A 53,359-nucleotide genomic window follows, 5' to 3' on the forward strand; every position below is an offset into this window, starting at 1 on the left:
TGGAACTACTTCAAATCAACAGCATGCGTTGCAGACTAATCGCCCGACGCTCTAGTCAAACACCTCGGCGAGGTCGGCGTAGCCGATGCCTTCCTTGATGTCGCGCAGGCGTGCATAGGTCACCGAAACCGCAATCGAAATCAGGGCCGTGGCGACGCCATTGATGAGGCCGAGCACGATTGCGACGATGAGCGTCGGGATCGGCAGCAGGCCCGCCGCGAGCGCGACCAGGAAGGTGATCACGAAGATGATGATGTAGGCGACCACGATGAAGCCGATGATCGGCCAGCGGTATTCCTTCGTCAGCTGGCGGCTGCGCGCAAGGGCGCCGAAACCCATGCCCTCGATCATCACGACGGGAACGCAGACGGCCCAGACGCCGGCGAGCCAAAGCCCCGGAACGAGGAACAGTATAAAGGCAATGGCAACGCCGAAGGACGCAACGAGCGTGACCAGGATGAGCGCCGGCAGCCGGCGGATCACAGCCTTCAGATAGGCATCAAGCCGGACCGGGCGGCCCGATTTCGTGTCATAGGCGGCCAGAACCATCATGCCCGTCATGATCGAATAGAGCAGCATCGGCAGTATCGCCGAAACGAGTATGATGATGAAGACGGATGGCGTCGCCTGACCCGATGCGAACGGGTCGGCTTCCAGTCCGGTGCCCAGACCCGTGGCATAGGAGGCGAGCTCGACGAGAATGCCGGGGACGGCGGACAGGATGACAAAGGTCATGAAACGCTGGCGCAGCACGGAGAATGTTTCTCCGATCCGCTCGTTCACGCCAAAGGCGGGCCTGGCGGCCGTGGGATCGGTGGATGTCATGTTTGGCTTGCTCCTTCAGATTCGTCGAAACCTGTCGCTGACTAACCGATGTGTCGAAAAAGTCCATGGTTTCAATGGAAAGTGCCGTCAGTCGGCGCCCGAATCCTCGCTTCCATAGTGCTTGTCGGCGCGGGCGTCGCCGAACAGTTTCTTCTGTTCGAGATAACCCCGCTGGGCGGTGTAGAACGCCTGCAGGAATGCTTCATCCTCATGCGGCGCGACGGTCTCTTCATAGCCGATCTTGCGGCGAATGCGCATGGCGGCGTCGGAAAGCCGCGGACGGCTGACTTCGTTTCGCTCGCCGCGCAACAGTTTTTCCAGAACCTGCAGCTCATAGGCGCCATAAAGGTCCATCTGCGCCGGCGTGAAGACAAAACGTTCCGCCGATGGCGTTGCGGGGGCGCTGGCCAGATCGGGCAGAAGCGCCGCAGCGGGCGTTGCAATCACGGCCGTGCCGGCGATCAGGTCGCCGATGCGCTGGCTTTGCGCGTTGAACGCGGGAAAGGCGATCACGACAATCAGCCAAGCCAGTGCGATCAAGGGGGTCAGAAGATTATCGGGTGTTGCGCCAAACAGCAGAAGGATCGGCGTGAAGATTTCGATTTCCTTGAGCAGATTGCGCACCACGATCTGATGCACCGACAATCCGCCGCCCTTTACGGAGACGGCGCGGATGCCAAGCAGCCGCTTGCCCGGCGTGCGCCCGTTGGCAAGCAGTTCGGCGAGGATATAATAGGGCGTCCCGATGAACAGAAAGATCAGCGATGCGATTGTCGTGGCGGTCGCAAAATCCACCGATCCGATCAGTCCCACCGCCACCAGCAACAGCAGGCTGGCGCCTACCGTGATGATGATGTCGATGATTTGCGCGCCGGCGCGGGCGAACAGGCTGGCGATCCTGAGATCGAACGGCACGCCCTCGGGCGGGATGATCGTCAGCAGCCGGCCGCCCGCTTTCGCCTTCCCGCTGCGTCTGGCTTTGACGGTTCCGGGCTTTATCGCGGTTGTTTCGGCGTTCATGTTGTCGCCTCCGCATTGACAGGGCGGCTTTTGGCGAAACCTTTCTGCCGCCCGGCGCCGAGCAGCCAGCAGAACCAGAGCGCGCCGATGCTCCAGCCGATCGCGATCCGCCACACCGGCGCGGTCACGAGTTGCCGGGCGAAGCCTTCCAGCAGCCCGGCGGCCACCAGCATCAGGGCGGCCAGCACAGCCAGCTTGACCGCATCATGTGCGGCATCGGAAAGCACCGCCTTGCGCGCTTTCTCGCCGGGAAACAGAACCGCGCGTCCCAGCCGAAACCCGCCTGCCGTGGCGATGGCGATGGCCGAAAGCTCGGTCACGCCATGGATCGAGAGCCAGGCGAACAGGTCCAGCCCCAGGCCCTTGTCGGCATAGATCGCGCCCAGCGCACCGATGACGCTGCCATTGTAGAGCATCAGCAGCCCGCTCGGCACGCAAGCCAGGATTCCAAGGACGAAGGAGAAAATGGCGACCCTTGTATTGTGCGAAAACAGATAGGTCGCGAACGCCCCGAGCTGGTCGAGCGCGCTCGGTTCGCTGTCGTAGATCACCCGGCGCAGCGCATCGGCGCTGGCCTGCGGTCCGCGCCCGGCCGCCAGGCTTTCCGGCACGAAGGCATAGAACCATGTCGGGTCCGTGCGCGTCAGCGCGAACGCGGCCACCCCGCCCAAAACCATCAGGACAAAGGCGATGGCAAGCTCGATGCCCGAACGGCGAAAGGCCAGCGGCGCGCCCTGACGAAAGAAGCGGGAGACGATGCCGCGAATGCTGGCGCGCGGCGCGTAGACCACCAGATAGGCCCTTGCGCACAGGCTCTCCAGATAGGCGACAATCGAGCTGTCGAGCGAGATTTCACGCGCCACCGAAAGCGCGTTGACCGCCTGCCTGTAAAGCGTCACCAGATCGCGTGCGTCCTCAAAGGCGAGGCTTTTCACCCCGCGCCGTTCCGCCTGATCGAGAATGGTCTGCAGCCTGAGCCAGTCGCTTTCGCGTTCGAGGCGAAAACGGCTTGAACGGATGATTTCGCCGGATGTCTTCATATCAACTCCCGGGAGCGGATGGAGAGGTAGGTCGAGATCAGCTCCGGTCTCAGCCCGCCCGGCGCGGTTTCGATGACGAACACGCCAAGCCGGGAAAGACTGTTCAACACCCGCCGGCGCTCCCGCTCGAGATCGGCGGCGGCCGCGACCTCGGAGACCATGGCGAGGTTGTTCACCGACTTGTGGTGATAGGCCGCAAGCAACGGATCGCGCAGGCTGACGAACACCACCACGTGATGCCGGTTCAGCATCTGCACGTTTTCAATCAGCAGCTCCGCCGTCGTGGTATCGACGAAGTCGGAGAACACGACAACGAGGCTGCGTCGGGACAGGCGCTGGTGCAGATGGCTGAGCGCCAGCGTGTGGTTGGTCTCCACCAGCCGGTAGTCCAGCGCCGCCGTGTGTGAGCGCAGCTGCGCGAAGGCGCGCCGGCCCTCCATCGGCGGCACGAACAGGCGCGGCCTTGCGTCAAAGGCGAACAGGCCGACCCTGTCGCCGCTTTGAATGCCGGCCCAGGCAAGCGCCAGCGAGGCGTTGATCATGTGGTCGATCTTGGCGAGTCCGTCGATCGGCTCGCGCATCAGATGGCCGTTGTCGAGTGCCAGCACGATCGCGTGGTTGCGCTCGGCCTGCATCTGGCGCGCCACCAGCCCGCCGTGACGCGCGCTCCTTTTGTAGTCGATCATGCGGGTGTCCATCCCGGCCACGAATTCCCGGAGCTGATGAAACTCCGAGCCCTCGCCATGAATGCTGGCGGCCTTTGCGCCAAACTCCGTCGTGGCGAGCTGCGTGTCGATAGCGCCCGAGGTGATCGCGCGGATGCTCGGAACGACGGCGATCTCGCGGTTGAGCGGATGGTTGGCGATAAGATCGAGAAGGCCGAGACGGCTCCTGCGCAGCGTCGAGACGGAGGCGATCTTCCACTTGCCCCGTTTTAGCGCACGTGCGGGAAGATCGGTGACGGCGATATGCGCACCTGTGGGCATCAGCCTGAAATCACCCGGCCCGGCCAGCCCCTCTGGCCAGCGCAACCGGCCGGCGGTCGGCGCCACAGCGCGGTTGCCCTCCTTGCCCTTCAGCCGCAGCGCAACAATCCCTTCCTCGCCCGCAAAGATTTCGGCAGGCGCGTCGATTTCCATGGCGAAATGACGCGCGCCGGGGCTGACGGCCCAGTCGGCAATCACCGCCGCACCGAGCAACAGCCATGCCCCGGCGACGACTTCGACCGGAACCGCAGGTGCTGCGAGAACCGCGACCGTCAAGACCGCCAGAGCACAGGCCAGAGCGAGGAGCAGGACGGAGGGACGCATCAGCGGGGCGCTTCGGTTCTGTCGAGAATGCCCTCCAGCACCGCCTGCGGCGTGCGGCCCTCGATCTCGGCCGCCGGCCCCAGAACGATGCGATGGCGCATCACCGGAACGAACAGGCCCTTGACGTCATCGGGCAGCGCATAGTCGCGTCCGTCGAGCGCCGCGCGGGCGCGGACCGCGCCGCACAGGGCATCGGCGGCGCGCGTCGACACGCCGTGCGCGATATCGCCGTCCTCGCGCGTTGCCCGCGCCAGCGCCAGAACGTAGCGCAGGATCGTCTCGTCCAGACGGATATCGTCGATCAGCGCCTGTCCGGCGCGGATTTCCTCGAGACCGGCGACGGGCGCAATCGCCGCCTGTCGCGCATGCGCATCGAGCCCCTGATTGGCGTGGCGCTTGAGGATTTCGAACTCCGCCGCTTCCTCCGGATGATCGATGACCAGCTTGAACAGGAACCGGTCAAGCTGCGCTTCCGGCAGGGGGTAGGTGCCCTGTTGCTCGATCGGGTTCTGGGTCGCGATCACGAAGAACACATCGCCGACGGAATGATCCACCCCGTCGATCGTCGCCTGGCGTTCGCTCATCACCTGCAGAAGGGCGGCCTGGGTTTTCGGCGGCGCGCGGTTGATCTCGTCGGTCAGCAGAATATCGGTGAAGATCGGACCCTTGATCAGTTCGAAGCGGCGCGCGTCGAAATCGAAGATGTTCGAGCCGGTCACATCGCCCGGCATCAGATCCGGCGTGAACTGGATGCGCTTGAAATCGAGGGTCAGCGATGCGGCGAGGCTGCGGGCCAGCAGGGTCTTGGCCGTTCCGGGCGGCCCTTCCAGCAGGCAGTGGCCGCGCGCGAACAGCGAAATCAGCAGGAGCTCGACAATCGCCTCCTGCCCCTGAACCGCCTTTTCAATCTCACCGGTCAACCGGTCGCGAAGGTCGCGCAGCGTATCCAAATGCATCGAGGGTCTCCTGAAATGCTTCTTCAAAAGGGATGAGCGCCGCAGGGCGCTGATGGGTCTCTGGGCCTTCTGCGACCAACTGGCCATAGGCTTCCGCCAGACGCCTGCCGGTTTCGGGAACGCGGTGGTTGACGCGGCGGATGATCTCGGCGGCGACCGCGTCCGCGGCCATCGGCCGGCGCGCGGCGCCAAGCACGATGCCGTCGAGCGTCTCCATCCGCGCCCGGATATAGGCCGAAACGAGATCGCGCTCGGTTCCCGCAAGCCGCAACAGCCTTGCCGACGCCGTAATGGTGCGCGCCTTGGAGGCCATGTCGAGCGCACGCGCTTCGCCGAGCGGCGCGCCGAACCGGCGGCTTCCGCGCCACAGCGCGAGCCCGGAGGCGATGACAATGCCGACCCAGAACAGCGAAAACGGGTATTCGAAAAACCGGCCGAGATCGGCGAGCGAGCGCGTCCGCGGGTCCTGTCCGCTTGTGTCGGTGATGTTGGCGTAGGTGGTGGTGTCGATATAGACGGGACGGCCCGCGGCAAGCGGCGCGATCATCGCAACCGCAAGCTCTGCGTTGTCGCCGTTGGCGAGCCCGTGATTGTCCACCAGATCGGGGTCGGATAGCAGGTAAAAGCTGCTGCCCTCGCCCCAGAGATCATCGCAGCGGGCAAGCAGCGTACCCCGGCCGGCAAGGGTGAGTATGGGCATGCAGGCATCGTCGACGATATCGCTGAGAACCCGCGGGGCATAAAGCGCCGCCTCGTCCGCAAGCGTTTCGTCCGTCAGATCCTTCGTGACGGGCGCTTGCACGAAGCCATCGCCGGCCGCCGCGACCGTGGGGCCGCGCCAGAGGCCGAAGATCGTCAACTGTCCCGGCGGGATAAGGACGTCGGGATCGGCGGTACCGCTGGTGATCATGTCGCTGCGCCATTTAGGCAGGATCACAAGCGTATCCGCGCTTTCGATCTTGGACCGGAATGCCTCAAGCGAGAGGTTGCGCAGCGTCGCGCGCGGGCTTCCTGCCTCGAGCTCCTCGGTTTCGCGGGGGCCGACCGTCAGATCGGTGTCATAAAGCGGCAGAATGCGCAGGATCGGCGTCTTTTGCCCGACGATCTCCTCCGGCGCCGTCTTTTGAACCGCAATGCCCTGGTCCTGCAGCCAGATCGCGAGCCCGTCCGTGCCGATGGCGCTGCGGTCGATGCGGCTCGAAGGGGAGGAAAAATACATCAGCGCAAGACCGGCGATCACAACCACGGCCAGAATGATGAGAGGGGCGGAATTGCCGGAAGCGTTGTCCTGCGGTCGCTCGCTCATGTTTTGGCCCTCCTGAGGAACGGGGCCGCAAGGTCGAGACAATGCTGATACTGCACGGGATCGATGGCGTGACCGCCGAAAACGACGCGCTCGACCTCCGAGGCCAGCGTTTCAAGTGCGTCACGCTGCGCGAACCCGCCGGGCAGGCGCTGCATGATTTCCCGTGTGGTGAGACTGCGCTTGACCGGAATGCTGTTTTCCTCAGCCGCGAGAACCAGAAAACGCTGAAGCACGGCGCGCAGGCCTTCGCGATGATCCAGTTCGCCGCGCAACCGCTCGATGAGATCATGGTCGATCGCGGACGGCGCTGGTTGCTCGGGCCGAGACGCGGCGGAAAACGCGCGTCCCCCGCCGGAGCCGGCAAGTTCCGCCAGCGCGTTGCGGGAGCGGAAGGCAAGAACCGCCAAGGCCAGCACCAGAAACGCGATCAGAGCCCAGCCGGCCGATTTGCCGATATCGAAATCGCCATTCTCCGGCCTGTCAGCCCCCTCGGGAAACTCGGGAACCTCTTTCTCGCCGGAACTGTAGCTTATGCCGGTCTGCAGGCCCTTGCCCTCGACCGCCTCGAGATAGGCCTCGCCCGAGGGGCCCCGGGGCGGGTCAAGCGGACGGTCGGTCGCCTCCGTGCAACCGACGGCGAGGCTGGTGACGACCAGCAAAAAAGCCGCATAAATGGCTGACACTATACGGCTTTCCGGCTTCATCGAATCTGTCCCCGAGAACGTCCGTCTGGCTTTAGCATGTGTGCAAGGCGGCTTCAAACGCACAGCAACGCAGGGCGCTTGCGGGACATTCTTGAGCGCCGAGCGCAACACAGCGTTCTCGACGTCTGTCTGTGTGCCCTGCTTTCGGCAATTCTGGTCATTCGAAGGGCTATGGCGGTGACGAGGCGATGGCCGAATCCTGGGCTTCACGTGAACATTGATGCCGGGGCTTATCGATCTCGGCTACAATCGTTCAGGGTCGCGATTCTGAGAGCGTGGTGCGATCCAACGGGGCTGCGGCTTTCGACTATTTCGATATCGCGTCGGGAGCCAGAAAATCCGCCAACGCCGCGTTGAAGGCTTCGGCGGATTCCACGTTCACGATTTGACGGCCGGGCAGCACGCAGAACTTTCCATCCTGCACCCTATCGGCGATCGTTGCGAGTTCCGCGGGCGGGCAGACGGATCGAGGCGGTTTCACCCCCAGCCCGCCGGATATCCGCCGGGGTCAAATGCCATGTGGAGCCTGAAGACCCGCGTGGCGCCGCGTCCGGAGGGTTCCAGGAGGTCGGCCTCGCGCAGGGCGGCGCGCGGCTGCTTCTCGTGTGTCGCCGGCTCTATGCAGAAAAGATTGGTGCCGTCAGTCGCGTTGCGCAGCGTCTGGAGACAGGGAAGCGCATCACCGTCATACGCAAGTGTGTAGCGCGGCGGCGCCTCGCCACCACCTGAAAGAACGACCTGGACTAGCCCCGCGCCGGACGACCGGGTGCGGATGCCATCGGGCGAGAGCGCGTCCGGTATGTCCTTGCCGGCAAGCGTCAGCCTCGAGCCCGGTCCCGCCAGCGGAAAGCCGAAATTGATGTGGTACATCGCCATCAGCGGCAGCGAGCCCGAAAGCACTGTCACACGGTCGGTGAGCGCCAACGTCCTGCCGCCGAGGGGAACGACGATCTCACGCTCCAGCCTGACGGTCGCCTGCCCGAGCACGAACTGGGTCGCCTCCGCCAAGACGCGGAAATTGCAATTGTCGCCATCCCAGTCGGAGACGCAAGAGACGATCTTCGCCGGCATGCGCGCCATCCGGCCATGCAGCGGATAGGAGCGCCCCTCGTCCGTATCGGGCTGGCGGATGTGGTCGAAGCCGCAGGTTGACATCAGGCCGGAGAGCGACGTGTTCTCGCCGACGGAGTGGGTTCCGCTCATCCCGATCGGCCCGGTCCAGCCGAAGGGCACATCATTGCACCAGACCTGACCAATGTCGCAGCACCGGTCGGGCAGGAGCTCCACACGCAAACCGCCGCCGCTGTCGATCTGGATCAGGCGGGCGCCGCTCGCCGGGCCATCGGTTTCCGCAAACTGCCTGATGCCCGCCACCTTGGCGATGTCCGGGATCAACGCGTCGAGCTCGTCGCGCTTCCAGTTCCTGCCGTAGAGTTTCATGCTCGCCTCAGTTCAGCAGGTTGCGTCCATCCTCGGCATCGAAGAGATGCCAGGCATCGCGGGCGGGCAGAATGGCAATGGTTTCGCCCTGCTGCGGCAGGCGCTGGCCGCCAGCGTCGCCTTCGGCCGCGCGCACAGCGATCCCGGTTCCGCCAAGCTCGCCGAACACGAAAATTTCGTGGCCCAGCCACTCGATCACGTCGACGACAATCTTGCTGCCGGTGTCGCCGCCAGCGGGCACGATCTGGAAATGCTCGGGACGGATGCCAAGGTCGACGGTCTGCCCGGCGCCGATCCGTTCGGCCAGCAGAGCGATGCGTTCCGGCGAGGCCGGCAGCGTCATCGCTTGCGGGCCGTCGAACGCCACCTTTCCGTCCACAACCGAAACCGTTCCCCGGAAAATGCTCATTTCCGGCGTGCCGAGAAAGCCGGCCACGAAGCGGTTTGCGGGATTGAGGTAGAGGTCCTTCGGCGAGCCGACCTGCTGGATTCTGCCATGGTCCAGCAGCGCGATGCGATCGGCCATCGTCATCGCCTCAACCTGGTCATGGGTCACGAAGATCGAGGTCGCGCCAAGCTTGCCGTGGAGGCGGCGAATTTCCAGCCGTGTCTGCGCCCGCAGCTTGGCGTCGAGGTTCGACAGCGGCTCATCGAAGAGGAAAAGCTTGGGATTGCGCACGATGCACCGCCCCATCGCAACGCGCTGGCGCTGGCCGCCGGAAAGCTGGCCGGGCTTGCGCTTTTCCAGGCCTTGAAGGCCGAGCATGCTCACGGCTTCCCCGACGCGACGATCGATCAGCGCCCGGTCCTCGCCCCGCATGCGCAGCGCGAAGGACATGTTCTGCTCCACCGTCATATGCGGATAAAGGGCGTAGGTCTGGAACACCATCGCCATGTCGCGGTCGGAGGGGTCGGTATTGGTGATGTCCTCGCCATCGACCCTGATTGTGCCGCCGGTGATATCCTCCAGGCCGGCGATCATCCTCAGGAGCGTCGATTTACCGCTGCCCGAGGGACCGACGAGGCAGACAAACTCGCCGGACGGGATGGTGAGGTCGAGATCGGGGATGACGGTAAGGTTGCCGTAGCTCTTGCGGACGTTCTGAAGTTCGACTTGTGCCATGATTCACCTACTTGACCGCGCCGGCCAGAAGACCGCGCACGACGAAACGTTGACCGAACATGATAAGGACAAGGGCCGGCAGCATCGAAATCACCGAAGCCGCCGCCATTTCGCCGTAGCGAATCTGGTGTTCCTGGGCAAAGGTGGCGATCGCCACCGGCGCCGTCATCGTGTTCTGGTCGGAGAGGTTGAGCGAGATCGCGAAATCGCTCCAGGATTGGATGAAGGCAAGCGCGCCCGCAGCCGCCATGCCGCCGAAGGAAAGCGGCAGGATGATGCGCCGGAAGATCTGGCCGTAGTTGCAGCCGTCAAGCCGGGCGGCTTCCACGAGTTCGCGCGGGATCGCCAGCATGAAGCCGATCATCAAAAACATCGTCTGCGGCAGCATATGGACCGTGTGGGTCAGCACCAGCGCCAGGTAGCTGCCGTGCAGACCGGCCTGGGTGGCCATGACATACCACGACCCCACGAATGTAAGCGTCGGCAGCATGTGGAAGACCAGCGCCCATCCGAGCACCAGGATCGAGACCCAGCGCGGCGGGTTAAGCCTGACGATCGTGAAGGCCGCGACCGTCGCGATCAGCAGCGTGAGCGCCGTCGCGGAAACGGCGACGATCGCGCTGTTGAGCAGGTTGGCGAGGAAGTCCGACTGCCGCGAGAACAGGATCGATACGTAATTGGCGTCGGTCACCGGCGCGACCATCTTGCCCATCAGGATGTCGATCGGCCGTTTGAACGAGTTCGACAGGATCCACACCATCGGCGCCACGATCAGCAGCGCATATCCCCAGGCGACCATGTCGCCGCCGGTAAACCTTCTGGTTCTCGTTTTCATGGCTTGCTCCTGCGCATGCGGCGGCTGCGGATGACGAGGTTGACCACAACCGTCAGCACCGCGACGGCCAAGAGGGTGAGCAGAGACATCGCCGATCCCATGCCGACCCTGTCCTGACCGAAGAAGGTTCGATAGATCGAGAAATTGATGACCTCGGTCGAGGTGCCCGGCCCGCCGCCGGTCAGCAGAAAGATCTCGTCGAAAACCTTGAATGACAGCACCAGCCTGAGGCCGAGCGTGATCAGTATGGTCGGCATCATCATCGGGATGATGATGTGGATGAGTTCCTGCCACTTCGACTTCACGTCCAGCCGCGCGGCCTCGAGGATCTCGTCGTCGAGGGTCTCGAGCCCCGTCAGCAACAGCAGGAAGACGAAGGGCGTCCAGTGCCAGATGTCGACCCCGATGACCGAGGCGAGCGCGAAACGTTGGTCGCCGAGAAAATCGACAGGACCCAGGCCGAACAGTCCGAGCAGTGCGTTGACGATGCCGAAATCACGACCGAGCATCAGCCGCCACATGGCGCCGATTACGATTGGCGGAATGACGATCGGCAAAAGGAAAATCGCGGTCAGCAGCCCGCGCCCGACGCCCGAGGACCGTCTGACGGCAAGCGCCATGGAGAACCCGATGATCATCTGGATGCCGACCGCGAAAACCGCGAAGATGATCGTGTTCTTCACGCCGGCCCAATAAACCGGTTCGCCGGTGAAGAGCTCGCGGAAATTCTTCAGGCCGATGAAGCTGATATCCGGCTGGCCGCCGCTCCACTCAACGCTCGACAGGCTGAGGCCAGCGAGATTGAACACCGGATAAATCGTGAGCACGACCAGCAGGACCACCGCCGGCGCGAGCGACGACACCTTCCAGATGCGGTTGGCCTTTCCGGCGCGGCCGATTTCAGACGTGCGTTTCTGCATGACAATGTCCCGAAGGTCCGGCCTGCGCCAAGGAGCACAGGCCGGAGCAGCTCAATTACAGATGGTTGGGCTCTTTGACGTCGTAGCCGGCGTCCGTCAGGATCTTGTACATGTCGTCGGCCGAAGCGTTAAGCGCCTCGGTCGGCGTGATCTCGCCAATGACCGCACGATTGAGATGCACCGAGATCGCATCCTTGATCTGCGTGCCCTCGACCAGCGGCATATTCATCTGAGCATTGGCCGCATTTTCGGAAAAGGCCGGAATGAAGGCGAAGGCCGGGTCGCTCGCTTCTTCGGCGTCACCAAGATCGTCACGAACGGGAACGCCGCCGTCGAGCACGTAGTTGACCTGGTTTTCCTTCTCGAGGAACCATTTGAAGAAATCCAGGGCCGCTTTCTGCTGACTTTCCGGGACATTCTTGGCGATTCCGCCAGCCCACTGGCCGGCAGCCGACGAATGAATGCCGCCAGGACCTGCCGGAATGAGGGCAGTTCCGATCTTGTCGGCGACGATCGAGCTGTTGGGATCGGTGAGCGAGGAATAGGCGGCCACCACCGCGATCGCCTGCGCCGCCTTGCCGGTCGCCATCAGCTGGATCAGTTCGGCCTGCGCGATCGCGCCCGGATTGGGTGGTCCCGCCTCGTTGCCGAGGGCGATGTATTCCTCCAGCGCCGCAAGGCCCTCTTCGCTTGCAATGGTCGGCGTGAAATCGCCCTTGGCCGCATCGGCGAAGAACGTCGCCCCGTAGCTGAACAGGTAGGGCGTGAAGTTGTAGAGGATCGAATCGCGCGCGGCGCGCGGCACGAAGCCGTAGATGTTCGGCGGATCGTTCAGGGCCTTGGCATTGGCGAGAAGGTCATCCCAGGTCTCGGGCACCTTGAGGCCGGCCTCCTCATAGAGGTCCTTGCGATAGTAGAAGATCTGGACATTGCCGTTGGTCGGAACGGCCAGCAGCGTTCCATCCGGATCGAAGCTGTGGGTTTCGGCATTCCAGTAGGTCGAGTTGCCGAAGGTCAGCACGCTTTCGGGCAGGCTGAAGTCGGGGTCGATCTCCTTGAGCGGCTTCAGAAAGCCGCCAGCGTAGATTTCGGCCATGCCGCCCGAATTCAGGTTGAGGATGTCATAGTCGCCCTCGGCGGCGCGCAACGAGTTGCGGGTCTTCTCCAGCATGCCCCCGAACGGCGTAACGTCGAGGTCGAATTGCGTGCCGGTCTCCTCTTCATAGGCATCCACCATGGCGATGAAGCCATCAAGCCAGGGCGACTGGTTGATCAGCACCCGCAGCGTCGTTCCCTCCTGCGCCTGGGCTACCACGGTCATTGCAAGCGTCATTGCGGCCGTCGCCGAAAGCGTCAGCATGCGTTTGCGTATGCGTTGAACTCTATCCATTGTCATTCTCCTCCCGTTTTAGTTGCGAACGAACGCGCCGGCGCATCAAGCCCCAGCCACGCGTAGAAATCATCGGTGGCGTCGTGTTCCTTCAATATGCCCCTCAATCCATCCTCGAGGCGCGCCACGACAGCCGGATCATCGGCAGGCGTCGACTGCCCCGGGTCGTTGATCAGGTCATAAAGCGATGTCCCGAACCGTCCGTGGGTATCCTTGTAGAGGCCGGGCCCGCGCTTTTCGGGCACGAGGCCCGGAACGCGCAGCACGGGGACGCCCTTGGTGAAATCGAGCGGCGGATGAAGGGTCGCATCCGCGAGCTCCTCCACCGAAAACAGCGATTTCAGATGGGTCGGCATCAACGTGTATTCCGCGGGCGCCGGGCCGTCGCGGTCCGGCGGATAGCGGAAATAGGTGTGCCGCCCGTCGGTCACGCCGACCGGACCGCCATGCATGCCGAAGGCGATGATTCGCTCTTCGTCATCCTCGTCCAGCCGATCAAGGATCGGGCGGCCACGCGTCTCCTTCGGCGCCTCAAGGCCAAAAATGTCGAGCATGGTCGGCATCAGGTCCGGCGTCTGCGTCAGGGCATCGATGCGGGTTCCGGCGCGCTCGACATGGTCCGGATGGTGCATGATCAGCGGGATGTGCGAAATCTCGTCGAAATAGGGCGGAATGTTCTTGCCCCACCATTCATGCTCGGAAAGCAGGAATCCGTGATCCGTCGACAGAACGAGGCAGGTGTCCTTCCAGAGATCGTGTTCGTCGAAATAGTCGAGCAGCCGGCCGAAATGATGGTCGCACATGGCAACGAGGGCATTGTAGTTCGCCCTGATCTCGGCGATCTCTTCCGGCGTGTTGGTGCACGGCCCGTAGCGCGGCCAATCCAGGATTGGGCCCTCGTAATCGGTCGGCAGCGCCTTGCGGTATTTCTCCGGGACGTGAAACGGTTCGTGCGGATCGAAGCACTCAATCTGCAGCATCCAGTTGTCGGCATCGCGATTGCTGTCGAGGAATTCGAGACCCTTGGTGATGCATTGCGGACCCGGGAAATCCGCCTCGTCGCGGATGAAGGAACGGTTGATCTGGTGCTGCAGCCGGTTCCGTTCGCCCGGTTTGTTGTAGTGAAGATCGGAATAGTCCCGGGCGAAGCGTTCGAGCGGCGGCTCGACCACGGCTTTCCACGGGTCGAATTCCTGGCCGCGAACCAGGTCCCAGGTGCGATAGCGATTGTGGTAGGTCGCGCCGCCGTCCTCGAAATAGTGGAAGTGATCGGTGATCAGGTGCGTGTAGACATTCGCCTTGTTCAGGATCGCGGGAAGCGAATTGTCGAAGGGTTCGAGCGGCCCCCAGGAGCGATGCATGAAGTTGAGCCTGCCGGTGTGCATGTCGCGGCGGGCCGGCATGCAGGGGAGGCTGCCGACATAATGATTGTCGAAGGTCATCGCCCGGTTGGCGAAGCGATCGAAATTCGGCGTCGCGACCTCGCGACCGCCATATGCGCCCAGCGCGCGCCGGTTCAGCGTGTCGAACAGGACAAAAACAAGCTTCATGTATGGTCTCCCTGCCCCGATACTAGACATTTGCCAATTCTTGAAAAATACCTTCGGAGCGAATAGCGATAACCTTGAGGTATCGCAGACGCGCGCAACCACTGTCTCCGTCGGTGGAGCGAGACCATTCCGGCAATGAGGCTTTTGATAACTTCAGGGCCTTGCGCGGGCCACTGGTGCGGGCAATTCCTCTCCCTCACGCAGCGGTTGCGTCACCGCATTCAGGGAGCGGATCATCTGGGTGATCGGCGCGAAATCCGCGAAACTCCGGTGGAACGTGATCCCGGTCGGGATGCTCCAGCGAAAGCCGTCAAGCGCAACTTCCTTCAGGTCGCGTCCTTCCGAGGTCGCGCTGAGAGGCACCGGCATGCAGCCGATGAACTGGTGCTCCGCGATCATCTTGAAGGCGATCTGCAAGGAATGGGATTCCAGCGCGACGCGGGGCTCGGGCAGGCCGCGCGCCTCGAAATAATTGCGGATCTGGATATTTGCCTGCTGGCCGCTGAAAAGGCAAAGCCATGGATAATCCAGCGTGTCGGCCGGCTCGACGCGATCCTTGAGGAAAAGCGGATGCTGGCTGGAGGCGAAGATCGCGTTCTGCTGCTGGTAGAGTTCGATGGTCTTGAACTCGGCGCCGAGATTGAGCGTGCCGCCCTCCGTTCGCGGGAGGCCGCCCGCGTAAACGCGGATATCGCCTGATTTCAGCAACGGCAGCAGTTCACTGCCCACGCCGGTCGATACCTGCACCCTCAGATGCGGAAAACGCCGCCGGAGGTCGGCGAGCATGTTGGGAAAGTGAACGGACGAGTAGACGGGCCCGCCGCCAATGCGCATCGTCCCGCCAAGCCCCTTCGACTGCGCCCCGACCTCGACGATCGCAGCGTTCCATGCGGCCTCGACCTCACGCGCGCGAATATGCATCATCTCGCCGGCTTCCGTCAGCCGGACGCCGCGCGGCAGGCGCAGGAACAGTTCCGTCCCGAACGCCTCCTCCAGAAGCCGGATCGATTTCGTCAGCGCCGGCTGGCTGATGTTCATCGCCCGCGCGGCGCCATGAAAACTGCCGGCATCCACCACGCCGAGAAAATGCTGAAACCGCCAGATGTCGTGCATTGCCGCTCCTCCTCTTTGCGAGCCGAGGATAGACCGCGGCTGAAAGGATAACCAGTGGATATCGCAGGCTTCCGCTAAAGGATGAAACATCTGGGCCCGCAATCGTATCAGCAGCGCACGGTCAGACTGCCCATACCGAAGCTTCGCGCCGGCAGAACTTTCCCGAGCCTCCTCGAACCGCGCCGCAGCTCGGAAGGCCCAAAACGGCGCTGATCCAGAAGGCCTTATGGACGGTCCGCGAACGGCTTTCCGAATTCGGCCTCGAACTCCTGTTCGTCCCAGAAGCCGATCAGGATGCCGGGCGGCTCCCTGCCCGTCATCGCCTCGATGCGATCGGGAGACAGGGTGATGCGGTTATGGTGCTGCCGTGACCAGGCGAACAGGGCCTGCGACATGGTCGCCCGCTGCAAGACGTGCTCTTCCTGTTGGCTTCCGCCCAGATCGTTCAGCTCCAGCGGGTCCGCCTCAAGGTCGAACAGCATCGGCCGGAAGCCTTCGGCATGCACGTACTTCCAGCGCTGATCGCGTATCATGATCAGCCGCGCATCTTCCTGCGGGTTGCCGATGATCTTTCGCGCCTCGCGGGTCGCATAGTCATACTCCGAGATCGCGTAGCGGCGCCATGTCTGCGTCGGTCCCGTCTTGTGGAGCAGCGGATCGAGCGGCCGCCCCTCCATGATGTGCGGCTTGTCCTTGCCGCCGAAGAACCGGAGGAAGGTGGGCGCGAGATCGATCGATTCCACAAGCTCCTCGCAGACCGTGCCGCGCGTGGCGTCGGCCTCACGGCGCGGATCATAGACGATGAGAGGCACCCGCACGGACTGGTCGTGAAACAGGTCCTTCTCGCCCATCCAGTGATCGCCGAGATAATCGCCATGGTCGGAGGTGAACACGATCATCGTGTTGTCCATCAGGCCGCGTTCTTCCATCCAGGAAAACAGAATGCCCATCTGGTCGTCGATCTGCTTGATCAGCCCCATATAGGCCGGGATCACCCGCTCGCGCACCTCGTCGCGCGCGAATGTCCTGCAGATGCGCGATTCGAGATAGGCCCGAAACACCGGATGGTCCGTCTCCTTCTCGGCGTCGGACCGGATCGGCGGGACGACGTGCTCCTTGCCATACATGTCATGGTAGGGCGCGGGCACGATATAGGGCCAGTGCGGCTTGATGAAGGACAGGTGGCAGAGCCAAGGTTGGTCTCCGGCCTGCGCCATGAAATCCATCGCGCGCCGGGTCATATAGGGCGTTTCCGAAAGCTCTTCCGGAATGTCCGCCGGCAGGTTGGAGTATTTCAGCAGCCAGCCCGAAAGCCGCTCGCCATCCTCTCCAAGCGCCGCGTTGGCGTGCTCTTCCCAGGGGTTGTCGCTGTCGATGCCCGCTGCGCGCAACGCATCCTGATAGGCAACATCCGGGTCGTAGGGGCCGTAAGGGTGCATGCCGTCGTCGCGTTCGAACGGTTCGAAGCCGCATTCGGAAATATGGATGCCGATCGTGGATTGCGGGTCTATGCCGAGCCACTCCATGCCCTGTTCGTCGGCGACCATGTGGGTCTTGCCGACGATTGCCGGGCGCACGCCGATCTCGCGCAGATGATCGCCCAGGGTCGGTTCGCCCACGCGCAGCGGAAAGCCGTTCCATGTCGAGCCATGCGAACGGCAGTAGCGTCCGGTATAGCTCGACATGCGCGACGGCCCGCAGAACGGTGACTGCACATAGGCCTTGTTGAACCGGACGCCCCGCGCGGCAAGCCGATCGAGGTTCGGCGTCTTCAGGTGCGGGTGTCCGTAGCAAGAGAGGTAGTCCCAGCGAAGCTGGTCTGCCATGATCCAGAGTACGTTTCGGAGTTTTGTCATGATGGACTCGCTTCCAGAGCGGTTCCGCCTTTCGCGGAAACGCGGAACCGCTCACTTTCTATGTTTTATGCAGTACCGGAGGGTGAACCTTTGTTCGCTTCACCTGGCTTTGCTCTGAGGAACACCGCTCTCCGCGGTTTGTCATTTTGACAGGCGAACCACTTCGGACTTGTAGAAGTCGAGAGCCGCCGCGCCGTCGATCCCCTTGGCATTGGCCGACTCGATCCATTTGTCGGACCAGGTCTGACCCGCCGCCGTCAACTCCGCTTCGAACGCCTCCGGCGCCTCGATCACCTCGATCTTCTCTTCTCTCTCGGCCAGCGCCTTTTCCTCGATTCCGGTCCAGATGCTGCCGGCGCGCTCGGCGAATGCGGCGCCCGACAGCGCGCGGATCTTCTCCTGATCGGCCGGGTCGATCTTTGCCCAGGTGTCGTCATTGATGAAGAACGAGAAGGTGGGCGTGTTGATCTTCAGGCGGGTAACGGTCGCCGATTTCGCCGAGGGCATCACGTTGAACGCCACGGCATCGGACGCCGGAATGCCGACGAAACCGTCGACCACACCGCGCTGGATGAGTTCGGTCATCTGAACCGCCGGGCCGGCGACCACGGCCGAGCCTGCCTGCTTCAGGATTTCCGCCGTCGCGCCCGGCGTCGCCCACATCTTCATCGACTTCATGTCTTCGAGCGAGCGAATAGGCTCATCCGTCAGGGAATAGAAATCGGCGCCCGGCGCCACGAACAGGCCCAGTAGCTCGACACCGTCATATTCGTCGTTGGAAGACAGGTATTTCTCGTAGGTGTTCCATAGCGCCAGAGAATTGGCCCGCCCGTCGGAAACGCCGGTGAATGGAAGCTGCGAAACCTGCGTTCCGGTGACTTCGTTCTCGATGAAGCCGTTCATCTGGATCGCGGCGTCGAAGACGCCGGCGCGCGCCGATATCAGCTGCTCGGGCGGCGGCGCCATGGTCTGCGGCAGGATGGCAACGCGGACGCGGGAATCGGTCGCCTCCGTGACATCCTTCGCCCAGCCGCCAAGAACGTCCTGACAGATGAAGTGCTGGGGCGGAAAGAAGCAGTTCAGCAAGATCCGCGTCTGTGCGCTCGCCGTTTGGGTAACGGCCCCGGTGAGGGCCAGGGCGCCCGCGAGGGCGCATGCCAGTTTGGTCGTCGTGTTCATGTTGTTCCTCCCGTTTCGATTTATTGTTAATGCTATGGCGTATTGGCGAAGTCCGGCAGCACGGTTGCGATAGCCGGAAACACCAAAATGAGAACGAGCACCGCGATGAGCGCCGCCACGAACGGCATCACCCCGACGAAGATGCTTGCAAGCCGGACGTCCGACATCACGCTTCGCACCACGAAGACATTCATTCCGATGGGCGGCGTGATGAGGCCGAGCTCGGTGACCATGACCACGACGATGCCGAACCAGATCAGATCGACATCGGCGGCGATCAGCGCGGGCAGGAAGACCGGCACGATCAGGAGAAGGATGCCGAGCGATTCGAAGATCATCCCGAGCAGCAGGGCGATCAGCGCGATGCTGGCCACCAGACCGAGGGGGCTGAGCCCCATATCCTCGACAAGGAACATCAGGTCGAAGGGCATGCCGGACAGATTGATGAACTGCGCGAAAACCAGCGTGCCGAAAATGATCATGAACAATGCCGCCGTCGTCACAGCCGCCTCGACCAGGATCTCCACCCAGACGGACAGGGCGCGCAGGCTTCCGCGCGCGAAGGCGATTGCCGCCGCGCCGGTCGCGCCGATGCCTGCGGCCTCGGTCGGCGTGAATATGCTGGCGTAAATGCCGCCGAGCACGAAGACGAAGAGAAGCAGCACGGCGATCACCGAACCGCCCGCGCCGCGTTTGCGCGCGGCCGGTGCGCCCGTTCTTGCGGGGCCGGCTTGCGGGTTCAGCGTCGTCCAAATCGCGACCGTCAGCAGAAAGGCGGTGACGAGAAGCAGTCCCGGCAGGATGCCGGCAATGAACAGGGTGCCGATGTCCTGTTCCGCAATGATGCCGTAGATCACCAGCGGAACCGAGGGCGGGATCATGATGCCCAGGGTTCCTCCCGCCGCGATCGTGCCGGTGGCAAGACGATCCGAGTAGCGGTAGGCGCGCATCGACGGCAGCGCCACCCGCGTCATGGTGGCGGCCGTCGCCAGCGAGGAGCCGCAGACGGCAGAGAAGGCGGCGCAGGCAAGCACCGTTGATTGCGCCAGACCGCCGCGAAGGTGGCCGAGCCTGGCGTGGGCGGCTTCGTACAGGTCCGTGGATATGTCGGCGCGGTAGATAAAGGCGCCCATGAGGACGAACAGCGGGATGATGGAGAGGTTGTAGTTCGTCGCCGTCTCGATGATCTGGCTGCCGGTCATGGTCAACGCGGCCCCGAGCCCGCGCTGCAGGGCAAAGCCGGCAACGCCCACGAAAAGGGTCGCGAAGCCGACGCGGACACCGAAGAAACAGAGAAGCAGTACAATCGCGAAACCGATGAGGGCTGTCGTCATTTCTTGCGCACCGACGTGGTTATTTGCAGGCCCGCGGCGACGGCGCAAAGCACAGCGCCGGGCAGAGACATCCAGGCGCTTGAGAATTCGAGAACGACCGTCACGCGTCCCATGCGGATCGCATCGACCCCGTTGCGCGCCAGCTCGACGCTTATCAGGAGGAGACCGATGGTCGAGACGGCGCCGATCAGGATGTCCCGCGAGCGGCCGAACATCCGCGACAGCGGCTGGTCGAAGACGTCAACCGCGATATGCTGGTCCTGATGGGAAACAAGCCCCATGGCGCTGAAAATGGTGATGGCCAGCATGACCTGGATGATTTCGGCCGCGCCGTAGATCGGCGCCGAAAAAAGGTAGCGGCCGACCACATCGGCAAAGGTGACCGCCATCATGGCGAACAGAAAGAGCGCGGTTATACCCCGCAGCAATCTGAGGTCCCAGCGCGTCCTGGAAACGTCTGCTTTCATCTGGCGATATCCTCCCGGAACATCCGCCAGGTCTCCTCCCCCACGAATGTCCGTGTTCAGACTGCAGGAGTCTAAAAATTCTTGCAAATTGTATAATCGCAAGTTTTTATTCCCTTATGGAATATTAAAAACAGCAAGGAGCGCGCGTGAAGCTCGACCCCCGCCACCTCATTCTTTTTGCGACACTCGTGGAACAGGGGTCATTTTCGCGCGCGGCGCGGGTCCTGGGAATTGCCCAGCCGGCGGTCAGCAAGACAGTTGCCGCGCTGGAAGCGCGCCTCGGGCAGGCCCTGTTGTTGCGCCGAGGCAGGCCGCTCGAGCCGACCGAGACCGGCAAGCAACTGGCCGCCAGCGGCAGGCAGTTGCGGACGATCGTGGAGGACGCCTCCCAGAAAGCGCAGATGATCAAGCAGGGGCGGCTCGGGCGCCTGCGCGTCGGGGCGCCGCCGTTCTTCTGCGAGGACGTGCTTGCCCAACTCGTGCTGCGCTTCCACGATGAGAACCCGCTTGTCAGCTTCGAACTGGAGACGGGCTACGCGCCCGAGCTGCGTGATCGCGTGTTCGAACGAAAACTGGATATCGCTCTGGTTCCGATGGCAACGACCGGCACCTCGGACGGCATGCCCCAGAGCCACCTCATGGATGTCACCCATGCGATCGTCGCCCGGCAGGAGTATCGCCTGCCCACGGATATCAGCCTGCGCCAGTTTTTCGATGAGGCGCTCTGGCTCGACCACGCCGGTGAGAGCATTCTGCAGAGCTACGCCCTCAACGCCTTCACCCGGATGGGCGTGACGCGCCGCGAAAGCGTTTCCTCCGTCAAATCCGGCAATGCGCTGTTCAACATGCTGCTGTCGATCGACTCGCTTGCCGTCCTGCCGATCGTCACCGTACTCCCGCACCTTCGTTCGCAACGGCTGAAGATCGTGTCGATTCCGGCGGAAATGCCGATCGTTCCCTTCGGCCTCATCACGCACAACGCAATCGAATCGACGCCGCTCCTGAAAGCGTTCAGAGCCCTTGTCGAAAACGCATTCGAGGACCTGGCAAGAGACGCAGCCGCAGTCGCCAGCCGGTTCTGAGCGACGCTTGCGGCGCGACGGCCGAGCCTCACGCCCGCCAGGATGACGCTGCCCATGACCGCGAAATTCAGGGATGAGGGAATGCCCAGAAGATTGACGAGGTTCTGCAGCCGACGCCAATGATCGAGCCCTCGCCGCCGCGCTCGGCGAGTTTTGGCTGCGCGGCGGCGAGGGCGATCACGGAGTACGGGATGCCGAAGCTGCGGCCGGCGACGAGAAATTCGAGCGCCGGAAATTGGTTCCAAAGGTGAAGCCGGCCGTGCCGTCGTTGCAGAACGCCGTCAGGAAGTCGAATAATGGCCGAACTGGTCACATCGCCAGCATCAGTTTTTGACCTTGCGATCCAGGCAGGCGCAACCGGCACAGCGCGGTAGGCAAACCGGCCGAAATTTTTACTTGAAAAACCATAACTCATTGGTTATCGATAAATCATAATCGGAGAGCTATGAATTGCCGTTGACCCAACCCCACGAGATCCTGTTCAAAACGCTGGCGGACCCGACACGCCGGGCGATCTTCGAGCGCCTGTGTCGCGAAGGGGATCAGACGGTCAAAGCGCTGACGGAACACGCCGGGATCTCCCAGCCGGCCGTCTCCAAACATCTCGGCGTGCTCAAGCGCGCCGGGCTCGTCGTCGACCGCCAGGATGGCCGCCAGACACATTACAGCCCGCAACTTGAAGCCCTGGCGCCGTTGACGGACTGGACCGACCGGATGGCGCGTTTCTGGGAGCGCCGCTTCGACGACCTCGAAGACCTGCTGAAGAGGATGGACAATTGACCGAGACCCGCACCGTTGTCGTCGAACGCGACCTGCCGCATCCGCCGGAGAAGATCTGGCGCGCCCTCACCCAATCCCACCTGATCGGGGAATGGCTGATGAAGACCGCCTTCACGCCTGAAGTGGGGCATCGCTTCGGATTCAGCGCGGAATGGGGCGAGGTCGCCTGCGAGGTCCGGGCGGTCGAGAAACAGAAGGCTCTGGAATACAGCTGGGATGCGGGCGATCTGCTCTCCGTGGTCAGATGGACCCTCACGCCGACCGATACGGGAACGCGCCTGCGCATGGAACAGACCGGCTTCCGGACGGATCAGCCGAACTATTATGGCGGCGCGAAACTGGGCTGGCCGCGCTTCTTCGACAGGCTGGAGCAGGTACTGGCCGAGATCGATTGAGGCGCGCGGGCCATGCGCAGCGCAAGAAGCAAAGGACCATGACCATGACCAATGCGCAACAGGAGCAAAATCCATCGCAAAAGATCGATGAAAGGATCAAGGAACTGGGCGACTGGCGGGGCGACACGCTCTCCCGCATCCGGGATATGATCAGGGAGGCCGCGCCCGATATCGTCGAGGCATGGAAATGGCGCGGCGTTCCGACCTGGTATCGCAACGGCATGATCTGCACCGGCGAGACCTACAAGGACAAGGTCAAGATGACCTTCGCCAGGGGCGCGTCCCTGCCCGACCCGACCGGACTGTTCAATTCCAGTCTCGACGGCAATGTCCGGCGGGCCATCGATTTCCGCAAGGGCGACGCGATCGACGAAGAGGCGCTGTCGGCGCTCATCCGCGCCGCCGTGGCACGAAACGCCTCGTGACCTTCGGGCTCGAGCCCGTTTCGCATCCGACGAACATGTAAGGAGGTACAATTGAGCTGGAGCAAGCTGATAAGGCAATGTCATCGCTGGCTGTCGATCATTTTCACCCTGATCGTGATCGGCATCTTCGGCGCCCAGGGGCTTGGCAAGCAACCCGTGGAATGGGTGTATTTCCTGCCCTTGTTCCCGTTGTTCCTGCTGCTGATCACCGGCCTCTATCTGTTCGCGCTGCCTTATTTCAGCGGGCGGCGCAGCAAGTCAGGCGCGTGAGGCCGATCGCAGCCGAATGTCAGGGAATATTGCGATCCTGACGGTAAGCGCCACCCGTGAGCCACCCGAAGCCGAGCCCTTCTTCGCGGCCTTGCCCGTTTCCCGAGGACGCGCCACCTTGCCGCTTCGTTGGCGAGAATGCCGCCTCCGCCGCAGACGCAAGAACAAACCTCGTTCAGCCTCTCAGCCGTGTGATCATGAGAGCTCTCCTTTTCCTGTCGGCTCGCTTGCCTCAGCGACGCGTTCGTTCACCCTTGAAGGCGGCTCCGGCCGGCCGAGGAGAAAGCCCTGAAGTTCGGGACATCCCATGTGCCTGAGGGCGACGCGCTGGCTCTCGTGTTCGACCCCTTCGGCCGTGACCGACAGGTTGAGTTCCTTTCCGATCGCGAGAATCGCGCGGATGATCGCGACGGAGCGAGCATCGGAATCCAGATTTGAAACAAAACTGCGGTCGATCTTGATCCGGTCGAACGGCATGCGCTGTATGCTGGATATCGACGAGGTTCCGGCGCCGAAATCATCCAGCGCCAGCAGAACGCCGATCTCCTTCAATTGCGAAAAGGTCTGCGCAACCATCTCGCTCGCGCCGATCAGAGCCGATTCCTTGATCTCCAGTTCGAGGCGTCGGGGCGCAAGCCCGGAGACGTCAAGCGCATGCCGGACCGTTCCGGCCAGGTGCCCGTCCTCAAGCTGCGTCGAAGAGACATTCACGGACACACGCACATTTTCCGGCCACATCGCAGCGTCACGGCATGCCGTCTCCAAAATCCAGGCGCCGAGCCTGCGAATGATGCCGGTTCTCTCGGCAACCGGGATAAAGATGTCCGGAGAAATCTCTCCTCTTTCAGGATGCGTCCACCGGGCGAGCGCTTCATATCCGACGACAACCGAATCCATGCCGTCGCACAGAGGCTGATAGGCAAGCGCGATATCGCCATGGGTAATCGCTGCGCGCAATTCCTTTTCGACGTCCCATTCCTGCCAAACCTGCCCGTCAGCGGCGTGGTCGAAACGAAGATAGCTGCCCCCGCCCGACCGCTTGACCGCGTACAGCGCCATGTCGGCGTTGTTATAGAGTTCGTCCGTGCCCGAAGCATCATCCGGAAACAGCGCAATTCCGATGGAGACCGAGACGGAGACGCGCGTCTGCCCCACGAGAACCGGCTCTTCGAGCGCGCGGATGAGGCGCTTCGCCAGGGTGAAGGCGCCGGCCGGTTGCTGGACGCCCACCTGGACGACGCAGAATTCGTCGCCCCCGATCCGCGACACCGTGTCGCCGGACCGGACATGACCGGACAGCCGCCGGGCCACCACCCGAAGAAGTTCATCGCCGGCGACGTGACCATATCGGTCATTGACCTGCTTGAAACCGTCAAGATCCAGAAGCAGAAGCCCGACCTTGGCCTGCGAGCGCCCGGAAGCAGCGACGGCCTCGGCAAGCGTATCCGTAAGGTGGTTGCGGTTTGAAAGGCCCGTCAGCGGGTCGTGCTCGGCAAGATAGGCGGCCCGCGCCTCGGCCTCCCGGATCGTCGTGACATCCGAGAGAATGGCAAGGATGAACGGCTCCCTGCCATCAGCCGTGTCGAGTTCGACAAGCCGCTTGCGGGTCACGATGACATGAACGTCGCCCTTTGCATCGGTGACGACCTCTTCATTCTCGTTCGGTTCTCCAGTCTCGAACACCTGGTTGTCGACCTTCCAGAAAACAGCGCGCTGGTCCTCCGGCAATTGTTCATCCAACGAGCCGAGCAAAGCCTCCCGCGACCTGCCAAAAAACACGCAGGCGGCATCATTCGCGACCACGATCCTGTGAGCGCGGTCCTTGATGATAACGGGCAGCGGCATGGCATTCAAAACCGTCTGGAGGTTGTCAATCGTGGCCCGGATTGTAGAACGCGAGAACATGGACAGCCTCCCGGAAGCTTTCTCTTCAGTAAACAGGTTTTTGTCTCCGTGACTGCGGACTTGCCTGCCCGGCAGTACGAAAAGACACTTCTTGCGGCGTCATAACACGAAGCCCGCCTGGCAATGAACCTTACCAATCGCGCAGTCGTGAGGCAAAATTTGCGAAGCGTCAACTCAGTATCCGGCAACAACATCCTGACATAAACGCCGGCGCCGGGCAGCATGAACTTCCACAAAGATTAAAAAGTCATATTTAAGATTTTTTGATTGCGCAAACGTCGCCGCGCTGGCATTTTCCCGCCGGAATGGAAAGGGAGGATAGCATGGCCGGATGTCTGGACCATATCAGGGTTATCGACCTCAGCCGCGTCTTCGCCGGGCCCTGGGCCGGGCAGATGCTGGCCGATTTCGGCGCCGACGTTATCAAGCTGGAACACGTCAAGGGCGGCGACGATGTCCGACGCATGGGCGTTCCTCACCTGGATGCCGATGGCGCGCCGACGGGCGAAACCTCAAGCTTTCTGGCGATGAACCGCGGAAAACGCTCGGTGGCGCTGGACCTGAAATCGCCGGAGGGGCGAGAGATCGCCCAAAAGCTGATCGAGAACGCCGATGTGCTGATCGAGAACTTCAAGACCGGCACGCTGGCCCGCATGGGGCTCGACTATGAGACGGTCGCCAGGCTCAACCCCCGCCTGATCTATTGCTCGATCACCGGCTTCGGCCAGACGGGACCGATGGCGCACCTGCCGGGCTATGACCCGATCTTTCAGGCGATGAGCGGGCTGTTGTCCATCACCGGCTCGTCAAAAGACGAACCGGCGCTGGTGGGCTATTCCATCTCGGACATCACGGCCGGGCAATATGCGGTGGCCGCGATCCTTGCGGCGCTGAACCATCGCGACGCCGTTTCTGGCGAGGGGCAGTTCATCGATATCGCCCTGCTCGACACGCAGATCCATGCCGCCTCGCATATGGCGATGAACTACCTCTCCTCGGGCAAGCTCCCGCGCCGCAATGGCACCGCCTCGCAGATCACCTGCCCCTGGCAGGCCTTCGACTGCGCCGATCGGCCGATCATGATCGCCATCGGCAATGATCCGCAGTTCCGCCGCTTCGCGGAGTATCTGGGGCTGGAGGGCGTGGCCGATGACGAACGCTACGCCACCAACCTCGCAAGGGTGCAGAACGCCGATACCCTGGTCCCGCTGATCGCGGAGAAGCTCGCCACAAGAAACGCCGACGCCACCTATGCCGAACTCGAGGCGATCGGTATACCGGCTGGACCGCTCAACAGCTTCGAGGACACGCTGCGAATGCCGCAGGTCAAGGTGCGCGAACTGGTGCGGCAGCTCGACCATCCAAGGGCAGGCCGCGTCAATTACATCGCAAACCCGGTGCGGTTTTCGGGCGACCCGGTGGCCGCCACAAGGCCGCCGCCCCTGCTCGCCGAGCATACCGACGAGGTGCTGCGGGAGATCGGTCTGACCGAGGAGCGCATAGCCGAACTGCGCGGCACTGGCGCGATTGCATAAGGGGAGCGAGACAATGGAAGACTGGATGGAAAACGCCCGCATGATCGTCGACAGCGCGCGCGCCATCGTGCCCGCCGACGGCGATCTCGGCCGCGTCCGTGCCGCGCGCGGCAAGGGCACCGACCGCGCCATGATGGCGCGGGCGGGCGAACTCGGCCTGTTCCTGATGCGCGTTCCGGAAGAAGCCGGCGGGCTGGGGCTGGGCATGCGCGAGACATGCGAACTGATGCAGGTGCTGGGCGGCGGGCTTGTGCCCGAGCCCATCGGATCAACCATCATGGCCGGCGCGCTGCTCGGCGAGGCCTTCCCCGAAGAGGCCGCAACCGGCGCAGCGATCATGGTGATGGCCTGGCAGGACGATGCGGCCTCGCTGGGTTTCGAGGGCGGCGCGGCCGGCGGCCGGCTGAACGGCGTCAAGATCGCCGTGCCGGGCGACGCGGATGTCTTCGCCGTGCTGACCGGGGCGGGCGTCGCCGTCGTGTCGCATGATGCGAAAGGGGTCACGGTCAATCAGGCCGATACGCTGGATGGCGGGCGAATTGCGACGCTGCATCTCAACAATGTGGCCGCCGATCTTATCCCATGCCCGCAGGCCGAGACCGTTGTGGAGGATGCAAGTCTGGCGCATTCCGCCTTTCTGCTCGGCCTTTCGGACCGGGCATTGGCGATCACGCTCGACTATCTGAAGGTGCGCGAACAGTTCGGACGCCCGATCGGCAGCTTCCAGGCCCTGCAGCATCGCGCCACCGAAATAAAAATCCGGATCGAGCTGTTGCGCGCCGCCGTCATGGCGACGGCCGCCCGCTTCGACACCGGGGCCGCCGGCCGCGCCCACGACGCCGACCGCTGCAAGCTGCGCGCGGCCGAGACCGCGATGCTGGTCGCCCGCGAGGCCGTGCAGATGCACGGCGCCATGGGCATTACCGACGAGGCCGATATCGGCCTGTTCGTCCGCCGCGCGATGACCGATGCCAATCTTTTCGGCGCCCCCATGGCGGTGCGCGCCCGCCTGGCCCGCACTCTGGAGGACGCAGCATGAGCACCGATTACAACGCCATGCCGGACGGCGAATTCCGCGCCATGATCCGCGATTTCGTCGAAAGCGAATATCCCGACATCCCCCGTTTTCCGCTGGAACGCCTGCACTGGGACGAGGTGAAGCCCTGGTACATGGCGCTGTCGCGGCGCGGCTTCCTGTGCCCGACATGGCCCGTCGAACATGGCGGCATGGGTCTTTCCGCCGGCAAGCATCTGATCATGATCGAGGAATTCGAGCGTTTCGGCGCGGCCCGCGTCCACGACATCGGCCCGGTCATGCTCGGACCGCTGCTGCTGAAATACGGAACCGAGGCGCAGAAGGCGCACTACCTGCCGCGCATCCTGTCCGGACAGGATATCTGGGCGCAGGGCTATTCGGAACCCGGCGCGGGCTCCGACCTTGCGGCCGTGCGCTGCGAGGCGGTGCGCGACGGCGATGAATGGGTCATCAACGGCCAGAAGACCTGGACCACGCTCGGCATGGATGCGAACTGGATCTTCATCCTCGCCCGCACCGACAAGACCGTGAAGAAACAGGCCGGGATCAGCTTTCTTCTGGTGCCGATGGATGCGCCCGGCGTCACCACCCGCAATATCGAGAACCTCGCCGGCGAAGCCGAATTCTGCGAGGTGTTCTTTGACGATGTCCGCGTTCCGCTGGACCATATCGTCGGCGGCGTCAACGAGGGCTGGACCGCCGCCAAGGCGCTACTGGGACATGAGCGCGTCTTCATCGGCGCGCCCCGGCTGTCGGCAAGCGCGCTTGCAAGGCTCGCCCATCTGGCGAAGCGAAACGGCGTCTGGGACGTTCCGGTGTTCCGCGACCGCTATGTCGCTCTGGAATGCGACACGCGCGATCTCGGCGATCTGTTCCAGACCTATCTGGACCGCCTGAAGGACGGACGGGAGATCGGCGCGGACGTCGCCATGCTGAAGATATTCCAGTCCGAATTGTACCAGCGCATCTCCGAACTGATCATGGAGGTCGCCGGGCCCGAGGCTGGCCTGTCGCATCCGCCGGACGACGACCGCCGCTTGCATGCCGCCGCCACCTATCTTTCGGCGCGCCCGACCACGATCTTCGGCGGCTCGACCGAGATCATGCGCAACGTGCTGTCGAAAGCGGTGCTGGGTCTGCCGAACTGAATCTCCGGCTTCATTAAATCATAGAATTGACTTTTAGGCTCATAGCGGCCATGGTGACCTTATCGGGGCGTGGAGGCCGCGGTTGTTTTCCGGAAAACGGATACCTAGGGAGGATTTCGCTTGTTTCATTCTAACCTCATGAAGGGCACGGTCGTGGCCGTTGCCATGCTGACCGCTCCGGCGGCCTTTGCCCAGGACGATGTGACGCTGCCGAAGACGATGATCTGGACGTCCTACGATCTCGGCTCGACCGGCTATGTCGAGGCCTCGGCCATGGCCGACGCGCTGGACAAGACATTCGGAACGGCCGTGCGGCTGACGCCTTCGGGCACCGCAATCGGCCGCTTGCTGCCGCTTGTGCGCGGCCGCGCGAATTTCGGTTTCATGGGCAACGAGATCCTGTTCGCTTCGGACGGGACTTATGAGTTCGCCGCCGCCGACTGGGGCCCGCAGGATTTGCGCGTGCTGATGGGCCGGCCCGCCGCCGTCGGCCTTGTCGCCGGCAACGACACCGATGTCGGAACCATGGCAGACCTCAAGGGCGCCAAGGTCGGTTTCGTCGAAGCCAGCCCCTCGACCACGATGAACACCGAGGCCGCACTCGCCTTCGCCGGCCTGACGCCGGACGATGTGGAGAAGGTGATGTATCCCGGATATGGCGCCATGATGTCGGCCTTCGTCGCCGGCGAGGTGGACGTGGTTCCGGTCACCACCACCGTTGCCGCTCTGCGCGAAGCAGAAGCCGGGCGCGGGTTCCACTGGCTGGACATGTCCGCAGACGATACCGAGGGCTGGAAGCGCGTGGCCGCGCGGGCAAGCCTGTTCAACCCGATCACCATGACCAAGGGCGCCGGCATTTCCGAGGAAAACCCGGCCGAACTCCTGGGCTACAGCTATCCGCAGCTGACGACGCTGGCCAGCACCGACGAGGATGAGGTCTACAACCTTCTGAAGGCGCTGGACCAGGCCTATCCGGACTACAAGGACGCCAATGCCGTGATGGCAAACTGGAGGCTGGAAGAGTCCGGCCGGACGCCGTCCGGCGCGCCCTTCCATCCCGGCGCGATCAAGTATCTTACGGAGCGCGGCATCTGGACGGATGCGGACCAGGCCTGGAACGACCAGCGCATTGCCGAGATCGAAAAGACCAAGGAAATGTGGGCCGCGGCGACCGAAGCCGCCAAGGAGCAGGGCGTCTCGTCCGATGACTGGGTTGCGTTCTGGGAACAGTATCGCACCGAAAACGCCCAGTAATCCTCAACGGACGCGGCCGTTTGCGCCGCGTCCGCAAACTCCGCCTCGCGCCCTGCCGACAGGATAAGGCCCATGTCTTCTCAGATCATACCGAACGCTCCCGGCGCGGCCAGGTTCTGGCAGCAGGAGGCCCAGCGCATCTCGGACGCTGCATGGTTCGTCGTGATGGCGCTCTCCACCGCGGGCATCGCCATCATCGTCAACCAGATCTTCAACCTGCAGATCCTGGGCTGGCGGCCGATCAGCACGGCCTATTACTACATCGTGCTGGGCCTGTTCATGCCGGTGGCCTTTCTCGGCACGCCGGCGCGCCAGGCCGATGCGAGCCGCGTGCGATGGTATGACTGGGCTCTGGCCGTAGCGGCCTTCGGCATCTGCATCTACTTTTCGACCAGAACCGACGCCATTCTCTATCAGGGCTGGGAATTCGAGGCCCCGACCTATGTGATCGTGATGGCCACCTGCCTCGTGCTTCTTTCGCTCGAAGCCGTGCGCCGCTGCGCCGGTCTGCCGCTTTTCATCATCTGCGCGATCTTCGCGACTTTCCCGCTCTATACCGGATACATGCCGGGCTTTCTGTGGGGCGCGCAGATGAGCTTCAGCGAGACGGTGCTCAGCCATTCGCTGGGCGTCGAAAGCATTATCGGCATCCCCCTGCGGGTGATCGCCGACCTTCTGATCGGCTTCATCCTGTTCGGCGTGGCGCTTACCGTTTCGGGCGGCGGCGCCTTTTTCATGGATCTCGCGAGCGCGCTGATGGGCCATGCGCGCGGCGGGCCGGCAAAGGTCGCGATCCTCTCCTCCGGCTTCTTCGGCTCGCTGTCGGGCAGCGTGATCTCCAACGTGATCTCGACCGGCTCGATGACCATCCCGACCATGAAGAAGTGCGGCTACCCGGCGACCTATGCCGGCGCGGTGGAATCCTGCGCCTCGACGGGCGGCGCGCTGATGCCGCCGGTCATGGGCTCGGTCGCCTTCGTCATGGCCTCGTTCATGAACGTGCCCTATGCCGACATCATGGTCGCGGCAACCGTGCCCGCCCTGCTGTTCTATCTGGTGCTCTTGATCCAGACCGATTGCTATGCGGCGCGCAACGGCCTGAAGGGTCTTCCGCGCGATCAGTTGCCGAAGCTGTGGCTGGTGCTGCGCTCGGGCTGGATCTACCTCGTTTCGCTGGTGGCGCTGGTCTGGCTGCTGCTCGCCACCAACGCGGAAGCCAAAGCCCCTTTCTACATCACCGTGCTTCTGGTTCTGACCGCGCTGTGGCGCGCCCGCAAGGACGGCATCGGCAAGCCGATCGTCACCATGATCCTCGAGGTCGGCACGACCATCGGCATGCTGGTCGGCGTGCTGGCGGGCGTCGGCATGGTCGTCGGATCGCTGGCGATCACAGGCGTCGGCAACGCCTTCAGCCGCGAACTGCTGCAATATGCCGGCGGCAACCCCTATCTGCTGCTGCTCTTCGGCGCTGCGACGAGCTTCATCCTTGGCATGGGGATGACGGTCTCGGCCTGCTATATCTTCCTGGCCGTCGTTCTGGCCCCGGCGCTGACGGAGGCGGGTTTCAGCCAGATGGCGGCGCACCTGTTCATCCTCTACTGGGCAATGCTCTCCTACATAACCCCGCCCGTGGCGATGGCCGCCGTCGCCGCCGCCTCGATCGCGAAGGCGCCCGCCATGCAGACCGGCGTGACCGCGATGCGGCTCGGGGCGCTGCTGTTCGTGCTCCCCTTCCTGTTCGTGCTCAACCCGAACCTGATCCTCGAAGGCGACGCCCTGCATGTCGCCATGGCGGTTGGCACGGCCATCGTCTCGATCCTGATGCTGTCGGCCGCCTCGGAACGCTGGATCTATGTGCTGAACCGCACTGCCAGGGGCTGGGAGGCGCTGGTCCTGCTTGCCGGCGGACTGTGCCTGCTGGTGCCGGAGCGCATGTCCGACCTGATCGGCTTCGCCGCGCTGGCGCTGGTCATGGGCCATGGCCTCTTGACCCGCAAGAAGGAGATCGCCGCATGACCACGCTCACCGTTCCCCTCTCCGATGGCATCTCGCTCAAGGCCCGGATAGACGGCTCCAAGGGCGCGCCCTTTGTCGTGTTCGCCAATTCCGTGCTGACCGACATGTCGATCTGGGACGCCCAGACCGATGCGCTTTCGGGCCGGTATCGCGTTCTGCGCTACGACCAGCGCGGGCATGGCGTGTCGGAGGCGAGCGCGGGCGCGATGGATTTCACCCGATACGGCGCCGACCTGCTGGCGGTCATGGATGCGGCCGGCGCGGACCGCGCCGCCGTTGTGGGCCTGTCGATGGGCTGCCCCACGGCGCTCGCCGCACTTGCTGCAGCGCCCGACCGTATTGCAGCCTTCGTGGCCGTCGATGGCGTGATGCACAGCGCCCCCGGCCGCGCGGCTTTCTGGACCGAGCGGCGCGAAACCGCGCAACGCGACGGCATGGAAGCGATCGCCGCATCCACCGCGCCGCGCTGGCTGCCCGGCGAGGCCGAGGACAGCGCCCTCAGCGCCCGTCTTCGCGCGATCATCACGGGAACCAGCGTCGCGGGCTTTGCCGCCGCGACATATGCGCTTTCGGAGTATGACCAGACCACACCGATCGGCTGCCCGGTGCTGGGCATTGCCGGCGCCGATGACGGCGCCATGCCCGAGGCGGTGGCGAAACAGTTCGGCGGCATCCCCGGCGCGCGGATCGCGGTCATTCCCGACGCGGGCCATCTCCCCAATTTCCAGAACCCCGAGGCCTTCAACGACGCCCTGCTGGCCTTTCTCGACCAGAACTACCCGACCACGAAGGAGCAAGCCTGATGCCAGGACCGCTGTCCCATATCCGCGTCCTCGATCTCAGCCGTATCATGGCGGGGCCGTGGAGCGGCCAGATCCTGGCCGATCTGGGCGCCGACGTCATCAAGATCGAGCGCGCGGGCGAAGGCGACGACACCCGCCGCTGGGGGCCTCCCTTCCTGAAGGACAAGGATGGTAAGCCGACCAAGGAATCGGGCTATTACCTTTCGGTCAATCGCGGCAAGCGCTCGGTCGCGCTGGACCTGAAATCGGAAGAGGGCCGCGCCGCCGTGCGGGCGCTCGCCGGCCAGTCCGATATCGTGCTCGAGAATTTCAAGGCCGGAACGCTGGAGCGGATGGGGCTTGGCTACGAGGATCTGCGGCAGGTGAACCCGCGCCTGATCTACTGCTCGATCACCGGCTTCGGCCTTACCGGCCCGATGAAGGACGATGCCGCCTATGACTTCATGATCCAGGCCATGGGCGGGCTGATGAGTGTAACCGGCGCGCCGGATGATGCGCCGGGTGGCGGCCCGCAGAAGGTGGGCGTCCCGATCGTCGACATCATGACCGGCATGTATGCCACGATCGGGGTCCTGGCGGCGCTTGCCAATCGCGAGAAGACCGGCAAGGGCGACCATATCGATCTCGCGATGCTGGACGTTTCCGTTGCGATGCTCGCCAATCAGGCGATGAACTATCTGGTCTCGGGCACCCCGCCGGTCAGGCGCGGCAACCGGCATCCGAACATCCAGCCGCAGAACGTCTATCCGGTGGCTGACGGCCATATCGTGCTCGCCGTCGGCAATGACGGGCAGTTCCGCAAGTTCGCCGAGGTGATCGGCATGCCGGAACTGGCCGACAATCCCGATTTCGCTACCAACCCCGGCCGGGTGGAGAACCTGCCCGCGCTGGAGGCGATCCTGCTCGAGGCGCTGGCGAAGAATGGCGTCGATCACTGGGTCGCGGCCTTTGCCAGAGCCGGCGTGCCCTCGGGGCCGATCAATACTGTCGATCGCGTCTTCGAGGAACCGCAGGTTCAGCACCGGAAGATGCTGCGCGACATTCCGCATCCATTGAGCGGAGACCTGAAACAGGTCGTCAGCCCCTTAAATTTCCGCAACGCGCCTCTGTCCTTCGACAAGGCCCCACCGCTCCTCGGCGAACACACGGACGACGTTCTGCGCGCGCTGGGACTGGAGACAACAGCATGAACGACCAGACCACGCCGACCCGCACCAATGGAGGCCGGATCAGCTTCCCCGCGCCCGACACGATGACGGAGGAACAGCGCGAGGTCTACGATCAGATCGTCTCCGGCCCGAGGGGAACGCTGGTTGGTCCGCTGCGCGCGGCGCTGCACAATCCGGCGCTCGCCGACCGCTGGCAGCGCCTCGGGCAGGTGCTGCGGTTCGAGACCTCGATCCCCACGCATCTCAACGAGCTGGCGATCCTGGTGACAGCGCGGCGCTGGAACAGCGATCTGGAATGGGGCATTCACGCCGGTGACGCCGAACGCGCCGGACTGCCCCAGGCCTATATGCAGGCGATCCGCGAGGGGCATTCCCCCGATTTCGGCGCGGACGACGCCGCCCGCGAGGTCTATGAGTTCGCCCGCCAGATGCTGCAGACCGGCAATGTCGCGGACGCGGCCTATGACGCCATTCTTGCCCGGTGGGGCGAGCTGGGCGCGGTCGAGCTGACGGCGGTGATCGGTTATTACTCGATGGTCGCGATGACGCTGAATGTCCATCGGGTTCCTCTGCCCGCAGGCATGACAGAGACGCTCACCGGTGCGCACGACCAGCTCTTCACCATGCCTCCGGCGAAGGAGACCTGATGTTCTACGATCCCCGCCACCAGCCCCACGGCCTGCCGCACAATCCGTGGCTGGCCCTGATCGTGCCGCGGCCCATCGGCTGGATCTCCACCCTGTCCCCGTCCGGCGTGGCGAATCTTGCGCCCTATAGCTGCTTCAACGCGATCTCGGGCAAGCCGCCCTTCGTGATGTTCTCCTCCGACAGCCCCAAGCATAGCTATCTCAATGCCGAGGCGACGGGCCATTTCTGCGTCAATATCGCGACCTATCCCTTGCGCGAAGCCATGAATCTGAGTTCCGCCACATGGCCCGAGGGCGTGGACGAATTCGCCGAGGCCGGGCTGACGGCCGCGCCGTGTGAAAACATCCCCTGCCCGCGCGTGGCGGAATCGCCGGTGTCGGTGGAATGCATCGTGTCGCAGTCCCTGACGCTGACGCCCTCCACCGGAGCCGAATGCACCAACCGGGTCATCATCGGCGAGGTGGTCGGCATCCATATCGACGAAAGCGTGCTCAGCCCTGACGGGCTTGTGGATGTCGAACTTCTGCAGCCGCTCGGTCGGATGGGATATATGGAATACACGGTCCCGCCGCGTTCGTTTACCATGACACGGCCCCCCCTGGGCCCGGACGGAAAGGTCAAGCCATGAGCCATGAAACACTGACGCTGACAGTTGCGGATCACGTCGCTACCATCACCATCACCCGCCCGCCGGTGAATGCCCAGAACAACCGCTTTCGCGAGGAACTGGCCGAGGTCGTGGATGCGCTTGGCGACCGACCCGATGTGCGGGTGATCGTGCTGACCGGCGAAGGCAAGGCGTTTTCCGCCGGCGCCGACCTCTCCGAACGCCCGACCCAGGAGCCCGGCCACTACACCGCCCATAACCGCCGCGTGCGCGCAAGCTTCGACTGCCTGCTGGAATGCCCCAAGCCGATCATCGCCGCCGTGAACGGCGCGGCCATCGGCGCCGGCTGCGTGACCGCGCTCTGCTGCGATATCATCGTGACATCGGAAAAGGGTTTCCTGCAGATGACCGAGGTCAATGTCGGTCTTGCCGGCGGGGTAGCTCATGTGCGCCGCCATTTCGGCGAAAGCGACGCGCGGCTGTTGATCATGACGGCGCGGCGCATCTACGGACCCGACCTGCTGCGCATGAATGTCGCTTCGGCTTGCACCGCGCCCGAGGAGCTGATGCCGACAGCGCTTGGCATCGCCGCCGACATCGCGAAGGCCAGCCCCTCCGCCGTGCGGGCGGCGAAGAAGTCCTTTCAGGTGACCGAAGGCATGTCGATCTACGACGCCTATCGCTTCGAGCAGACCCAGACCAAGGCGCTGTCGACCTCTGACGACACCGCCGAGGCAATGGCCGCCTTCCGCGAGAAGCGCCCGCCGGTCTTCAAGGACTGATCAACGCAGTTTGACCTCGATCTTCATCATGTCGCCGCGATAGATGCCGTTGGCCAGGAGGACGATGTCGCCGTGCTGGTCGACGGCGATACGCTGGACCCTGGCGATGGGGTCGCCGATCGAAACGTTCAGTTCCGTCGCGGTCTCGAGATCGGCGGAGCCGATGGTGACGATCTGCACGGCGTCCTCGATCGTGTGGCCGGGAAGGTCGTGGGCTATCCGCATGGCGGTGATGCGCGAATAGGATTCATCCGGTATCAGCGGCGAAATGCGCTCGTCGACATAGACGTCGCCGATCATGAAGGGCGCGCCTGCGCGACTGTGACGTCGCTTCAGATGCCGGTATGACGGCGCCGGCCTGCCGATATCGCTTTCCCGCCGAGGCAGCATGACGCCGCGCTCGTCGCCCAGAATGTCGATCGTGGCATTGTCGCGCGCGATCAGCAGGCCCGACCAGTCGGTCTTGACCTCGCACCACAGGTCGCGGTTAGGACGTTCGACGACGAAGGTGCCCTTGGCGCGGTAGCGCTCGATCAGGCCTTCGCCCTCGATGATATCCAGCGCCTGACGGATGGTCATGGTCGCGACGCCGCATTGCTCGGCCAGTTCCTTTACGGTCGGGATCTTGGCGCCGATATCCCATTCGCCGGTCTCTATCCGCCGGCGGAACAGGCCGGCCAGCTGGATATAGCGCGAGACATTGCTCTTCTGCAGCGCCATTGCCGTCGCGTTCGTCGCCAGTGTCATGTTCTGTACCCTTGTCTTCTTGCGCGCCTTCACTTTAGCGGCACGGCGCAGAAGCATAAAGGGCAAAGCTAGGCTTTTGATACAAGCCTCGCGCCTCATGCCTAAAAGCGCAGTTTTCCGGCCGTCACGTCATCGCCGTCCGGCGCATCGTCCACGATCGCGGTGCCCGCAACAGATGGGCGTTCGGCCCAGACCGCCGAAAGCGCGGCCAGTTTGGGGAAATGCTCACGCCAGTTCGCATCGCTCCAGCGGAAATCCAGTTGCCCGAGCGCGCAGACGATCGCGACGTGGCCCAAGCCGAACGGCGTTGACTCAAGCATCGAGGCTTCGGCTTCCAGCAAGGCCATGGCGGCGCGGGCCTTGGCAAGCCAACCCTCCGTCACCGCATCCCACGGCCCGCCGGGCCGGGTCAGTTCGGTTCGCCACAACAGCAGCAGATCGATCAACCCGTCGCCGAGCGCCTGCCAGCGCAACTGCTCGAAACGCCTGTCGCCCAGCAGACCGCCGCCCGCACGGTGATCCAGATATTCGCAGATCACCCGGCTGTCGAACAGCACCGTCCCGTCCTCGAGCACCAGCGTCGGGATCTTGCCGAGAGGATTGTCGGCCATGACGGCGGCGTTCGGGGGCAGGTGCACGGCGACGACGGAGCGGACCTGTTCGACCTGGTCCAGCTGTCCCGTTTCGTGCAGCACGATCATGACCTTGCGCACGAAGGGCGAGCGCGGCGACCAATGCAGTTTCATCACATGCTTCATCAAGGTCAGCCTTTCCGTTCTTCACCGATATCGTCCAGCACCTTGTCCACGGGACCGGCGACGAAGCCGTGCCCGATGGCCGCTGCCAGTCGCGCCTGATCGCCGGCGATCGCGGCGCGATCCTGATGGGCGGCCCACCAGAGCGGACCGCCGCGAAAGCGCGGAAACCCATAACCGTTGCAGAGCGTCACATCCACATCCGAAGGGCGCTGCGCCACGCCTTCGGCCAGAAGAAGCGCCGCCTCGTTGACGATGGCGGCGAGGAGCTGGCGCTGAACGGTCTCGTCATCGATTTCGGCGGGCGCGATGCCCGCTGCCTGCCGCGCCTTCGCGATCACGCCCGCAACCAGCTCGGAGGCAACGGGCCTGCCCTCGGGATAATCATACCACCCGCCCTTGGTCTTGCGGCCGAGACGGCCCATCTCGCAGAGCGTATCCGGGACCGTGACATAGCGAGACCTGGGGTCGCGCGTCGGCGCCTGCCGCTTGCGCATGGCCCAGGCAATGTCGAGACCCGACATGTCGGCCACGGCAAACGGACCCATGGCAAAGCCGAACGCGGTTGCGGCCCGATCCACCTGCTGCGGCGTTGCGCCATCCAGCACCAGCAGTTCGGCGCGACGCCGATAGGCGGCGTAGATGCGATTGCCGATGAAGCCCTCGGCCACCCGCGCCACCACCGGCTGCTTGCCGAGCTTGCGTGCCAGTTTCAGCGCGGTCGCAAGCGTGGCGTCGTCGGTGGCGGCCGTGCGCACCACCTCAAGAAGCGGCATCACATCGGCCGGGCTGAAGAAATGCAGCCCGACCACGCGGCCCTTGTGGGCGAGCCCTTCGGCCATCGCGTCGATATCCAGATAGGAGGTGTTGGTTGCAAGCACCGCATCGGGAGCCAGCACACGCTCGAGCCGTCCGAGAACCTCGCGCTTGACCGCCATGTCCTCGAACACGGCCTCAATCGCAAGGTCGCAACCTGAAAGCGCCGCATAATTCGTCGCGCCGGTGAGGGCGGCGTTGCGGCGCGCGGCCTCGTCAGGCGCCAGCCGGCCCTTTTCGACCGCAGCGTCAAGGCTCGCCCGAACCGCGGACACGGCGCTGGCGAGACTGTCCTGATCGCGTTCGATGAGAATGACCGGCAGGCCGGCGGCGAGGAAGCAGCGGACAATCCCCTGCCCCATCGTGCCGCCGCCGATCACGCCGACCGAACCGACCGCGCGCGCAAGCCGCATGTCCAGCCCTTCCACCACGCCAGCGCGACGCTCGGAAAAGAACAGATGCCTGAGCGCGGTCGCATCCTCGCCCAAGCGCAGACGCTGGAACACCGCACGCTCATCCGCCAGCGCATCACGGCCGTCGGCCTCCCTGGCGCGGCGGATGAGCCGGATCGCCTCGGCGATGTTTGGGCGGCCCTTGCCGCGACTGAGCGCCTTGTCCGCCGCCGCATCGACTGCGGCCGGATCCTCGCCCGGCGGCGACAGCGCCAGCGCCGCGCGTTTGGGCCGGGCCGCTTCGGCCAGGAAGGCCAGCGCGCCCGCAAGAAGATCACCCTCGACCACGCGATCGACGAGACCGATCTCAGCAGCCTCATCCGCCGGAATGCGGCGGGCGGCTGAGATCAGATCGATCGCACGGACAAGCCCCGTCAGCCGCGGCAGGCGCTGCGTGCCGCCCGCGCCCGGCACGAAACCGAGGCCGACTTCGGGCAGGCCGACCATCGTGCGCGGCGCGGCCAGCCGGTAATCGCAGCCAAGCGCGAGCTCCAGCCCGCCGCCAAGCGCAACGCCATGCATGGCCGCAACGACGGGAAAGGGCGCTTCCTCGACCAGCCGGATCACGTCCGGCAGTTCGGGCCATTCCAGCTTGCTGTCGAATTCCTTCAGATCGGAGCCGGCGATAAAGCAGCGCCCGTCGCCGATGATCACCGCGCCGCTCGCGCCGTTTCGCGCCGCTGCGGCAAGACCGTCCGCCAGACCCTTTCGCACAGCGTGGGAGCCCGCATTGACCGGCGGATTGCGGATCGTCAGTACGGCCGCGCCATCGACCATCCGCATCTCCACGCCGACCTCCGGCTTGTCCTGCTGATCTGTCGGCATGCGGTCTCCTCCCTGTTCATTTCATCGAGACGGAACCTAAATTACATTAAGCTAGTTGTATAGCTCTAATCGATGAGGCAAGCTGTCGCCGGCAAACAGGAGGAGACCGGGATGATGCCATTCGAAGGACTGCGGGTGATCGACGCCACCCATGTGCTGGCAGGTCCGTTCGCGGCCTATCAGATGGCCGTCATGGGCGCGGACGTCATCAAGATCGACCGGCCCGGCGACCCCGATCAGGTGCGCCTGCAAGGGCCCGACAGGGAATTGAGCGCGGCCGGTATGGGCACGACTTATCTGGCCCAGGGCGCCAACAAGCGTTCTGCGGCCCTCGATCTGAAGACCGCCGGCGGCCAGGAGGCGCTCAGGGCGCTTTTGAAGGACGCGGACGTCTTCGTCGAGAACTATCGACCAGGCGCGCTCGCCGCGCTCGGCCTTGGCTATCAGGATATTGTGAAGATCAATCCGCGCATCATCTATTGCTCGGTCTCGGCTTTCGGGCAGACCGGGCCGCGCGGCCCCGAAACCGGCTATGATTTCGTGTTTCAGGCCGTCGCCGGGCTGATGGCCCTGACCGGAACGGAGGAATCAGGCCCGCTGAGGGCCGGGGCGCCCGTGGTCGATTACGCCACCGGATACATGACCGCCTTCGCCATTACCGCCGCGCTCTATCATCGCGAGCGCACGGGCCGCGGCCAGCATATCGATCTTGCCATGTTCGACGCCACGCTGATGCTGATGAGCACCCACGTCACGGCGCTGACGGCGGGCGGCAAGTCCCCGCACCCCGAAGGCAACCGCTTCAACGTCGCCGGCGTCGGGGCCTATGATACGGCCGATGGATTGCTGATGCTGGGCGCGGCGAACATGCGCCAGCAGAAACGCCTCTGGCTGGCGCTGCACCGCCCCGACATGGTCAAGACCGCCCATGCCGACCGGATCGACGCCCATGCCGAGGAAGCCGCCGTGCTGCGCGAAGCGATGCTGACCCGAACGGCGTCCGACTGGGAGGCCTTCTTCCGCCGCCATGGCGTGCCGGCGGGCAAGGTGCGCCCGATGGACGAGGCCCTTTCCGATCCGCAACTTGACCATCGCGGCGTGCTGCAGCCGCTGCCGCAGCCCCTTGGCCGGCCGGGGGAGTATCGCGTGCCCGTGGCGCCCTTCCTGATGTCGGAAGGCAATCCGACAGTGCAAAGCCCGCCGCCAGTTCTCGGCCAGCATACCGCGGAAATCCTGGCCGAGGCAGGGTTCGCCCCCGACCGGATCGCCGCGCTGATTGCCGAAGGCGCCGCCGTTCAGGTTTAATGAATTGTAAAATCATGTTTTTGATTTATTGTGGTTGCTCTGCCCTGCGGCAGAGAGAACCATGGGAGGAGAAAACATGAAAACCGTATTTGCAACGATGGGGCTGTTCCTGGCCCTGACAGGAGCCGCGATGGCCGCCGAAATGCAGGAGAAGACCGTGACCAACGGGGACCACCAGGTCGGCTATTCGGTCCGGGGCGAAGGCCCGCTGGTGGTGATGATCGCCTCGACCGGCCGCGGCTCGGCCGAGTTCGCTCCGCTCGCCGACCGGCTGGCCGAACGCGGCTACAAGGTGGCCCTGCCCGAACCGCGCGGCATCGGCCAGAGCAACGGCAAGATGGAGGACGTCAGCTTCCACGATTTCGGCGATGACTTCGCCGCCGTGATCGAACAGGAGGGTGGACCGGCCATCGTCGCGGGGCATGCCTACGGCCAGTGGATCGCCAAGACGGTGGCCGCCGATCACCCCGACCTCGTCAGCGGCGTCGTTCTGCTGGCGGGCGGCGCCAAGTCCTGGCCGCCGGAACTGTCGGACGCGATCACAATGATCAACGACCCGAACTCGACCCGCGACCAGAAGATGCAGGGGCTGATGCTGGCCTTCTTCACCGACGAGGAAACCGCCGAGCCATGGCTGGAGGGCTGGCATCAGGACGTCACCCAGAGCCAGCGCGCCGCGCGCAAGCAGACCGATCGCGACAGCTACTGGTCGGGCGGCAGTGCGCCGATCCTCGACCTGCAAGGCGGTTCCGACCCGTTCCGCCCGGAGGAATCGCGCAACGAGGTGCGCGATGAACTGGGCGCCGACCGCGTCACGGTCGTGGTGATCGACGGGGCAAGCCACGCCCTGCCCGCCGCCAAACCCGTCGAGACGGCTGACGCCATCGCCGACTGGGCGGACGGCATAGTCAAGCAGTAGGCCCTTGGTTCGGGCCATCGGGCGCGCGAAGACAGCGCCCGATGGTCGCATTCCTTGTTGCGACGCGACAGATCAACAGGACCATCATCCTTGCGGGGCCCGCAGCCGGTCGCCCCTGCTGGCTCAATAGCTGCGGATCGATAAGACCTAGGCCGTGTCCGTTTCCTGATACTCGACCGGATGCTTTTGTAGTGCGGGCGCAGTAGTTTCCGCATTCATTGTCATAATGCTGGCGGCAAGGCCGATCTTCCTGAACTCCGTGGGGCTGACCCGGAAGTAGCGGCGGAACACTTTGGCGTAATAATTCGGATCAGTAAAACCGGACATGCCCGCTACCTCCTTGACCGTGTGATCACCACTAGCCAGCAGCCGGATCAATTGCCGTCATGGCGGGCTCCAGCAATGGCCAGGATGATGTTGCCCTGATCGTCTCCGGCAGCGCTGACCCCCGGCGGAACGACCGTGGTGCAGTCGAACTGCTCCAGAATGGCGGGGCCTTCGATCACGGCCGTGAGCGGCAGCTTCTCGCGCCGATAGATCGGTGTTTCATGCCATGCGTCGGCAAACCAGACATCGCGGATGCCGATGACCGAGGTGTTGACGTTGAAGATGACGGCGTGGACTTCCGGAAGCCGCAGCCGGAAACGGGCGAAATAGGCCTCTTCGAATAATGTCCGGATATCCTCCAGCGCCGTGACCCGCCCCTTGAACGGCACGCGGATCAGAAGGGTCTGTCCGGCAAACTGCATGTCGAAGCTGTGCTCGATGACAATCTCGTAAGGACGGATGGATTCCCGCCCCAGCAAAGCATTCGTTCCATTCGGCATTTCGAACAAACTGGCCGGGCAGTGAGAACGATGTCTAGCCATAGCCCTTTCGGAACTGAGGGACGGCATTACACTTCCTATCGCCTGCGGTCGACTCGTCAGCCCACATTGTCTTTTCCGGGATCGAACAGCGGGAAGCGGAGTTCAGCGCGGGCACCGCCTGCGGGACGGTTGCTCAAGACGATTGTCCCGCCCTGCGCCTCTACAAGGTTTCTCACCACCGCAAGACCTAGCCCGGCCCCGCCGGTCTTTCGGGCACGGGAGGGCTCGGCGCGGACAAACGGCTCCAGAAGAAGGGCGATCTCACCCTCGACAAATCCCGGCCCGTCATCTTCGACCGACAGCACCGCCATGTTGTCGCGCTCGTTCAGTTCGACCCTGGCGATCTGCCCGTATTTTACGGCATTGTCGACCAGATTTGCGAGCATTCGCCTGACAGCCAGGCGATCGGCTATCACGAGTATCTCTCGATCTTGCGGCGGGGATTTCAGCACGACATTCCAGCTCGCCGCGGCCAGATCGACGGTCTCCTGCTCGACGAGGGCGACCAGATCCACAAGCTCTTCGTCAAGAGCGCCGACGCCTGCCCGCGCCGTCAGCAGAGCATTGTCGAGAAGGTCGATCATATCGGCGATATCGCGAATCGCCTTTTCCCGTTCGAGTGGATCGGAGATGTGATCGATCCGCAGCCGCAGGCGCGTCGCGAAGGAGCGGACGTCGTGCTGCACTCCGCTGAGGAGCGCGAACCGGCTGCTGATCATCGTTTGAAGCCGGCTCTGAAGTCGCTCGAATGCCGTGACGAGTGCGACGGTCTCCGGTGTCCGGGAAGGGATATCGCCAAGTCGCACCGGTTCACCGGCGGGGTCCATTCTGTCGACCGCAGCGGCAAGCTTTGTCAGCGGCCTTATTTCCCGCTGGAGAAGAACGAAAGCTGCGAATGCAAAGAACGTCCCCACCAGACCGGCGCCGAGGCCGGCCGGAAGCCCGAACAGCGTCACGATGAACGGCGTCTTCGTTTGCAGTCGCGCGATGGCGCCATCATCAAGCCGTACCCGAAACTCAATGGGGGCAATCGCTCCTCTCACCAAATGGGGCCGCTTGTCACCGGAGCGGCCGGGATCGAGCCGGCGGATCGAAACCAGTCTCGCTCCCAACGCGTCGCGATAGGCGGCAAATTGCGGCAAGTCCTCCATATGCTCGCGCAGTGTCGGTTCCGGCGCCGCCCTGCCGATTGGGTCGATCGCAACGGTCAGGACGGACGAACTGATCGCCGCAGCCAGCTTCCCGCGCGCCTGCGGCGCGGCGTCCGACAGGACCTCCGCCGCCATCACGATCTGGGTCGCGGAGGGATAGGTGGCAATGCGGCTGAGGCCGTTCGACCAATAATAGAACGCGAGCAGCGCGATCCAGGCCGTCAAAAGGAACGTCACGCCGATACCGAGAATCCGCGCCGACAGCCCGAGACGCAACATCAGCCTATCTGCCGCACGGGCACGGTCAGCAGGTAACCGCCATTGCGCACTGTGGTGATCAGGGTGTTGCCGGGACTGAAGCTGTCCAACTTCTTGCGCAACCGCGAAACCAGGATGTCAACCGTCCTGTCGAGAGGATCGGCCGTTCGGCCATGCGTCCAGTCGAGGATCTGGTCGCGCGAGAGGACGCGGCGGGGACGCAGCACAAAACATGTGAGAAGGTCGAATTCGGCGCTCGTCAGCGTCGCAGGCTCGCCGTCCTCATCGGTTAGCTGGCGGGCATCGAGATCGATGACGAAGCGATCGAAGCGGTATCGCCGGCTCGTGGCCTGGAAAGGCTGGGACCGGGCACGGCGAAGAAGGGCGCGCACGCGCGCAAGAAGTTCGCGCGGGCCGAACGGTTTGGAAACATAGTCGTCGGCGCCGACCTCAAGCCCCACAACCCGATCCATCTCGTCGCTCTTGGCCGTCAGCATCAGTATCGGGCAAGTGCCTTCGGACCGTACACGGCGACAGATCGAGAGCCCGTCCTCTCCCGGAAGCATGAGGTCGAGGATGATCAGATCCGGATGGACCATACGCAGGATGTCGTCCAGTTCGCTCCCGTTTTCCGCAGTGCGCACGTCGAAACCTTCGCGCGACAGCAGGGTTGCGACGAGTCTTCTGATTTCCGGGTCATCATCCACGACGAGGATTGTGCGTGCCAAGTCTTTCATGGACGGAAATTGAACCGAAAACCGGGTGCAATCAAGGTGCGCGGGCCATTGTTACAATTCTCTACATGCCGGCAACAAAACCGAACATCTCGTCATCGGCCGTTTATCGGCATGATACCGAAGGCACTCAATCTTGTCCGGACGACAGAGAGGGTACGATCATGATGATGACCATTGCCTCTGCGGAAGACAATGCGCGGGACTGCGACCGTTCGGTGCGCCGGGCGAACGGGACTGCGTCGATGCCCGCTACGGCGGCCCCTGCATGGTTGGGCGACAATGACAGTCCCGAACGGCAACACCGTCACCCGTCAGGGATGCGTCAGCTGGCGAACCGACCATAACCAGTTGGCACCCTGATGAGCCGGCGGCGCCCTCACACCCCAAAAGGCCGCCGGCTCACAATTTTCCAGCTATCTCGAACGTTACCGAGGAATGACCATGCCGCCATTTGATTCTGTACCGTCGATGCGTTTCGGCATGGTTGTCGTCGCGGCGGCGTTCATGCTGCTCGAATATCTGATCGGCAGGCTCGCGCGTCACGACCTCCATGACATGCGGGAAACGGCGGCGACGTTCGGCGTCGCGGCTGGTCACGCCCTCATTCGCGTCCTGGAAGCGGCGGTCGTCGCATTTCCCTTCATGCTGGCCTACGAGCACCGGGTCTTTACAGTCGACGAGGGCACGATCCCTGGAGCGATCCTCCTCTTCCTCGCGGTCGACTTCATCTACTACTGGCATCATCGTGCTTCTCATCATGTTCGCTGGCTCTGGGCGACCCACGCCGTTCATCACTCGCCGACGCGCATGAACCTGACCGCGGCGCTGCGCCTCGGCTGGACGGCCAATATTTCCGGGCATTTCCTGTTCTACCTGCCGCTGGCTTTTCTGGGCTTTCATCCCTTCGCCATCGTGGCGATGCTTGCGGTAAACCTCGGCTACCAGTTCTTTCTCCATACCGAACTGTCGCCCCGTCTCGGACCGCTCGAATGGGTGTTCAACACGCCCGCGCATCATCGCATTCACCATGCCTCAGACGCAGAGTGCCTCGACAAGAACTTCGGCGGCATGCTGATCGTGTTCGACCGTCTTTTCGGCACCTTCGCACATGTCCCGGAGGGCAAGCCGCTGACCTACGGTTTGCGCGGCGTACCGGCTTCGCATCACCCTGTCCGTATCGTCTTCGGAGAATGGAGCGCGATGACGCGAGAGGCACGAGAAGCTTTCACCTTCAGGCAAAAATTCACCGTTCTCTTCGGCCCGGTCACACGCCGAAAGGCATCCGCGGCCAAGCCCCAATCGCCCACAAGCGGGCGAGCCATCGAAGCTCCCGGCAAAGGCTGATGCTTCCCGACAGACAGATGAATGAAAGGAAATGTTATGAATGCCATCGATCGCATGATCCCGATCCGCTGGATGAGCGCCGCTCTGGTGGTCGCTGCCTGCGCGGCACCCGCGGCCACCATGGCTCAAAGCCAGATGACTCCGGAAATGCGGGCCCAGGCCAGAAAGGTCGCCCAGGCCTGCAAGGCCGATCTCAAGCAGTTTTGCCAAGGCGTCCAGCGGGGCGAGGGGCGGATTGTCGCCTGCCTTCAGGCCAACGAGACCAATTTGGCGCCGGCATGCCAATCCGCGCTCGCTGAAGCCCTTCCGAAGTGATGTGATGGAGCAGTTGGTGAACGGTGCGTGGAATCGCTCGCCCACCGAAATCGTAGGTGAAGACGCCGGCAAGAAAGCCGGCGTCCCGCCAGCCGATGAAGCGGCCGTTGATTCCGACATTCTGGGCTCCCGGCCGCCGTCCCACCCCGAACGGCGTTTCAGAGGCGTCGTCTTCGTCGGGGCAGTGCTCGCCGTCATTTTCGCGGGCTGGCTGGGCAACCGCTATCTGGTCCCGCGCGCCGAAAGGCAATTTATCGCTGAGCCGGTCGATCTTGCCATTGAATTGAACGGCCCGGCTACGCTGGACGCGACACGCACGAGCCTGATCAGTTCGCGGCTCCAGAGGGTCATCGCGGCGATTCACGTCGATCGCAATGATCGGGTCCGACGGGGTGACGTCATCGCCGAACTCGTCACGGACGACTTGAAGAGCGAGCTTGCCGCCGCGCAGGCTTCCGCCGAGGCCGCACGCACGGCGGTCGATCTGGCGGTTGCCGACCGCGCGCACGCTAGAGCCGCTCTGGAAAATGCGCGGCAGAATTTCGAGCGCCAGAAAACGCTCCTTGAAAAAGGCATTGCGAGCAAGGAGTCATACGATACGGCGGCTTCCGTGCTAAGGCAGGCGGAAGCCGATCTCGAGCGATCGCAGGCGGCGATAGAGCAGGCCCGGGCACAGGACACCTCGGCTATCGCGTCCGCCAAGGTCCAGCAGGTCAAACTCGACGAAGGCACCATCCGCGCGCCTTTCGATGGCGTTGTCATCTCCCGCGATCACTATGTCGGCGACACGATCACACCGGGCTCGCAGATCGTGCAACTCGTCGATCCAGCTTCGATCATCCTTTCGGCTCGCTTCGACGAGAGCTCGATTTATCGTCTTTCGCCAGGTCAGAAGGCCGTTGCCCAGTTTAGCGGCGGTGGCAAGGGGGCATCGATAGAGGCGACGGTTGTTCGAATTGACAAACAGGTCGACACGGAAACGCGGGAATTTTCCGTCGACCTGGATCCGGAAACATTGCCGCCGAACTGGGCTCTTGGCCAGCGCGCAATGACAACGATCGAAGTCGGCACCCGCCGGGACGTCCTTGCCGTGCCGGCCGGCGCGATCGAATGGCGTCGGGGCAAACCGGGCGTCTGGAAGATCACCGATGGCCGGGCCTGCTGGATCGCGGTCACGCTCGGAGAGACTGGCGGATCGCTGGTGGAAGTCGAGCAGGGCCTTGAGACGGGCGGCGTCATCCTGAGCGAGCCGCAGGACGTCTATTGCGGGATGAGAATTGCCGATAGCGAGACCAGACGATGAATCTCGCCCTCAAGGACGTCAGCTACAATTTCCCCCGATTCCTGTTCACCATGGCAGGGGTTGGCTTCCTCATCGTGGCCTCGACCGGAATGATCGGCCTCTATCGCGGGATCGTGGCGGATGCGCTTGTCGTCATCGACAATATCGGTGCGGATCTGTGGATCGTACAGGGCGGAAAAGCCGGCCCCTTCTCCGAAAGCTCCGCCGTTTCGTCCGACATGGACCGTCGGGTCGAAGGCGTTGCCGGCGTTTCCTTTGTCCGGCGATTTATCCAGTTCAGCCAGCAGTTCGCTTTCGAAGGACAGGACTTGCGCGCTTCTATCATGGGGCTCGACTTTCCGAAGGATCGGGGCGAATGGATTCACCTGCGGCAAGGGCGACAGTTGAACGCCGGTCATTTCGAGGCGATCGCGGACGAAAGCATCGGTCTCGCTCTGGGGGAACGGGTGCGTCTCGGTGAGGACGATTATCTGATCGTCGGACTTGCGCGAGGCATGGTCGATGTCAGCGGCGATGGACTGATGTTCGTCACGATCAACGACGCTATGGCGATCGCAAGGCATCGCACCAGCGAGGAAATATTGCTGGCGCGCGCTGCCGCGGGTGGACGGACCGCTGCGGATATCACCGACAGTTCCGTGCCGCAGGACAGCAAGATCTCCGCCGTTCTTGCCACGCTTGACAACGGTGCGGATGAGAACCGGGTACGAAACGACATCCTGTCCTGGGGCGATGCCAATGTTCTCACCCGCGCAGACCAGCGCGACCTTCTTCTCAACCAGCGCCTTTGGCGCCTGAGGTTGCAGATTCTAGCCTTCACCGGCGTCCTGCTGGTCGTGATGGCGATCGTCATTTCGCTCATCATCTATATGCTGACGATGGAAAAGCTTCACCAGATCGCCATGCTGAAGCTCATCGGCGCGCGAAACGGCGTGATTGTCTCGATGATCGTCCAGCAATCCTTTCTGATCGGCGCGGGTGCGCTTGCGCTCGGACTGGGGATTTCCAGGCTCATTTTTCCGTTCTTTCCGCGAAGGGTGGTCATCGACCCGTGGGATTTTGCCGCGCTTGCGCTGGCGGTGGGGGTCGTTTGCAGCGTCGCCAGCCTGCTCGGGATATGGAAAGCGCTCAAGGTCCGGGCGCAGGAGGTGCTGTCATGACGGCGGAGCCGATCCTTTCGGTTCGCGAGGCGGCGCGCCATTATCGCAGCGGCGAGAGCATCGTCAGGGCACTCGACGGCGTCTCGCTGGACATCAATGCCGGAGAGCTCGTGGCGATCCTCGGCCCCAGCGGATCGGGAAAAAGCACACTGCTTCTGATCGCCGGGTTGCTGGAGCCGCCAACCCGGGGGGAAGTGCGCATTCACGGTTCCCTGGTGTCAAGGGCAGGCGCGGACCTCGACCGCCTGCGCGACTTCCGGCGCCGGAATATCGGGTTCGTCTTTCAAAAGGCAAACCTCGTTCCCTTCCTTACCGCTTCGGAAAACGTCGCGCTGGCGATGGAAATCGACGACGTTCCCGCCGGCGATGCTCGTCGTCACGGCGAGCGCCTGCTGGCGGGACTCGGCCTCGGACATCGCATCGGCAACCACCCTTCAAAACTCTCGGGCGGTGAGCAACAGCGCGTCGCCGTTGCCCGGGCGCTAGCCAACGATCCGTCCCTGATCCTCGCCGACGAGCCGACGGCGGCGCTCGACAGCGTAAGCGGGCGCCAGGTCATCAGGCTCTTCCGCCAGATTGCCGACACGAGAGGGGCGGGAATCGTCGTCGTGACGCATGATTCCCGATCGCTGGACCTCTTCGACAGGTCGATCGAGCTGAACGATGGCCGCCTGTCGCACGTGCAAGACGTCCGTCCGTCCGATCCCTGAAGAAAGGCCCGATGCAACAAATTGCTACAAACTTCTACACCCGTGAAATAGGCAAGCGATATCTCGGGCGTAACGTTCCGGCTGAATGCTTCGCAATTACGGCCCCCCTGGAGGATAGAAACATGATCAAGAGACTGTGGATCGCAATCGCCATGACATTTGCCATGGCATCGACGGCCGCGGCGGCCACCGTCGCGGTCGCGACGGGCAACGTCAATCTGAGGGCCGGTCCCTCGACACAATATCCCGCGATCACCGTCGTCCCCGTCGGGGCGTCTATCGTCACCCACGGTTGTCTGGCCGGCTACACCTGGTGTGATGTCGGTTTCGGGAACTATCGGGGCTGGGTTTCGGCGCACTATATCCAAATCTACTATCAGGGTAACCCCATCGTTCTCTCACCCGCTGTGGCCACCACGGTCGGGATCGCCGTTGTCGGTTTCAGCAACGTCTATTGGGACACCTATTATTCCAGCTATCCCTGGTATTATCACGGCCCCGCCTATTACGCTCAGGCGACCAGAAGCTGCGGACCGAACGGCTGCTCCGGCACCGTAACCGGCGCCCGTGGCGGCGTCGCCACCGGGACAGGCGGATGCGGTCCTCGAGGTTGCGCCGGCGCGGGCACGGTCACCGGTCCCAACGGGGGCAGTGCCCAAGGCGCCCGTGCATGCGGTCCCCGCGGCTGCGCCGGCGGCGGCACGGTCACCGGGCCCAACGGGGGCAGCGTCCAGGGCGCCAGCGCCTGCGGCCCCAGGGGTTGTGTTGGCGGTTATAGCGCCGTCGGTCCGAACGGGGGTACGCGAAGCGGCGTAGGGGGCTTCCACCGGTGATCGGGCGGACGCTCATGCTATCTCACGCATTGCGCTGGACGCCGTTTCTGACGACCTCCATCCTTGCATGCGCCGGTCCGCTTTGGTCGGCGCATGCTGCCACACCCTATGATGAATTCTGGGAGCGACCGGTGGAGTCTTTCTGCACGATGCCGCACGCCGGCCAGGGAGAGCCCCGGGGAGCGGTTTGTGTCCGTCTCTATCTTGACGAGGACGGATACGAACTCTGCCTTTCGGACGAGATAGCGAAAACCGAGCGCTGCATGAGCAACTATCGTCAGCCTGAGGATCAGGGCGAGGGGGACGATACTCCCGGAAACTCAGCCGTTCGCCCGATCTATTGTTAACCCTTGGTATAATAGGCCACTTATGCTCGCCCCTGGGAGAGAGCCCTCCTGGAGGCAAGTCGCTATCGGGAGATTGGGGCGAATGTCCACGAGATATCTGGCACTGATGATCTTCACCTCTGCGCTCGGCGGCTGCGCCTCTTCCCCACCGCATCTTTATCAGGGTATCGCATCCTCGGCCCAAATGTCTGTCAACAGCAACGACATGCCGCAGAACACGCCCTTTGCATTTACCGGGGATCTGCGCAAACTGGCAAGCCACTCATCCGTTGTTCTTGAACCGATCGAGATCTACAGAGGCCCCGACAATCAATTCGACAATCTATCGAGCTCCCAGATTCAGGAGTTGTCGGCCTATGCGGAGCGGGCTTTTAGCGAAGCGCTTTCAAAACACGGGATACTCGCGGAGCACTCGAGCTCAACCACGCTGCGGCTGCGCATTGTCTTGACCGGCGCCCGCCTGAGCGTGCCCGTTCTTGGAACCGTGACCAAAGTCACCCCTGTCGGGTTTGCGCTGAACGGCGTGAAGGCGGTAGCCGGGAAACAAGGACGCTTCACCGGCGATGTGATTTATGTCGTCGAGTTTCGCGACGGTACGAGCGGCGAACTGCTCTGGGCTTATATTTCCAGGCAGTTTCCCAGCGCCGTCGACGTTGGCGCGAGCATCAGACCGCTCGACGCCGCCAAGGCAGGCATTCGGCAGGGCGCCGACATCCTGGCGAAGGATATAGCACAGCGACTGTCCCTCGCTCGGTGATCTCAGCTTGGCAGCGCACAATTAATAGGGTCGGCAATGTCGCGCGCGAAAAGCGTACACGCCGCCGCGATCGTGGGAATGCTTCTGTCATCATCAACCTGGAACCTCGAGGTTTGTCCTGCAAGACACCTCTTGCCCCAGGCTGTGACCAGCCAGTCGCCAGATAATTTCCTGATCGATCTCCATGCGGCGTTTCCTGACGCGCTCATTTCCAGTGTCAAACGCGCCCGCTATAATCTGCATAGAACAGCGCCATCGATCGAAGCGTTCGTGGACACGCTTCAGCAAGGTGGGCTGAATAGGTTTTCACACGTGCTTCACCGGAACATCGCCTTACTGAACTGAGCCGGCGAGGCCCAAGAAGAGCACGAAGGCGATGGTCTCAAGCCTCATGTAGCGGGATCGTGGGACAGCCCATTCGTCGTTCTGTGCGAAGAGCAGTACCCCGACGAGGCTGAGCACCTTCGGCCCGGTCCGGCCGGCGACACTGATTGCTTGCCGCCTCCGATGTATCCAGGAAAACGCGGTGGCGATAAACGCAGAGACGATGCAGCCGCCGCGGCGAACCTCCGGATAGATGGCATCGATCCGTAGGCAAGACGCTGCGACGGCCTTGACCCTCTGAACTACGATTGGCGGGGCCGGCGCCTCCTTGCGCATGTTCCGGCGCTGTCCGGCTTGCATAGGCGTTGCGAAGCTGCTGCTGGTTCAAGGCGTCCTGCTTCGGGGCGATGCCGGCGACGCGCAGGCCTCACGGACACCGGAGAGCGCCGTGGATGAACGCGAAAGGCGAGCGATCCCGCTCAGCCTTGAGCGTTGACGGCGCGGGATCTGGCGTATTTGCGGGGCGAGCATCCCATCACGCGCTTGAACGCCGCACCGAAAGCGCTCTCGGACTCGTAGCCGAGCGCGGATGCAACGGCGGCGATGCTGGTCCCGGATGAGACCAGATGGTCGCTCGCCAGGACCATGCGCCAGCGGGTCAGGTATTCAAGGGGCGGCAGGCCGACGCATGCCTTGAAGTGGACCGCAAAGCTCGTGCGGGACATGCCGATTTTGCTGGCGAGATCGGCCAATGTCCAGCGCCGCTCAGGCTGCTCGTGCATCAGGCTCAAAGCCCGGCTGATCCGGCCGTCCGACAGGGCTCGCAGCCAGCCCATCGTGTCCGGCGCCCCGTTGGCGACGTAGCGCCGCAGAACTTCGATAAGCATCAAATGCGCGAGATGATCCACGGCAAGAGTGCTGCCCGCGCGTTCTTCTCTGAGTTCGTGTTGCAGCCGCTGCAACGCCCAGGCCAGTGTTTCATCGTGATCGGAAGCCCTGATGTGAACCAGCGGCGGCAGCGAATTCAGCAGAAACCGTGCATGCTCACCATCGAGAATGAACCGACTGCCGAACAGGAGAAAGTCGTCCCCTTCATTCAGCCGCGGGGGGGGGGGGGGGGGGGGGGGGGGGGGGCGGGGGGGGGGTGGGGGGGGGGGGGGGGGGGCCTCCGAGCACGAAAACAATGGACTCCGGGAGTAATGCCGATGG

The 53,359-nt window shown here is 63.5% G+C and carries 52 protein-coding genes and 1 pseudogene; 25 read left to right on the plus strand and 28 right to left on the minus strand.

The features are described from left to right. Positions 1–51: 51 nt before the first annotated feature. The 18 genes from V6766_RS20465 to V6766_RS20550 form a co-directional block, all read right to left on the minus strand. Positions 52–825: a hypothetical protein gene (locus V6766_RS20465; protein ID WP_448469648.1), complete on the minus strand. Its 774-nt coding sequence runs from the start codon at positions 823–825 to the stop codon at positions 52–54. A gap of 87 nt (positions 826–912) precedes the next feature. Continuing rightward, positions 913–1,845, minus strand: coding sequence for an RDD family protein (locus V6766_RS20470; protein WP_448469650.1), 933 nt, complete (start codon positions 1,843–1,845; stop codon positions 913–915). Next, the gene (locus V6766_RS20475; RefSeq protein WP_448469652.1) at positions 1,842–2,885 is read right to left on the minus strand and encodes a stage II sporulation protein M; all 1,044 of its coding nucleotides are present in this window, start codon (positions 2,883–2,885) and stop codon (positions 1,842–1,844) included. Before V6766_RS20475 ends, V6766_RS20470 begins: the two co-directional genes overlap by 4 nt. After that, positions 2,882–4,195: a DUF58 domain-containing protein gene (locus V6766_RS20480; protein ID WP_448469654.1), complete on the minus strand. Its 1,314-nt coding sequence runs from the start codon at positions 4,193–4,195 to the stop codon at positions 2,882–2,884. The genes V6766_RS20475 and V6766_RS20480 overlap by 4 nt, the downstream gene beginning before the upstream one ends. Next, positions 4,195–5,151 carry an AAA family ATPase gene (locus V6766_RS20485; RefSeq protein WP_448469656.1) on the minus strand — a complete coding sequence of 319 codons (957 nt, stop codon included), beginning with the start codon at positions 5,149–5,151 and terminating at the stop codon, positions 4,195–4,197. The genes V6766_RS20480 and V6766_RS20485 overlap by 1 nt, the downstream gene beginning before the upstream one ends. After that, positions 5,105–6,457: a hypothetical protein gene (locus V6766_RS20490; protein WP_448469658.1), complete on the minus strand. Its 1,353-nt coding sequence runs from the start codon at positions 6,455–6,457 to the stop codon at positions 5,105–5,107. Before V6766_RS20490 ends, V6766_RS20485 begins: the two co-directional genes overlap by 47 nt. Next, a complete protein-coding gene (locus V6766_RS20495; protein ID WP_448469660.1) occupies positions 6,454–7,140 on the minus strand; it encodes a DUF4129 domain-containing protein in 687 nt (228 codons plus the stop codon). Before V6766_RS20495 ends, V6766_RS20490 begins: the two co-directional genes overlap by 4 nt. Before the next feature lie 498 nt (positions 7,141–7,638). Continuing rightward, the gene (locus V6766_RS20500) at positions 7,639–8,601 is read right to left on the minus strand and encodes a DUF4432 family protein (RefSeq protein ID WP_448469662.1); all 963 of its coding nucleotides are present in this window, start codon (positions 8,599–8,601) and stop codon (positions 7,639–7,641) included. A gap of 7 nt (positions 8,602–8,608) precedes the next feature. Beyond that, on the minus strand, positions 8,609–9,724 hold the full coding sequence (locus tag V6766_RS20505; protein WP_448469664.1) for an ABC transporter ATP-binding protein: 1,116 nt from the start codon (positions 9,722–9,724) through the stop codon (positions 8,609–8,611). 7 nt (positions 9,725–9,731) lie between these two features. Then, positions 9,732–10,559, minus strand: a complete 828-nt coding sequence (locus V6766_RS20510) for a carbohydrate ABC transporter permease (protein WP_448432592.1) — start codon at positions 10,557–10,559, stop codon at positions 9,732–9,734. Next, the gene (locus V6766_RS20515) at positions 10,556–11,479 is read right to left on the minus strand and encodes a carbohydrate ABC transporter permease (protein WP_174804454.1); all 924 of its coding nucleotides are present in this window, start codon (positions 11,477–11,479) and stop codon (positions 10,556–10,558) included. Before V6766_RS20515 ends, V6766_RS20510 begins: the two co-directional genes overlap by 4 nt. Positions 11,480–11,534: 55 nt before the next feature. Then, positions 11,535–12,869, minus strand: coding sequence for an ABC transporter substrate-binding protein (locus V6766_RS20520; protein ID WP_448469667.1), 1,335 nt, complete (start codon positions 12,867–12,869; stop codon positions 11,535–11,537). A 2-nt stretch (positions 12,870–12,871) separates the two neighbouring features. After that, entirely contained in the window at positions 12,872–14,419 is a 1,548-nt protein-coding gene (locus V6766_RS20525) for a sulfatase (protein WP_448469669.1), read from the minus strand. Between the two features lie 153 nt (positions 14,420–14,572). Then, positions 14,573–15,532, minus strand: coding sequence for a LysR family transcriptional regulator (locus V6766_RS20530; RefSeq protein WP_448469671.1), 960 nt, complete (start codon positions 15,530–15,532; stop codon positions 14,573–14,575). 224 nt (positions 15,533–15,756) lie between these two features. Then, positions 15,757–17,388 (minus strand): alkaline phosphatase family protein, encoded by a 1,632-nt coding sequence (locus V6766_RS20535; RefSeq protein WP_448469673.1) that lies wholly within the window; start codon positions 17,386–17,388, stop codon positions 15,757–15,759. A 141-nt stretch (positions 17,389–17,529) separates the two neighbouring features. Further along, on the minus strand, positions 17,530–18,567 hold the full coding sequence (dctP, locus tag V6766_RS20540; RefSeq protein ID WP_448469675.1) for a TRAP transporter substrate-binding protein DctP: 1,038 nt from the start codon (positions 18,565–18,567) through the stop codon (positions 17,530–17,532). Between the two features lie 32 nt (positions 18,568–18,599). Continuing rightward, positions 18,600–19,901 carry a TRAP transporter large permease gene (locus V6766_RS20545; protein ID WP_448469677.1) on the minus strand — a complete coding sequence of 434 codons (1,302 nt, stop codon included), beginning with the start codon at positions 19,899–19,901 and terminating at the stop codon, positions 18,600–18,602. Then, positions 19,898–20,368, minus strand: a complete 471-nt coding sequence (locus V6766_RS20550; RefSeq protein WP_448469679.1) for a TRAP transporter small permease — start codon at positions 20,366–20,368, stop codon at positions 19,898–19,900. The genes V6766_RS20545 and V6766_RS20550 overlap by 4 nt, the downstream gene beginning before the upstream one ends. A 146-nt stretch (positions 20,369–20,514) precedes the next feature. Between V6766_RS20550 and V6766_RS20555 the strand changes: the two genes are divergently transcribed. Beyond that, entirely contained in the window at positions 20,515–21,450 is a 936-nt protein-coding gene (locus V6766_RS20555) for a LysR family transcriptional regulator (protein ID WP_448469681.1), read from the plus strand. A 67-nt stretch (positions 21,451–21,517) separates the two neighbouring features. On the opposite strand, the gene V6766_RS20560 is transcribed toward V6766_RS20555, so the two are convergent. Beyond that, positions 21,518–21,865 (minus strand): hypothetical protein, encoded by a 348-nt coding sequence (locus V6766_RS20560; protein WP_448469683.1) that lies wholly within the window; start codon positions 21,863–21,865, stop codon positions 21,518–21,520. Positions 21,866–21,906: 41 nt separating this feature from the next. Here V6766_RS20560 and V6766_RS20565 point away from each other — a divergent pair, with 41 nt between their 5' ends. From V6766_RS20565 to V6766_RS20580, 4 genes are read left to right on the plus strand one after another with little or no spacing between them, the layout of a single operon-like run. Continuing rightward, positions 21,907–22,230 (plus strand): ArsR/SmtB family transcription factor, encoded by a 324-nt coding sequence (locus V6766_RS20565; protein WP_448469685.1) that lies wholly within the window; start codon positions 21,907–21,909, stop codon positions 22,228–22,230. Beyond that, a complete protein-coding gene (locus tag V6766_RS20570) occupies positions 22,227–22,625 on the plus strand; it encodes an SRPBCC family protein (protein ID WP_448469687.1) in 399 nt (132 codons plus the stop codon). The genes V6766_RS20565 and V6766_RS20570 overlap by 4 nt, the downstream gene beginning before the upstream one ends. Positions 22,626–22,669: 44 nt before the next feature. Continuing rightward, entirely contained in the window at positions 22,670–23,050 is a 381-nt protein-coding gene (locus tag V6766_RS20575; RefSeq protein ID WP_448469742.1) for a DUF1801 domain-containing protein, read from the plus strand. A 51-nt stretch (positions 23,051–23,101) separates the two neighbouring features. Then, entirely contained in the window at positions 23,102–23,320 is a 219-nt protein-coding gene (locus V6766_RS20580) for a hypothetical protein (RefSeq protein ID WP_448469689.1), read from the plus strand. A gap of 195 nt (positions 23,321–23,515) precedes the next feature. Here V6766_RS20580 and V6766_RS20585 read toward each other — a convergent pair whose 3' ends face one another. Further along, positions 23,516–25,225 (minus strand): putative bifunctional diguanylate cyclase/phosphodiesterase, encoded by a 1,710-nt coding sequence (locus V6766_RS20585; protein ID WP_448469691.1) that lies wholly within the window; start codon positions 25,223–25,225, stop codon positions 23,516–23,518. Between the two features lie 323 nt (positions 25,226–25,548). Here V6766_RS20585 and V6766_RS20590 point away from each other — a divergent pair, with 323 nt between their 5' ends. From V6766_RS20590 to V6766_RS20635, 10 genes are all read left to right on the plus strand, one after another. Beyond that, positions 25,549–26,760: a CaiB/BaiF CoA transferase family protein gene (locus V6766_RS20590; RefSeq protein ID WP_448469693.1), complete on the plus strand. Its 1,212-nt coding sequence runs from the start codon at positions 25,549–25,551 to the stop codon at positions 26,758–26,760. Between the two features lie 13 nt (positions 26,761–26,773). Further along, complete coding sequence (locus tag V6766_RS20595) at positions 26,774–27,799, plus strand: acyl-CoA dehydrogenase family protein (RefSeq protein ID WP_448469695.1); 1,026 nt, start codon at positions 26,774–26,776, stop codon at positions 27,797–27,799. Beyond that, positions 27,796–28,944, plus strand: a complete 1,149-nt coding sequence (locus V6766_RS20600) for an acyl-CoA dehydrogenase family protein (protein WP_448469697.1) — start codon at positions 27,796–27,798, stop codon at positions 28,942–28,944. Before V6766_RS20595 ends, V6766_RS20600 begins: the two co-directional genes overlap by 4 nt. A gap of 120 nt (positions 28,945–29,064) precedes the next feature. Next, positions 29,065–30,198, plus strand: coding sequence for a TAXI family TRAP transporter solute-binding subunit (locus tag V6766_RS20605; RefSeq protein WP_448469699.1), 1,134 nt, complete (start codon positions 29,065–29,067; stop codon positions 30,196–30,198). A 72-nt stretch (positions 30,199–30,270) separates the two neighbouring features. Further along, a complete protein-coding gene (locus V6766_RS20610) occupies positions 30,271–32,214 on the plus strand; it encodes a TRAP transporter permease (RefSeq protein ID WP_448469701.1) in 1,944 nt (647 codons plus the stop codon). Beyond that, positions 32,211–33,017 (plus strand): alpha/beta fold hydrolase, encoded by an 807-nt coding sequence (locus V6766_RS20615; RefSeq protein ID WP_448469703.1) that lies wholly within the window; start codon positions 32,211–32,213, stop codon positions 33,015–33,017. Before V6766_RS20610 ends, V6766_RS20615 begins: the two co-directional genes overlap by 4 nt. Beyond that, a complete protein-coding gene (locus V6766_RS20620) occupies positions 33,017–34,207 on the plus strand; it encodes a CaiB/BaiF CoA transferase family protein (protein WP_448469705.1) in 1,191 nt (396 codons plus the stop codon). The genes V6766_RS20615 and V6766_RS20620 overlap by 1 nt, the downstream gene beginning before the upstream one ends. Beyond that, positions 34,204–34,833, plus strand: coding sequence for a carboxymuconolactone decarboxylase family protein (locus tag V6766_RS20625; RefSeq protein ID WP_448469707.1), 630 nt, complete (start codon positions 34,204–34,206; stop codon positions 34,831–34,833). The genes V6766_RS20620 and V6766_RS20625 overlap by 4 nt, the downstream gene beginning before the upstream one ends. Beyond that, entirely contained in the window at positions 34,833–35,462 is a 630-nt protein-coding gene (locus V6766_RS20630; protein ID WP_448469709.1) for a flavin reductase family protein, read from the plus strand. The genes V6766_RS20625 and V6766_RS20630 overlap by 1 nt, the downstream gene beginning before the upstream one ends. Then, complete coding sequence (locus V6766_RS20635) at positions 35,459–36,223, plus strand: enoyl-CoA hydratase/isomerase family protein (protein WP_448469710.1); 765 nt, start codon at positions 35,459–35,461, stop codon at positions 36,221–36,223. Before V6766_RS20630 ends, V6766_RS20635 begins: the two co-directional genes overlap by 4 nt. Here the strand turns inward: V6766_RS20635 and V6766_RS20640 are convergent, their stop codons facing one another. From V6766_RS20640 to V6766_RS20650, 3 genes are all read right to left on the minus strand, one after another. After that, complete coding sequence (locus tag V6766_RS20640; protein WP_448469712.1) at positions 36,224–36,970, minus strand: GntR family transcriptional regulator; 747 nt, start codon at positions 36,968–36,970, stop codon at positions 36,224–36,226. It lies immediately after the preceding gene. A 101-nt stretch (positions 36,971–37,071) separates the two neighbouring features. Continuing rightward, positions 37,072–37,716: a glutathione S-transferase gene (locus tag V6766_RS20645; RefSeq protein WP_448469714.1), complete on the minus strand. Its 645-nt coding sequence runs from the start codon at positions 37,714–37,716 to the stop codon at positions 37,072–37,074. 17 nt (positions 37,717–37,733) lie between these two features. Next, positions 37,734–39,818: a 3-hydroxyacyl-CoA dehydrogenase NAD-binding domain-containing protein gene (locus tag V6766_RS20650; protein ID WP_448469716.1), complete on the minus strand. Its 2,085-nt coding sequence runs from the start codon at positions 39,816–39,818 to the stop codon at positions 37,734–37,736. A 111-nt stretch (positions 39,819–39,929) separates the two neighbouring features. Between V6766_RS20650 and V6766_RS20655 the strand changes: the two genes are divergently transcribed. Both V6766_RS20655 and V6766_RS20660 read left to right on the plus strand, forming a co-directional pair. Beyond that, the gene (locus tag V6766_RS20655) at positions 39,930–41,123 is read left to right on the plus strand and encodes a CaiB/BaiF CoA transferase family protein (RefSeq protein WP_448469718.1); all 1,194 of its coding nucleotides are present in this window, start codon (positions 39,930–39,932) and stop codon (positions 41,121–41,123) included. Positions 41,124–41,199: 76 nt separating this feature from the next. After that, a complete protein-coding gene (locus V6766_RS20660) occupies positions 41,200–42,042 on the plus strand; it encodes an alpha/beta fold hydrolase (RefSeq protein ID WP_448469720.1) in 843 nt (280 codons plus the stop codon). 147 nt (positions 42,043–42,189) lie between these two features. Here V6766_RS20660 and V6766_RS20665 read toward each other — a convergent pair. From V6766_RS20665 to V6766_RS20680, 4 genes and pseudogenes are all read right to left on the minus strand, one after another. Then, positions 42,190–42,396: pseudogene (locus V6766_RS20665) on the minus strand (helix-turn-helix domain-containing protein); the annotation flags it as partial. A gap of 20 nt (positions 42,397–42,416) precedes the next feature. After that, on the minus strand, positions 42,417–42,848 hold the full coding sequence (locus tag V6766_RS20670) for a hypothetical protein (RefSeq protein WP_448469722.1): 432 nt from the start codon (positions 42,846–42,848) through the stop codon (positions 42,417–42,419). Between the two features lie 119 nt (positions 42,849–42,967). After that, positions 42,968–44,341: a sensor histidine kinase gene (locus V6766_RS20675; protein ID WP_448469724.1), complete on the minus strand. Its 1,374-nt coding sequence runs from the start codon at positions 44,339–44,341 to the stop codon at positions 42,968–42,970. Beyond that, positions 44,341–45,057: a response regulator gene (locus tag V6766_RS20680; protein ID WP_448469726.1), complete on the minus strand. Its 717-nt coding sequence runs from the start codon at positions 45,055–45,057 to the stop codon at positions 44,341–44,343. The genes V6766_RS20675 and V6766_RS20680 overlap by 1 nt, the downstream gene beginning before the upstream one ends. Before the next feature lie 441 nt (positions 45,058–45,498). On the opposite strand from V6766_RS20680, the gene V6766_RS20685 reads away from it, so the two are divergent. From V6766_RS20685 to V6766_RS20720, 8 genes are all read left to right on the plus strand, one after another. After that, positions 45,499–46,401: a sterol desaturase family protein gene (locus V6766_RS20685; RefSeq protein ID WP_448469744.1), complete on the plus strand. Its 903-nt coding sequence runs from the start codon at positions 45,499–45,501 to the stop codon at positions 46,399–46,401. Positions 46,402–46,437: 36 nt separating this feature from the next. Beyond that, a complete protein-coding gene (locus V6766_RS20690) occupies positions 46,438–46,716 on the plus strand; it encodes a cysteine rich repeat-containing protein (protein ID WP_448469728.1) in 279 nt (92 codons plus the stop codon). Between the two features lie 4 nt (positions 46,717–46,720). Beyond that, on the plus strand, positions 46,721–48,019 hold the full coding sequence (locus V6766_RS20695; protein WP_448469730.1) for an efflux RND transporter periplasmic adaptor subunit: 1,299 nt from the start codon (positions 46,721–46,723) through the stop codon (positions 48,017–48,019). Next, entirely contained in the window at positions 48,016–49,179 is a 1,164-nt protein-coding gene (locus V6766_RS20700; protein ID WP_448469732.1) for an ABC transporter permease, read from the plus strand. Before V6766_RS20695 ends, V6766_RS20700 begins: the two co-directional genes overlap by 4 nt. Continuing rightward, positions 49,176–49,889 carry an ABC transporter ATP-binding protein gene (locus V6766_RS20705; RefSeq protein ID WP_448469734.1) on the plus strand — a complete coding sequence of 238 codons (714 nt, stop codon included), beginning with the start codon at positions 49,176–49,178 and terminating at the stop codon, positions 49,887–49,889. Before V6766_RS20700 ends, V6766_RS20705 begins: the two co-directional genes overlap by 4 nt. Before the next feature lie 122 nt (positions 49,890–50,011). After that, positions 50,012–50,722 carry an SH3 domain-containing protein gene (locus tag V6766_RS20710; protein ID WP_448469736.1) on the plus strand — a complete coding sequence of 237 codons (711 nt, stop codon included), beginning with the start codon at positions 50,012–50,014 and terminating at the stop codon, positions 50,720–50,722. 429 nt (positions 50,723–51,151) lie between these two features. Beyond that, positions 51,152–51,826, plus strand: coding sequence for a DUF3313 domain-containing protein (locus tag V6766_RS20715; RefSeq protein ID WP_448469738.1), 675 nt, complete (start codon positions 51,152–51,154; stop codon positions 51,824–51,826). A 36-nt stretch (positions 51,827–51,862) separates the two neighbouring features. Then, positions 51,863–52,171 carry a hypothetical protein gene (locus V6766_RS20720; protein WP_448469740.1) on the plus strand — a complete coding sequence of 103 codons (309 nt, stop codon included), beginning with the start codon at positions 51,863–51,865 and terminating at the stop codon, positions 52,169–52,171. A gap of 458 nt (positions 52,172–52,629) precedes the next feature. Here the strand turns inward: V6766_RS20720 and V6766_RS20725 are convergent, their stop codons facing one another. Next, entirely contained in the window at positions 52,630–53,334 is a 705-nt protein-coding gene (locus V6766_RS20725) for a helix-turn-helix domain-containing protein (protein WP_448469746.1), read from the minus strand. Between the last annotated feature and the right edge of the window lie 25 nt (positions 53,335–53,359).

The sequence above is a fragment of the Martelella sp. AMO21009 genome, from assembly GCF_053484295.1.

Excerpts from the sequence above, each read along its gene's own strand:
- V6766_RS20675 (WP_448469724.1), bottom strand. The coding sequence starts at position 44,341 with ATGTTGCGTCTCGGGCTGTCGGCGCGGATTCTCGGTATCGGCGTGACG.
- V6766_RS20530 (WP_448469671.1), bottom strand. The coding sequence starts at position 15,532 with ATGCACGACATCTGGCGGTTTCAGCATTTTCTCGGCGTGGTGGATGCC.
- V6766_RS20550 (WP_448469679.1), bottom strand. The coding sequence starts at position 20,368 with ATGAAAGCAGACGTTTCCAGGACGCGCTGGGACCTCAGATTGCTGCGG.
- V6766_RS20475 (WP_448469652.1), bottom strand. The coding sequence starts at position 2,885 with ATGAAGACATCCGGCGAAATCATCCGTTCAAGCCGTTTTCGCCTCGAA.
- V6766_RS20490 (WP_448469658.1), bottom strand. The coding sequence starts at position 6,457 with ATGAGCGAGCGACCGCAGGACAACGCTTCCGGCAATTCCGCCCCTCTC.
- V6766_RS20705 (WP_448469734.1), top strand. The coding sequence starts at position 49,176 with ATGACGGCGGAGCCGATCCTTTCGGTTCGCGAGGCGGCGCGCCATTAT.
- V6766_RS20640 (WP_448469712.1), bottom strand. The coding sequence starts at position 36,970 with ATGACACTGGCGACGAACGCGACGGCAATGGCGCTGCAGAAGAGCAAT.
- V6766_RS20625 (WP_448469707.1), top strand. The coding sequence starts at position 34,204 with ATGAACGACCAGACCACGCCGACCCGCACCAATGGAGGCCGGATCAGC.
- V6766_RS20660 (WP_448469720.1), top strand. The coding sequence starts at position 41,200 with ATGAAAACCGTATTTGCAACGATGGGGCTGTTCCTGGCCCTGACAGGA.
- V6766_RS20485 (WP_448469656.1), bottom strand. The coding sequence starts at position 5,151 with ATGCATTTGGATACGCTGCGCGACCTTCGCGACCGGTTGACCGGTGAG.
- V6766_RS20720 (WP_448469740.1), top strand. The coding sequence starts at position 51,863 with ATGTCGCGCGCGAAAAGCGTACACGCCGCCGCGATCGTGGGAATGCTT.
- V6766_RS20545 (WP_448469677.1), bottom strand. The coding sequence starts at position 19,901 with ATGACGACAGCCCTCATCGGTTTCGCGATTGTACTGCTTCTCTGTTTC.
- V6766_RS20600 (WP_448469697.1), top strand. The coding sequence starts at position 27,796 with ATGAGCACCGATTACAACGCCATGCCGGACGGCGAATTCCGCGCCATG.
- V6766_RS20595 (WP_448469695.1), top strand. The coding sequence starts at position 26,774 with ATGGAAGACTGGATGGAAAACGCCCGCATGATCGTCGACAGCGCGCGC.
- V6766_RS20590 (WP_448469693.1), top strand. The coding sequence starts at position 25,549 with ATGGCCGGATGTCTGGACCATATCAGGGTTATCGACCTCAGCCGCGTC.
- V6766_RS20695 (WP_448469730.1), top strand. The coding sequence starts at position 46,721 with ATGGAGCAGTTGGTGAACGGTGCGTGGAATCGCTCGCCCACCGAAATC.
- V6766_RS20715 (WP_448469738.1), top strand. The coding sequence starts at position 51,152 with ATGTCCACGAGATATCTGGCACTGATGATCTTCACCTCTGCGCTCGGC.
- dctP (WP_448469675.1), bottom strand. The coding sequence starts at position 18,567 with ATGAACACGACGACCAAACTGGCATGCGCCCTCGCGGGCGCCCTGGCC.
- V6766_RS20620 (WP_448469705.1), top strand. The coding sequence starts at position 33,017 with ATGCCAGGACCGCTGTCCCATATCCGCGTCCTCGATCTCAGCCGTATC.
- V6766_RS20520 (WP_448469667.1), bottom strand. The coding sequence starts at position 12,869 with ATGGATAGAGTTCAACGCATACGCAAACGCATGCTGACGCTTTCGGCG.
- V6766_RS20480 (WP_448469654.1), bottom strand. The coding sequence starts at position 4,195 with ATGCGTCCCTCCGTCCTGCTCCTCGCTCTGGCCTGTGCTCTGGCGGTC.
- V6766_RS20650 (WP_448469716.1), bottom strand. The coding sequence starts at position 39,818 with ATGCCGACAGATCAGCAGGACAAGCCGGAGGTCGGCGTGGAGATGCGG.
- V6766_RS20635 (WP_448469710.1), top strand. The coding sequence starts at position 35,459 with ATGAGCCATGAAACACTGACGCTGACAGTTGCGGATCACGTCGCTACC.
- V6766_RS20525 (WP_448469669.1), bottom strand. The coding sequence starts at position 14,419 with ATGAAGCTTGTTTTTGTCCTGTTCGACACGCTGAACCGGCGCGCGCTG.
- V6766_RS20685 (WP_448469744.1), top strand. The coding sequence starts at position 45,499 with ATGCCGCCATTTGATTCTGTACCGTCGATGCGTTTCGGCATGGTTGTC.
- V6766_RS20700 (WP_448469732.1), top strand. The coding sequence starts at position 48,016 with ATGAATCTCGCCCTCAAGGACGTCAGCTACAATTTCCCCCGATTCCTG.
- V6766_RS20585 (WP_448469691.1), bottom strand. The coding sequence starts at position 25,225 with ATGTTCTCGCGTTCTACAATCCGGGCCACGATTGACAACCTCCAGACG.
- V6766_RS20645 (WP_448469714.1), bottom strand. The coding sequence starts at position 37,716 with ATGAAACTGCATTGGTCGCCGCGCTCGCCCTTCGTGCGCAAGGTCATG.
- V6766_RS20470 (WP_448469650.1), bottom strand. The coding sequence starts at position 1,845 with ATGAACGCCGAAACAACCGCGATAAAGCCCGGAACCGTCAAAGCCAGA.
- V6766_RS20680 (WP_448469726.1), bottom strand. The coding sequence starts at position 45,057 with ATGAAAGACTTGGCACGCACAATCCTCGTCGTGGATGATGACCCGGAA.
- V6766_RS20690 (WP_448469728.1), top strand. The coding sequence starts at position 46,438 with ATGAATGCCATCGATCGCATGATCCCGATCCGCTGGATGAGCGCCGCT.
- V6766_RS20500 (WP_448469662.1), bottom strand. The coding sequence starts at position 8,601 with ATGAAACTCTACGGCAGGAACTGGAAGCGCGACGAGCTCGACGCGTTG.
- V6766_RS20515 (WP_174804454.1), bottom strand. The coding sequence starts at position 11,479 with ATGCAGAAACGCACGTCTGAAATCGGCCGCGCCGGAAAGGCCAACCGC.
- V6766_RS20630 (WP_448469709.1), top strand. The coding sequence starts at position 34,833 with ATGTTCTACGATCCCCGCCACCAGCCCCACGGCCTGCCGCACAATCCG.
- V6766_RS20615 (WP_448469703.1), top strand. The coding sequence starts at position 32,211 with ATGACCACGCTCACCGTTCCCCTCTCCGATGGCATCTCGCTCAAGGCC.
- V6766_RS20505 (WP_448469664.1), bottom strand. The coding sequence starts at position 9,724 with ATGGCACAAGTCGAACTTCAGAACGTCCGCAAGAGCTACGGCAACCTT.
- V6766_RS20710 (WP_448469736.1), top strand. The coding sequence starts at position 50,012 with ATGATCAAGAGACTGTGGATCGCAATCGCCATGACATTTGCCATGGCA.
- V6766_RS20535 (WP_448469673.1), bottom strand. The coding sequence starts at position 17,388 with ATGACAAAACTCCGAAACGTACTCTGGATCATGGCAGACCAGCTTCGC.
- V6766_RS20610 (WP_448469701.1), top strand. The coding sequence starts at position 30,271 with ATGTCTTCTCAGATCATACCGAACGCTCCCGGCGCGGCCAGGTTCTGG.
- V6766_RS20560 (WP_448469683.1), bottom strand. The coding sequence starts at position 21,865 with ATGAGTTATGGTTTTTCAAGTAAAAATTTCGGCCGGTTTGCCTACCGC.
- V6766_RS20575 (WP_448469742.1), top strand. The coding sequence starts at position 22,670 with ATGACCAATGCGCAACAGGAGCAAAATCCATCGCAAAAGATCGATGAA.
- V6766_RS20510 (WP_448432592.1), bottom strand. The coding sequence starts at position 10,559 with ATGAAAACGAGAACCAGAAGGTTTACCGGCGGCGACATGGTCGCCTGG.
- V6766_RS20655 (WP_448469718.1), top strand. The coding sequence starts at position 39,930 with ATGATGCCATTCGAAGGACTGCGGGTGATCGACGCCACCCATGTGCTG.
- V6766_RS20465 (WP_448469648.1), bottom strand. The coding sequence starts at position 825 with ATGACATCCACCGATCCCACGGCCGCCAGGCCCGCCTTTGGCGTGAAC.